The organism is Salisediminibacterium halotolerans (assembly GCF_003814815.1).
Classification (GTDB): Bacteria; Bacillota; Bacilli; order Bacillales; family Salisediminibacteriaceae; genus Salisediminibacterium; species Salisediminibacterium halotolerans.
Map to the genome: position 1 here is coordinate 1 of NZ_RKQQ01000004.1, position 57,051 is coordinate 57,051.

General features: G+C 47.8%; 58 protein-coding genes, 1 rRNA gene and 1 riboswitch (1 of these 60 only partly in view). Of the genes, 47 read left to right on the forward strand and 12 right to left on the reverse strand.

The window, feature by feature from the left end; all coding sequences use genetic code 11:
• From rrf to EDD67_RS08230, 9 genes are all read left to right on the forward strand, one after another.
• Positions 1-95, forward strand: a 5S ribosomal RNA gene (gene rrf, locus EDD67_RS08190); the annotation flags it as partial.
• Between the two features lie 354 nt (positions 96-449).
• The gene (locus tag EDD67_RS08195) at positions 450-1,592 is read left to right on the forward strand and encodes a trans-sulfuration enzyme family protein (protein WP_121440241.1); all 1,143 of its coding nucleotides are present in this window, start codon (positions 450-452) and stop codon (positions 1,590-1,592) included.
• 80 nt (positions 1,593-1,672) lie between these two features.
• Positions 1,673-2,656 carry a thiamine-phosphate kinase gene (gene thiL, locus EDD67_RS08200; protein WP_121440242.1) on the forward strand — a complete coding sequence of 328 codons (984 nt, stop codon included), beginning with the start codon at positions 1,673-1,675 and terminating at the stop codon, positions 2,654-2,656.
• Positions 2,657-2,671: 15 nt separating this feature from the next.
• The gene (tsaE, locus tag EDD67_RS08205) at positions 2,672-3,133 is read left to right on the forward strand and encodes a tRNA (adenosine(37)-N6)-threonylcarbamoyltransferase complex ATPase subunit type 1 TsaE (RefSeq protein ID WP_121440243.1); all 462 of its coding nucleotides are present in this window, start codon (positions 2,672-2,674) and stop codon (positions 3,131-3,133) included.
• The gene (gene tsaB / locus EDD67_RS08210) at positions 3,130-3,855 is read left to right on the forward strand and encodes a tRNA (adenosine(37)-N6)-threonylcarbamoyltransferase complex dimerization subunit type 1 TsaB (protein ID WP_121440244.1); all 726 of its coding nucleotides are present in this window, start codon (positions 3,130-3,132) and stop codon (positions 3,853-3,855) included. The genes tsaE and tsaB overlap by 4 nt, the downstream gene beginning before the upstream one ends.
• Before the next feature lie 2 nt (positions 3,856-3,857).
• Positions 3,858-4,307 carry a ribosomal protein S18-alanine N-acetyltransferase gene (rimI, locus tag EDD67_RS08215; RefSeq protein ID WP_121440245.1) on the forward strand — a complete coding sequence of 150 codons (450 nt, stop codon included), beginning with the start codon at positions 3,858-3,860 and terminating at the stop codon, positions 4,305-4,307.
• Between the two features lies 1 nt (position 4,308).
• Positions 4,309-5,334: a tRNA (adenosine(37)-N6)-threonylcarbamoyltransferase complex transferase subunit TsaD gene (gene tsaD / locus EDD67_RS08220; RefSeq protein ID WP_121440246.1), complete on the forward strand. Its 1,026-nt coding sequence runs from the start codon at positions 4,309-4,311 to the stop codon at positions 5,332-5,334.
• A 46-nt stretch (positions 5,335-5,380) separates the two neighbouring features.
• Positions 5,381-5,602, forward strand: coding sequence for a hypothetical protein (locus EDD67_RS08225; RefSeq protein ID WP_123875823.1), 222 nt, complete (start codon positions 5,381-5,383; stop codon positions 5,600-5,602).
• A 547-nt stretch (positions 5,603-6,149) separates the two neighbouring features.
• Positions 6,150-6,902, forward strand: a complete 753-nt coding sequence (locus EDD67_RS08230; RefSeq protein ID WP_121440248.1) for an SDR family NAD(P)-dependent oxidoreductase — start codon at positions 6,150-6,152, stop codon at positions 6,900-6,902.
• Between the two features lie 83 nt (positions 6,903-6,985).
• Here the strand turns inward: EDD67_RS08230 and EDD67_RS08235 are convergent, their stop codons facing one another.
• The gene (locus tag EDD67_RS08235) at positions 6,986-8,935 is read right to left on the reverse strand and encodes an ABC transporter ATP-binding protein (protein ID WP_121440249.1); all 1,950 of its coding nucleotides are present in this window, start codon (positions 8,933-8,935) and stop codon (positions 6,986-6,988) included.
• A gap of 150 nt (positions 8,936-9,085) precedes the next feature.
• On the opposite strand from EDD67_RS08235, the gene moaC reads away from it, so the two are divergent.
• From moaC to EDD67_RS08290, 11 genes are all read left to right on the forward strand, one after another.
• Positions 9,086-9,574, forward strand: a complete 489-nt coding sequence (gene moaC, locus EDD67_RS08240) for a cyclic pyranopterin monophosphate synthase MoaC (RefSeq protein ID WP_121440250.1) — start codon at positions 9,086-9,088, stop codon at positions 9,572-9,574.
• Positions 9,575-9,629: 55 nt separating this feature from the next.
• Positions 9,630-10,271 carry a redox-sensing transcriptional repressor Rex gene (locus EDD67_RS08245; RefSeq protein ID WP_121440251.1) on the forward strand — a complete coding sequence of 214 codons (642 nt, stop codon included), beginning with the start codon at positions 9,630-9,632 and terminating at the stop codon, positions 10,269-10,271.
• Between the two features lie 60 nt (positions 10,272-10,331).
• Positions 10,332-11,753: an MDR family MFS transporter gene (locus EDD67_RS08250; protein ID WP_121440252.1), complete on the forward strand. Its 1,422-nt coding sequence runs from the start codon at positions 10,332-10,334 to the stop codon at positions 11,751-11,753.
• 4 nt (positions 11,754-11,757) lie between these two features.
• On the forward strand, positions 11,758-12,747 hold the full coding sequence (locus tag EDD67_RS08255; protein ID WP_158638236.1) for an ABC transporter substrate binding protein: 990 nt from the start codon (positions 11,758-11,760) through the stop codon (positions 12,745-12,747).
• Positions 12,744-14,780 carry an ATP-binding protein gene (locus EDD67_RS08260; protein ID WP_121440254.1) on the forward strand — a complete coding sequence of 679 codons (2,037 nt, stop codon included), beginning with the start codon at positions 12,744-12,746 and terminating at the stop codon, positions 14,778-14,780. The genes EDD67_RS08255 and EDD67_RS08260 overlap by 4 nt, the downstream gene beginning before the upstream one ends.
• Before the next feature lie 31 nt (positions 14,781-14,811).
• Positions 14,812-16,155 carry a sigma-54-dependent transcriptional regulator gene (locus EDD67_RS08265; protein WP_121440255.1) on the forward strand — a complete coding sequence of 448 codons (1,344 nt, stop codon included), beginning with the start codon at positions 14,812-14,814 and terminating at the stop codon, positions 16,153-16,155.
• A gap of 245 nt (positions 16,156-16,400) precedes the next feature.
• Positions 16,401-16,568: a twin-arginine translocase TatA/TatE family subunit gene (tatA, locus tag EDD67_RS08270; protein ID WP_093072690.1), complete on the forward strand. Its 168-nt coding sequence runs from the start codon at positions 16,401-16,403 to the stop codon at positions 16,566-16,568.
• Positions 16,569-16,588: 20 nt separating this feature from the next.
• Positions 16,589-17,446 carry a sulfate reduction electron transfer complex DsrMKJOP subunit DsrO gene (dsrO, locus tag EDD67_RS08275; RefSeq protein WP_121440256.1) on the forward strand — a complete coding sequence of 286 codons (858 nt, stop codon included), beginning with the start codon at positions 16,589-16,591 and terminating at the stop codon, positions 17,444-17,446.
• 11 nt (positions 17,447-17,457) lie between these two features.
• Positions 17,458-18,738 carry an NrfD/PsrC family molybdoenzyme membrane anchor subunit gene (gene nrfD, locus EDD67_RS08280; RefSeq protein WP_121440257.1) on the forward strand — a complete coding sequence of 427 codons (1,281 nt, stop codon included), beginning with the start codon at positions 17,458-17,460 and terminating at the stop codon, positions 18,736-18,738.
• Positions 18,731-21,850, forward strand: coding sequence for a molybdopterin-dependent oxidoreductase (locus tag EDD67_RS08285; RefSeq protein WP_121440258.1), 3,120 nt, complete (start codon positions 18,731-18,733; stop codon positions 21,848-21,850). The genes nrfD and EDD67_RS08285 overlap by 8 nt, the downstream gene beginning before the upstream one ends.
• Positions 21,847-22,437: a molecular chaperone TorD family protein gene (locus EDD67_RS08290; protein ID WP_121440259.1), complete on the forward strand. Its 591-nt coding sequence runs from the start codon at positions 21,847-21,849 to the stop codon at positions 22,435-22,437. Before EDD67_RS08285 ends, EDD67_RS08290 begins: the two co-directional genes overlap by 4 nt.
• Positions 22,438-22,497: 60 nt before the next feature.
• Here EDD67_RS08290 and EDD67_RS08295 read toward each other — a convergent pair whose 3' ends face one another.
• Positions 22,498-22,698, reverse strand: a complete 201-nt coding sequence (locus EDD67_RS08295) for a YdiK family protein (RefSeq protein WP_121440260.1) — start codon at positions 22,696-22,698, stop codon at positions 22,498-22,500.
• 1 nt (position 22,699) lies between these two features.
• Entirely contained in the window at positions 22,700-23,446 is a 747-nt protein-coding gene (locus EDD67_RS08300) for a CPBP family intramembrane glutamic endopeptidase (protein ID WP_121440261.1), read from the reverse strand.
• 315 nt (positions 23,447-23,761) lie between these two features.
• On the opposite strand from EDD67_RS08300, the gene groES reads away from it, so the two are divergent.
• A complete protein-coding gene (gene groES / locus EDD67_RS08305; RefSeq protein ID WP_093072683.1) occupies positions 23,762-24,046 on the forward strand; it encodes a co-chaperone GroES in 285 nt (94 codons plus the stop codon).
• 59 nt (positions 24,047-24,105) lie between these two features.
• The gene (groL, locus tag EDD67_RS08310; RefSeq protein WP_121440262.1) at positions 24,106-25,749 is read left to right on the forward strand and encodes a chaperonin GroEL; all 1,644 of its coding nucleotides are present in this window, start codon (positions 24,106-24,108) and stop codon (positions 25,747-25,749) included.
• A gap of 91 nt (positions 25,750-25,840) precedes the next feature.
• On the opposite strand, the gene EDD67_RS08315 is transcribed toward groL, so the two are convergent.
• Positions 25,841-26,215: a potassium channel family protein gene (locus EDD67_RS08315; RefSeq protein ID WP_121440263.1), complete on the reverse strand. Its 375-nt coding sequence runs from the start codon at positions 26,213-26,215 to the stop codon at positions 25,841-25,843.
• Between the two features lie 218 nt (positions 26,216-26,433).
• On the opposite strand from EDD67_RS08315, the gene EDD67_RS08320 reads away from it, so the two are divergent.
• From EDD67_RS08320 to EDD67_RS08375, 12 genes are all read left to right on the forward strand, one after another.
• Positions 26,434-28,533 carry an RNA degradosome polyphosphate kinase gene (locus EDD67_RS08320; protein ID WP_121440264.1) on the forward strand — a complete coding sequence of 700 codons (2,100 nt, stop codon included), beginning with the start codon at positions 26,434-26,436 and terminating at the stop codon, positions 28,531-28,533.
• Positions 28,534-28,567: 34 nt separating this feature from the next.
• On the forward strand, positions 28,568-28,834 hold the full coding sequence (locus tag EDD67_RS08325; RefSeq protein WP_242006040.1) for a TIGR03643 family protein: 267 nt from the start codon (positions 28,568-28,570) through the stop codon (positions 28,832-28,834).
• 205 nt (positions 28,835-29,039) lie between these two features.
• Positions 29,040-30,407 carry an FAD-dependent oxidoreductase gene (locus EDD67_RS08330; protein WP_121440266.1) on the forward strand — a complete coding sequence of 456 codons (1,368 nt, stop codon included), beginning with the start codon at positions 29,040-29,042 and terminating at the stop codon, positions 30,405-30,407.
• Between the two features lie 136 nt (positions 30,408-30,543).
• Positions 30,544-31,980 (forward strand): DASH family cryptochrome, encoded by a 1,437-nt coding sequence (locus tag EDD67_RS08335; RefSeq protein ID WP_121440267.1) that lies wholly within the window; start codon positions 30,544-30,546, stop codon positions 31,978-31,980.
• 174 nt (positions 31,981-32,154) lie between these two features.
• A complete protein-coding gene (betA, locus tag EDD67_RS08340) occupies positions 32,155-33,840 on the forward strand; it encodes a choline dehydrogenase (RefSeq protein WP_121440268.1) in 1,686 nt (561 codons plus the stop codon).
• A 289-nt stretch (positions 33,841-34,129) separates the two neighbouring features.
• Complete coding sequence (locus EDD67_RS08345; protein WP_121440269.1) at positions 34,130-34,384, forward strand: FeoA family protein; 255 nt, start codon at positions 34,130-34,132, stop codon at positions 34,382-34,384.
• Positions 34,359-36,128 carry a ferrous iron transporter B gene (locus tag EDD67_RS08350; RefSeq protein ID WP_242006041.1) on the forward strand — a complete coding sequence of 590 codons (1,770 nt, stop codon included), beginning with the start codon at positions 34,359-34,361 and terminating at the stop codon, positions 36,126-36,128. Before EDD67_RS08345 ends, EDD67_RS08350 begins: the two co-directional genes overlap by 26 nt.
• Complete coding sequence (locus EDD67_RS08355) at positions 36,129-36,713, forward strand: hypothetical protein (protein WP_121440271.1); 585 nt, start codon at positions 36,129-36,131, stop codon at positions 36,711-36,713.
• Complete coding sequence (locus EDD67_RS08360) at positions 36,713-37,606, forward strand: lysylphosphatidylglycerol synthase transmembrane domain-containing protein (protein WP_121440272.1); 894 nt, start codon at positions 36,713-36,715, stop codon at positions 37,604-37,606. The genes EDD67_RS08355 and EDD67_RS08360 overlap by 1 nt, the downstream gene beginning before the upstream one ends.
• 116 nt (positions 37,607-37,722) lie before the next feature.
• Positions 37,723-38,814 carry a D-alanine--D-alanine ligase gene (locus tag EDD67_RS08365; protein WP_121440273.1) on the forward strand — a complete coding sequence of 364 codons (1,092 nt, stop codon included), beginning with the start codon at positions 37,723-37,725 and terminating at the stop codon, positions 38,812-38,814.
• Positions 38,815-38,874: 60 nt separating this feature from the next.
• Positions 38,875-40,245, forward strand: a complete 1,371-nt coding sequence (locus EDD67_RS08370; protein ID WP_121440274.1) for a UDP-N-acetylmuramoyl-tripeptide--D-alanyl-D-alanine ligase — start codon at positions 38,875-38,877, stop codon at positions 40,243-40,245.
• Between the two features lie 450 nt (positions 40,246-40,695).
• Positions 40,696-40,974 carry an HPr family phosphocarrier protein gene (locus tag EDD67_RS08375; RefSeq protein WP_121440275.1) on the forward strand — a complete coding sequence of 93 codons (279 nt, stop codon included), beginning with the start codon at positions 40,696-40,698 and terminating at the stop codon, positions 40,972-40,974.
• 72 nt (positions 40,975-41,046) lie between these two features.
• Here EDD67_RS08375 and EDD67_RS08380 read toward each other — a convergent pair whose 3' ends face one another.
• From EDD67_RS08380 to EDD67_RS08395, 4 genes are all read right to left on the reverse strand, one after another.
• Entirely contained in the window at positions 41,047-41,232 is a 186-nt protein-coding gene (locus EDD67_RS08380; protein ID WP_121440276.1) for a hypothetical protein, read from the reverse strand.
• Positions 41,233-41,380: 148 nt separating this feature from the next.
• Entirely contained in the window at positions 41,381-41,632 is a 252-nt protein-coding gene (locus tag EDD67_RS08385) for a hypothetical protein (RefSeq protein ID WP_093072660.1), read from the reverse strand.
• Between the two features lie 99 nt (positions 41,633-41,731).
• Positions 41,732-42,400, reverse strand: a complete 669-nt coding sequence (locus EDD67_RS08390; RefSeq protein ID WP_121440277.1) for a response regulator transcription factor — start codon at positions 42,398-42,400, stop codon at positions 41,732-41,734.
• A gap of 160 nt (positions 42,401-42,560) precedes the next feature.
• Complete coding sequence (locus EDD67_RS08395; RefSeq protein ID WP_121440278.1) at positions 42,561-43,451, reverse strand: helix-turn-helix domain-containing protein; 891 nt, start codon at positions 43,449-43,451, stop codon at positions 42,561-42,563.
• A gap of 191 nt (positions 43,452-43,642) precedes the next feature.
• On the opposite strand from EDD67_RS08395, the gene EDD67_RS13910 reads away from it, so the two are divergent.
• Both EDD67_RS13910 and EDD67_RS08400 read left to right on the forward strand, forming a co-directional pair.
• Complete coding sequence (locus tag EDD67_RS13910) at positions 43,643-43,792, forward strand: hypothetical protein (protein WP_154718765.1); 150 nt, start codon at positions 43,643-43,645, stop codon at positions 43,790-43,792.
• Between the two features lie 120 nt (positions 43,793-43,912).
• The gene (locus tag EDD67_RS08400) at positions 43,913-44,701 is read left to right on the forward strand and encodes a cobalamin-binding protein (RefSeq protein WP_121440279.1); all 789 of its coding nucleotides are present in this window, start codon (positions 43,913-43,915) and stop codon (positions 44,699-44,701) included.
• A 56-nt stretch (positions 44,702-44,757) separates the two neighbouring features.
• Here EDD67_RS08400 and EDD67_RS08405 read toward each other — a convergent pair whose 3' ends face one another.
• Entirely contained in the window at positions 44,758-45,348 is a 591-nt protein-coding gene (locus EDD67_RS08405; RefSeq protein ID WP_121440280.1) for a guanylate kinase, read from the reverse strand.
• Positions 45,349-45,529: 181 nt separating this feature from the next.
• Between EDD67_RS08405 and EDD67_RS08410 the strand changes: the two genes are divergently transcribed.
• The gene (locus tag EDD67_RS08410) at positions 45,530-47,533 is read left to right on the forward strand and encodes a PAS domain S-box protein (RefSeq protein ID WP_121440281.1); all 2,004 of its coding nucleotides are present in this window, start codon (positions 45,530-45,532) and stop codon (positions 47,531-47,533) included.
• Between the two features lie 77 nt (positions 47,534-47,610).
• Here the strand turns inward: EDD67_RS08410 and EDD67_RS08415 are convergent, their stop codons facing one another.
• A complete protein-coding gene (locus EDD67_RS08415) occupies positions 47,611-49,083 on the reverse strand; it encodes a protein adenylyltransferase SelO (RefSeq protein WP_121440282.1) in 1,473 nt (490 codons plus the stop codon).
• Between the two features lie 151 nt (positions 49,084-49,234).
• On the opposite strand from EDD67_RS08415, the gene EDD67_RS08420 reads away from it, so the two are divergent.
• The 5 genes from EDD67_RS08420 to EDD67_RS08440 all read left to right on the forward strand — a co-directional run bounded on the left by EDD67_RS08420 (position 49,235) and on the right by EDD67_RS08440 (position 53,705).
• Positions 49,235-49,858, forward strand: coding sequence for a hypothetical protein (locus EDD67_RS08420; RefSeq protein ID WP_121440283.1), 624 nt, complete (start codon positions 49,235-49,237; stop codon positions 49,856-49,858).
• Between the two features lie 18 nt (positions 49,859-49,876).
• Positions 49,877-50,419 carry an LOG family protein gene (locus tag EDD67_RS08425; protein WP_121440284.1) on the forward strand — a complete coding sequence of 181 codons (543 nt, stop codon included), beginning with the start codon at positions 49,877-49,879 and terminating at the stop codon, positions 50,417-50,419.
• 8 nt (positions 50,420-50,427) lie between these two features.
• The gene (locus tag EDD67_RS08430) at positions 50,428-51,561 is read left to right on the forward strand and encodes a PQQ-dependent sugar dehydrogenase (RefSeq protein ID WP_121440285.1); all 1,134 of its coding nucleotides are present in this window, start codon (positions 50,428-50,430) and stop codon (positions 51,559-51,561) included.
• Positions 51,562-51,610: 49 nt separating this feature from the next.
• Positions 51,611-52,465 carry an alpha/beta hydrolase gene (locus tag EDD67_RS08435; protein ID WP_123875824.1) on the forward strand — a complete coding sequence of 285 codons (855 nt, stop codon included), beginning with the start codon at positions 51,611-51,613 and terminating at the stop codon, positions 52,463-52,465.
• Positions 52,466-52,619: 154 nt separating this feature from the next.
• The gene (locus tag EDD67_RS08440) at positions 52,620-53,705 is read left to right on the forward strand and encodes an HD-GYP domain-containing protein (RefSeq protein WP_158638237.1); all 1,086 of its coding nucleotides are present in this window, start codon (positions 52,620-52,622) and stop codon (positions 53,703-53,705) included.
• 230 nt (positions 53,706-53,935) lie between these two features.
• On the opposite strand, the gene EDD67_RS13915 is transcribed toward EDD67_RS08440, so the two are convergent.
• Positions 53,936-54,094, reverse strand: a complete 159-nt coding sequence (locus EDD67_RS13915; protein ID WP_154718766.1) for a hypothetical protein — start codon at positions 54,092-54,094, stop codon at positions 53,936-53,938.
• Positions 54,095-54,183: 89 nt separating this feature from the next.
• Between EDD67_RS13915 and EDD67_RS08445 the strand changes: the two genes are divergently transcribed.
• Complete coding sequence (locus EDD67_RS08445) at positions 54,184-54,615, forward strand: VOC family protein (RefSeq protein ID WP_093072649.1); 432 nt, start codon at positions 54,184-54,186, stop codon at positions 54,613-54,615.
• 17 nt (positions 54,616-54,632) lie between these two features.
• Here EDD67_RS08445 and EDD67_RS08450 read toward each other — a convergent pair whose 3' ends face one another.
• A complete protein-coding gene (locus EDD67_RS08450) occupies positions 54,633-55,310 on the reverse strand; it encodes a VOC family protein (RefSeq protein WP_121440288.1) in 678 nt (225 codons plus the stop codon).
• An 88-nt stretch (positions 55,311-55,398) separates the two neighbouring features.
• Between EDD67_RS08450 and EDD67_RS08455 the strand changes: the two genes are divergently transcribed.
• From EDD67_RS08455 to queC, 4 genes are all read left to right on the forward strand, one after another.
• On the forward strand, positions 55,399-55,644 hold the full coding sequence (locus EDD67_RS08455) for a DUF2651 family protein (protein ID WP_158638238.1): 246 nt from the start codon (positions 55,399-55,401) through the stop codon (positions 55,642-55,644).
• Positions 55,638-56,108: an SRPBCC family protein gene (locus EDD67_RS08460; RefSeq protein WP_242006042.1), complete on the forward strand. Its 471-nt coding sequence runs from the start codon at positions 55,638-55,640 to the stop codon at positions 56,106-56,108. The genes EDD67_RS08455 and EDD67_RS08460 overlap by 7 nt, the downstream gene beginning before the upstream one ends.
• A gap of 42 nt (positions 56,109-56,150) precedes the next feature.
• Entirely contained in the window at positions 56,151-56,492 is a 342-nt protein-coding gene (locus EDD67_RS08465) for a DUF805 domain-containing protein (protein WP_121440290.1), read from the forward strand.
• Between the two features lie 138 nt (positions 56,493-56,630).
• Positions 56,631-56,675, forward strand: a riboswitch (PreQ1 riboswitch).
• A 58-nt stretch (positions 56,676-56,733) separates the two neighbouring features.
• Positions 56,734-57,051, forward strand: the 5' portion of a protein-coding gene (queC, locus tag EDD67_RS08470) for a 7-cyano-7-deazaguanine synthase QueC (protein ID WP_121440291.1). Its footprint extends 348 nt past the window's final position; only the first 318 of its 666 coding nucleotides appear in the window; its start codon is at positions 56,734-56,736; its stop codon lies beyond the right edge, outside the window.

Sequence of the window (57,051 nt, forward strand, 5' to 3'; positions counted from 1 at the left end):
TCACACCCGTTCCCATGCCGAACACGGAAGTTAAGCTCTCCAGCGCCGATGATAGTCGGGGGCTCTCCCCCTGTGAAAGTAGGACGTCGCTGGGCATTTCAACGAAGGCATTCTCGTAATGAGGATGCCTTTTTTCTTTAGTGCTTTATCTAAGCCAAATTCGTATGTAATACAAAAAAAGACCGGTGCGCTGGGCACCGGTCTTTTACTTTTATGAAATGAAAAAGGGGGAATCACTTCATAAGATGAAGAAAACAATGGCTTGATGGTTCACTTATTATAATAACAAGCAGATGTTAAGAGAAGATTTTGAGAAGATTAATATTTTATGAATTTTTACTACAATCGTATTACGTAAGCTGAAAAACTTGGTCTCATTCATAGCTGTTAACTTTGATTTATTGTAAGATGGTACGTATCGACAGTATAGAAAGGATCGGTGCACTTGTATGAAATTCAACACACGAAATGTTCACTTTGCTGCGCAAATTCAAGCAGAGGAAAAGAGTAAATCTACGCCGATTTATCAGACGTCAGCGTTCGCTTTTCAAGATCTTGAAGAGATGGAGACGTATTTTTCCGGCGATAAATCGTATTTATATACTCGCATGGGTCATCCGAATACCGATGAACTGGGGCGCGGTGTTGCTCAGTTGGAAAATGCAGAGGCCGGGGCGGCTTCGGCCTCTGGTTTATCGGCAATTTTAGCAGGTGTACTGACGGCAGCTTCTCACGGCGACCGTGTAGTGGCTACAGAGGATATTTACGGCGGTACGTATCAGCTGTTTGAAAACGAACTGCAGGAATTCGGGATAAAGGTCGAATTCATTGATTTCAGCGATCACGAAGCTGTAAAAAAGGCATTGTCAGAACAGACGGCGCTGCTTTACACAGAGTCGCTTACCAATCCGCTTTTGCGGACAGAAGATCTTGAAGCGGTCGCGAAGTTGGCGAGAGAAGCTGATGCCAAGCTGATGGTCGATAATACATTTGCCACGCCGTATTTGCTCCAGCCCCATGATCACGGTGCTGATCTTGTCGTGCACAGTGCGACGAAATACATCGGCGGTCACAGTGATGTCACTGCCGGCGTGTTAACAGGCAACGCGGAAGACATTCGAAAAGCAAGGGCAAAAATTTCGACACTCGGCAGCAACCTCGGGCCCTTCGATGCATGGATAGCTTCCCGGGGATTGAAAACACTCAGTCTGCGTATGGATAAACAATGCTCTAATGCGGCTCGGCTTGCTGAAACACTGCGCGCTCACCCTGCTGTAAAAAGAACGTTTTACCCTGAGTACGTATCGCCGCGCGGCAACGGTGCAATTGTCACGATTGATTTGTATGATCATATCGATCTGAACCTGTTTTCCAAAGCGCTGTCGTGGGTGAAAGTCATTCCGACGCTGGCGGGAGTTGAGACAACGATTTCTTATCCAAAAGGAACGTCACACAGAGCGCTTTCTCAAGAGGTGCGCGACCGTCTCGGCGTAACAGATACAATGATTCGCGTCTCCGTCGGGATTGAGGATGCAGATGATATTGCAGATGTATTTACAAAGGCACTGGAAGAAGCAAACGCTGCTGAATGAGCTGAATGCAATGCCCTCCCTTAGTGTACGGGCAATTTGATATAATATAACAGGTATGTCATAACAAAAGGTGACTGACGATGGATAATGAATTTGATTGGATACGATCGATACAGCCTAAAACCCATAAGCAGAAAACAGTCGAGGTCGGGATTGGCGATGATGCAGCAATTGTCCGCCCGAATGACGGCTGCGATACAGTGCTTGCTGTGGACACAATGGTGGAAGGCGTTCATTTTACAAAAGATACGATGACAGCGGAAGATATCGGTTATAAAGCGTTGGCTGTAAATTTGAGCGACATTGCTGCTATGGGAGCGGTACCGCTTTATTATATCGTTTCGATCGCTGTCCCGAAAACCGGGTGGAGTCAAGATGAAACGCGCGGAATTTACCGCGGAATGGCTGAGTTAGCTGAGATTCATGAGATTGACTTAATCGGCGGAGATACCGTTTCGATTAACGGACCGCTCGTCATTTCTGTTACGATCGGCGGTGAAGTTGAAGAGGATTGCCGACTGCTGCGTCAAAATGCACAGGCGGGGGACATCGTTTTTGTCACAGGCCCGCTCGGCCGTTCGCCATACGGTCTGGATCATTTGCTTGAATACGGACGGGAAAGAGCCGATGAAATGCCGGCTGTCTATCCGTATGTGGAGGCGCATCAAAGACCTGTCCCTCAGGTCGCGATCGGACGGTTTCTCGCTTGTCAGGACGTGAGAATCGCGCTGAACGATATTAGTGACGGCATTGCCCATGAAGCGAAAGAAATTGCCGAAGCAAGCGGGGCAGCTGTTATTCTCGAATGGGAGTCCTTGCCTGTAGATGAGAAGCTTAAAGAAGCGCCGCTAAGTAAACAGGAAGATTGGGTGCTTTACGGCGGAGAGGAATTTCAGCTCGTCGGAACGGTGTCTGTACAAGACTGGTTCATACTTAAGCGAAAGGCAAAGGAGCACGGGTTTGAACTGACCGCGGTTGGAGAAGTTACGGCCGGGGAAGGTGTTTTCCTTCGGCGCAATGATACAATCGAACAAATCAGCCGATCAGGATATACGCATTTTTAACCGGGAGTGAAGAACATGATTGAATCACGGCTATTTATTTCGGAGAGCACAGAAGATACGGAGCGGATTGCCGGTATGATCGCCGGATTGCTCGGTCCGAATGATCTGTTGACGCTTGAAGGGGATTTGGGCGCCGGAAAAACGACGTTCACGAAGGCGCTGGCTGCTTGCTTAGGGGTCCAGGAAACGGTTAACAGTCCGACGTTTACGATCATGAAAGAATACGCGGGCCGCTTGCCATTTTATCATATGGATGCATACAGAATTGAGTCGGAAGAGGAAGAATTCGGTTTGGATGAATATTTTCAGAGCGGCGGAGTGACCGTCATTGAATGGGCTTCGCGTATCTCTGATCAGCTTCCGGAAGAGCGATTTGACCTCGTTTTAACATACACCGGGCCGGATTCGCGCGAGATTGAGTTAACAGCCCGCGGGAAACGCTGCACGGAACGATTAAAGGAGATAACAGAGACATGAATGTACTGGCGATTGACACATCGAGTTATGTGATGGGCACAGCACTGGTAAAAGACAGTCTGCCTCTTGGTGAAATCACGACACATGAAAAGAAAAACCATTCGCTTCGCCTCGCCCCGGCGATTAGAGAACTGTTGCGGCAAACAGACATGCAGGAAAACCAGCTGGATCGGATTGCGGTCACGGAAGGGCCGGGTTCTTATACCGGTGTGCGCATCGGAATCACAACAGCGAAAACGATGGCATGGGCGCTCGGAATTCCGCTTGTTGCCGTATCAAGCATGGAACTGTTAGCACAAAACGGGCGTTATTTTGACGGATGGATTGTCCCGTTTTACGATGCGCGCCGTACACAGCTGTACACGGGATTGTTTAAGTGTATGAACGGGGAAATCGAACGCCGGGAAACCGATCAAATGAAGCTTTTAGAAGATTTATTGCATGAAATGAAGAATTTGGACGGTCCGGTGTTGTTTTTAAGCCCTGATCGGCTGATTCATGAACAGCGGATCAGAGAAGTGCTTGGCGATCAAGCGGTTTTTGGTGCCCCGCTGGACGGCCTTCCGCGTCCCGGAGAACTGGCACAGCTTGCGGTGAACCGCGAACCGGTTGCCGATCTGCACAGCTTCACACCGAATTACATTCGCCTTGCTGAAGCAGAAGCGAAATGGCGTGCTGCCCGGGCAAAAGCAGAAGACAGTTCGTCCTCGCAAGGAGATTAATTATGGATCATTCAGTCCGCATTCGATTTATGAAGGTCGAAGATTTAGATCAAGTCCAAGAAGTTGAAGCCAGCTGTTTTCAAAAACCGTGGACGCGTGAAGCATTTTTCAATGAAGTGACGAAAAATCAGTTTGCATACTATTTAGTGGCGGAGGAAGGCGACTCTGTTGTCGCCTATTGCGGTGTTTGGATCATTATGGATGACGCGCACATTACAAACATTGCTGTCCATCCGGCTATGCGCCGCCGCGGGATCGGTGAAGATCTTCTCCGCGGTGTTATGGACATGGCGAAAACACTCGGCGCGCAAAAAATGTCGCTTGAAGTCCGCGTTTCCAATGATAATGCCAAAGCGCTGTATCGAAAATACGGATTTCAAGACGGCGGTATTCGAAAACAGTATTACACGGACAACCAAGAAGATGCGTTGGTCATGTGGGTGAGGTTATAGCATGAAAAAATTAGAAGATACAATGATATTGGCGATTGAAACAAGCTGTGATGAAACGGCAGCAGCTGTTGTTAAAAACGGGCGCGAAGTTTTAAGCAACGTTGTCGCTTCGCAGATTGACAGTCATAAGCGTTTCGGCGGAGTTGTCCCGGAAGTCGCTTCGCGTCATCATGTGGAACAGATTACGTTAATTATTGAAGAGGCGTTAGCTGAAGCGGATATTACCCTTGATGATGTCGATGCTTTTGCTGTTACAGAAGGGCCGGGGCTTGTCGGAGCGCTTTTAATCGGTGTTCATGCCGCAAAAGGTCTGTCGCTTGCAACGGGCAAACCGCTGATCGGGGTGCATCATATTGCCGGGCATATTTATGCGAATCACCTTGTGGATGAATTAACGTTCCCGCTGATCAGTCTTGTCGTCTCCGGCGGGCATACAGAATTGATTTATATGAAAGAGCACGGCGTGTATGAAATGCTCGGTGAAACGAGAGACGATGCTGTCGGTGAGGCGTACGACAAAGTTGCCCGCACACTCGGTCTTCCCTATCCGGGCGGTCCGGCGATTGATAAACTTGCAGCATCCGGCGAACCGGCGATCGATTTACCCCGGTCTTGGCTGGAGGAAGGTTCGTTTGATTTCAGCTTCAGCGGGCTCAAGTCATCTGTGTTGAATACGCTGCACAACGCAAAACAGCGCGGGACAGAATTCGAGACGGCGGATTTAGCTGCCAGTTTTCAAGCGAGCGCTGTCGAAGTGCTTGTGGAAAAAACAGCTGCGGCTGCCGAAGCGTTCGATGTGCCGCGCGTTGTTCTTGCCGGGGGGGTGGCAGCGAACAGCGGGTTGCGCGACGCTTTAACCCGGCGGATGGAAAAAGACGGCCGTAAGCTGACGATTCCGCCGCTGCATTTATGCACTGACAACGCGGCGATGATCGGCGCGGCAGCAATGGTTCAGTATAACCGCGGCGATTTTGCCGGCGATGATTTAAACGGGCGTCCCGGTCTGAGTCTCAGTAATAATGACTAACTGAAATCCCTTCTGTACGAAGGGATTTCAGAGTGTTGACAAAGTCATGACACCGTTAGATGTCATGTTAAAAGGAACGGATGACGACGCATCGTCCGGATTCTTTCACCTGAAGGTATCACTGCGACATCGGCTCAATAAGACTTCGCCGTGTCTTACTAGTCCGTCGGCGAGCGCCGAGCCGTTTCGGGCTGATGCCCTGCAGGGTCTCGTCTGTCTCGCTATCCCGCAGGAGAAAGCCGGGATGCTGGGTCAGCCTCTTTTTTGAGGCGAGTGTATTGATAAATAAAGAAGCCATGCATCCACTCCTCCGACGCCTCCGGGAAAGCAAGAGACGAAGATCCGGATTCGGCGGTCCAAGACCGCCGAATACTAGCTGAGTCCTTGCCCGGGGCAAGCGGAGGGCAGTGGATTCATGGCTTACGTCAAAATAATAGTTTGTCTACACCTTGGAATCCCTTCTATACGAAGGGATTTTTTTCGTGTTTTAACGCGGATATTCACGGAACAAAAGAATAAGCGAAAGTACGTTCCTGTTTATAAAATTTCATCCACAAGTTGTGAACAATGTGTATAACTTCTGAAAAGCCTGCTATTAAAATAGTCGAGTTGTTGACAGCAGTTCTGTGGATAAGTCGCCGATTTTGTGCATAACTTTTGAAACTACGGCGTTCATCAAACTTAAAGTGTGGATAAAGGTGTGTACAGTGTGGATATGTCAGAATTGCTCCACAGTTTTGAAAGTTGATGTTCACAGAAGATGAAACAAGGGTAAAGAGAAAATGTAAACGATATACTCAAGGAGGTAATTTTTCATGCATAATTTCAGCGGAAAAACAGTAGTTGTGAATGGAGGAACATCGGGGATTGGGCGGGCGGCAGTTTTACAATTTTCGGAACGGGGAGCTGATGTATTTTTCAGCGGCCGTGATCCGGAAAAAGGCAAGGAAGTTGAGCGTTCATCGGGCGGGAAGGCTGTGTTTATTCAGACCGACAACACAGATTCGGAAGCGATTGCTTCGTTTTATCAAACATTGGAATCGCGGATCGAACGGTTGGACATACTGTTTAACAATGCCGGTGTTTTATCGATTGGATCCGGACCTTTACACCGTCTGAAAGAGAAAGACTGGGAGACGCTGATTGATACGAACCAGCGGGCTGTTTACCTTTACATGAAGCATGCGTTAAATATTATGCAAAAGCAAAAAAGCGGCGTGATTATAAATAATGCTGCTATTCTCGGAAATGACAAAGTGAATGCGATGCTTCCGGCTTACAGCGGTACCAAAGCAGCGATACGGGCAATGACGCAGAGCACAGCGCTTTATTTTGCAAAGCAGGGGATAAGAGTCAATTGCATTTCGCCGGGGCCGGTCGAAACGGACCTTTCCATTAAAGCGTACGGAGGAAAAGAGGCGTTTGATAAGCATTCGAAAGAACATCCGCGCGGTTTTTATGCGGCGCCGGATGAAGTGGCAAACGCTGTGCGGTTTCTCGCGTCCGATGAAGCATCTTACGTGAACGGAACTGAATTTGTTATCGACGGCGGTTATTCCTTAAAATAAACGGATGTTCATAGAAAAAATCTTCTTGTTACCTTAAAAAAACGGCTTGAACCTTTTATCCTGAGGTCCAAGCCGTTTCGTCGTTACTGGGTGCTGTTTTGCAGCGTTTCCCATTCTTCCATTTTCGTTTCGTTTTGATTGTTCAGCTGCTCCATCTCTTCGTTCAGTTCAAACGAACGCTTCGAATCTTGATAAATGTCCGGATCGCACAGAAGTTCTTCGATTTCTGCGATGCGGTTTTCGTTCGTTTCAATCGTTTGTTCAATTTCGGCAACTTTCCGTTCGATTTGCCGTTTTTCTTTTTGGCGTTCCTTTTGCTTTTCATACGTTTCTTTCGCTTCACCGCCAGCTTCCGATGCTGACTTTTTGCCGATGTCTGACCCGCTTCCGAGTTCGTCTTCGGGAGCCTGTTCAAGTTGCTTCCACTGATATTCTTCGTCTTTTTTCTCGACGTAATAATCGTAATCCCCTAAATAATTCGTCAATTTTTGTGAGCTCAGCTCTGCGATCCGAGTTGCCATTCGGTTGACAAAGTAACGATCGTGCGACACAAACAAGATCGTACCGGGGTAATCGATCAGCGCATTTTCCAGCACTTCTTTGCTGTCGAGGTCCAGGTGGTTGGTCGGTTCGTCTAAAATCAGCACATTCGGTTTTTCCATCATCAGCTTTGCCAGCGACAGCCGCGCCTTTTCCCCGCCGCTTAATTCATGGACGGACTTTAACACATCTTCTCCGGAAAAAAGAAAGTTTCCGAGCACGGTGCGGATATCTTTTTCCTTCGTTTGCGGGTAATCATCCCAAAGCTCATGAAGAACGTTTTTCTTCGGATTCAGAGCGGTCTGCTCTTGGTCATAATAGCCGATATGAACATTGCTCCCGTAACGGATCGACCCGTCCATCGGATCGAGCTGTCCGGCGATCGTTTTCAAGAGCGTTGATTTGCCGATCCCGTTCGGACCGATCAAAGCGACGCTTTCGCCGCGGGTCATTTTTAATGTTACATTGCTTAACAGCGGTTCGCTGTAACCGAAAGCGAGCTGTTCAATCATCAGTACGTCGTTGCCGGTTTGACGTTCGATGTCGAAGCGAAACTTTGCCGATTCATCTTCGGTCATCGGTTTATCGATCCGCTCAATTTTTTCAAGTTTTTTGCGCCGGCTTTTTGCTCTGTTGCTCGTCGAGTCCCGGGCGATATTTTTTGCGACAAAGTCTTCGAGCTTTTTAATTTCTTCCTGCTGTTTTTCATACTCGCGCATTTCCTGCTCAAACCGCAGTGCACGCTGCTCGAGGTAGTTTGTGTAATTGCCGGGATAATGATACGTCTTTTGAAACGTCATCTCAAAAACATTGTCGACGACGCGGTCGAGAAAGTAGCGGTCGTGACTGACGATCAAAAGGGCGCCGCTGTATCCGCTCAAATAATTTTCCAGCCACGTGAGTGTATCGATATCGAGGTGGTTGGTCGGTTCGTCTAAAATTAACAGCTCCGGTTTGGCAAGAAGGAGCTTTCCGAGCGAGAGCCTCGTTTTTTGTCCGCCGCTTAACGATGCGATCGGTGTTGAATAATCGTAGTCTTCAAAATTTAAGCCGGATAAAATGCTGCGAATATCAGCTTCGTACTGATAACCGCCGCGATCACGAAAATCTTGCTGAAGCTGATCGTAATCGGCAAGGACTTGTTCATAATCCGGACGGTCAGGGTCCGCCATTTTTTCTTCCAGTGACCGAAGTTTACGCTCGATTTTTTTCAGCGGTTCAAAAACGGTCATCATTTCCTCCCAAATCGAGCGTTCGGAGGCTAGTCCGCTGTCCTGCGCTAAATAACCGATGGACACCTCTTTTGGAATCATGACGGTGCCTTCATCATGAGAAAGTTCGCCGGTGATAATTTTTAACAGCGTCGATTTACCGGCACCGTTACGGCCGACAAGTGCGACGCGTTCGTTGGATTTGACTTCGAGTTTTGCGTTTTTTAAAACGGTTTCTGCCCCGAACGATTTCGAGACTTGTGAACATTGCAATACAATCATGATAGGTCATCCTCTTACGTGTGGCTTTCGTTTTGATCACAAACTAAGTGTACATTAGACCGGCATCCGCGGGCAATGTTTGCATATTCAATGATGTACATTGTGAACAAATCGTGTACAATAGGAAGAGAATTGAAGGGGGAATAGCAAGTGGACGGATTTACACATATGAACGAACAAGGGCGGGCCAAAATGGTTGATATCTCCGATAAGGAGACAAGCGTTCGCACAGCCGTTGCAAAATCGAGCTTGCTAGTGAATCAAACGATTTTTGAGAATATTCAAGCCGGCACGATGAAAAAAGGAGACGTGCTTGCGGTTGCTCAAGTTGCCGGAATTATGGCGGCGAAAAATACGTCGCAATGGATTCCGATGTGTCATCCGCTGTCTTTAAGTGGAGTCGATATCGCATTTGAATGGTCGGAAGAAGAGAATGGCTATCGTTTGCACGCAGCGGCAACAGTAAAAACAAAAGGAAGTACAGGGGTAGAAATGGAAGCGTTAACATCTGTTTCAGCAGCAATGCTGACAGTCTATGATATGTGTAAAGCTGTCGATAAAGGCATGGTCATCGGGGAAACTTACTTAGACGAAAAAACAGGCGGAAAAAGCGGCGATTACACGCGCGGCGAATCATAAACGTTTAAACGGTGCAGACAGAAAGGAAAAAGGAATAGAATGGGAGGATTCAGACATGTTAGAGATTGATCAGGCAAAAATCCCACAGGCGACAGCGAAACGGCTGCCCCTTTATTATCGCTTTTTAGAAGGACTGCAAGCATCCGGCAAACACCGTGTTTCCTCGACGGAGCTGAGCGAAGCAGTGAAAGTCGATTCAGCGACGATCCGCCGTGATTTTTCTTATTTTGGTGCGCTGGGGAAAAAGGGCTACGGCTATAATGTAAACTATTTATTATCTTTTTTCCGAAAAACGCTTGATCAAGATGAATTGACGAAAGTTGCGCTCGTCGGAGTCGGAAATCTTGGGACTGCTTTTTTAAATTACAACTTTAGTAAAAACAACAGTACCCGGATCGAAATGGCGTTTGATGTTGATGATTCGAAAGTTAATCAAGAAATAAGCGATGTGCCGATCTACCATCTCGATGAGTTTAAAGAAAAACTTCCTGCGGATATCGAGGTCGTCATACTTACCGTGCCGTCTCAGGCTGCGCAAGGAATCGCGGATCAGCTTGTCGAGGGGGGCATTAAAGGGATTTTGAATTTTACACCGGCCCGATTGACAGTGCCCGATGATGTGCGCGTTCATCATATTGATTTGTCTGTTGAACTGCAATCTTTAATTTACTTTTTAAAACACTATCCGCTTAAATAAGAACAGCACCCGCCCGAGATCTTCGGGCGGGTTCAGTCATGAAAGCAAAGGTGAGAGAAAATGCAAAAGATCCCAGATAAATGGCTTGTCGTCATTACCGTGCTCCTCGGCGCGTTCACAGTTATACTGAACAACAGCATGCTGAATCCGGCTGTCCCCCATTTTATGGCGGTTTTTCAAGCGGATGCTGTCGCGGCCGGCTGGGTCATTACTGTATTTATGGTTACGATGGGAATGGCGATGCCGCTCACCGGCTATTTAGCAGATAAATACGGCAAAAAACAAATGTATATTAGCGGGATGGCTCTGTTTATCAGCGGTTCTGTTTTCGGATCGCTATCGTGGGATTTATCCTCGCTGATTATGTTTCGCGGTTTGCAGGGCTTGGGTGGCGGGTTGATCATGCCGCTGTCGATGGCGCTGATTTTTGACGCTTTTCCGCGCAATGAGCGGGGCCTTGCAACCGGTATTTACGGGATTGCAGCGATGATGGCGCCGACAATCGGTCCGACGCTCGGGGGCGTGATTATTGAACTTGCCGCATGGCAATGGCTGTTTTTGATGAATATTCCGATCGGTGCAGCCGGTCTTCTCTTTGCCGTTCGCTATTTGCCGCAGTCACGGACGGTGCCGGAGATCCGCTTTGATCTGCCCGGCTTTATTACGGTCACTGCTGGTGTCGGTGCAGTGCTGACGGCGCTTGGAAGGATCTCCGAACTTGCCCATCTTATGAATCCGGTTAATATCGGCCTTGTCATCCTCGGTGCGGGCAGTATCGCCTTGTTCATTCGAATTGAAACGAAACAACAACAGCCGCTTTTGGATTTGTCGATTTTCCGTATCCGCGCCTATACATACAGCGTCTGGGTGGCGATTATCGGTTCGATGAGCCTGTTTGGCGGCATCTTTTTAATTCCGCTGCTGATTCAAAATGTTTACGGGTACGGGGCGATTATGACCGGACTCGTCTTTTTGCCGGCAGCGTTATTAACCGGGGTATTTATGACTGTCGGCGGCCGGCTTCTCGATAAACAAGGTCCGACAGTCGTGGTGACGACAGGCCTCACCCTTTTGACGCTCGGTACAGGTCTGATGGGTTTTTTGGACATGACAACGTCGCTTTGGCTGATTTTCTTGCTTAATGCGATTCGGGGTGTCGGGATGGGCCTCAGTAATATGCCGGCAACGACTGCAGGGATGAATTCGATCCCGGAAGCTTTTGTGTCCCGAGGCTCAGCAATGAATAACGTGATGCGGCAGATGAGTTCTGCGCTCGGGATCGTGTTTGTGTCCGTTTATTTTGAAGTCCGGCGCGCGCAGCTGATGAACGGAGAAAGCTTGCTGGTCGAAGAAGCGAGTCTTGCCGCCATTAATGAAGGGTTTATCGTTCTTGCGGTTATTTCGCTTTTAAGTATACCGGCAGGATTGCTGCTCGGCAGGGAATATCAGAAAAGTTCTGACGCAGATGAAAAGGGTGAATAACGATATGAAAATGCTTATAGCAATGGCTGTCTTATTGACGGCCGCAATCAGTGCGTTTATATGGACTTCGGCTGAAGATGACCCTGTTTATGAAATCAGTGTGTTAGCCAGTGAAGAAGATCGCTTGAAAAAAATTGACGGCGTGGTTGACGGTTTACATGATCTCGGATATACCGAACAAGAGTATCGGTTAAACGTTTTTCAACCGGAGCCCGAGACAACGTTAGCCGCGGCAGCTGAACAAGCGGCCGATGCTGAACCGGATGTGATACTTTCGCTTGGCGGGGTCGAATCGCAAGAGCTGGCGGAAATGTTGCACAACCGTTCGGTTGAATTGCCGGTCGTATTTGCAGGTATGGCAGCTCCAGTTCAGACGGGAATGATTGAAACATTCGAAGAACCACAAGGGCTCTTCACCGGGATCAGCAATCATCAAAGGACGTTGTCTGCGAAACGCGTAGAACTGTTTGCTGATTTAATACCTTCCATGGAGCGGATCATTCTTTTATATAATGAAAATATTGATATCAGCAGGCGCTCGCTGGCGGAGGCAGAAGCGGCAGCAGAGCAGCTGGGGATTGAAGTGACCGGTTTTGATGTCGGAATGGAGACGGATTATGAAGCCTTGGCAGATATTGTTGATACCAATACAGGGGTGATGACGCTCCCGAGCTATATCATAGAAAGTAAAACAGAAGAATGGGTACAGTTCAGTAATGAACAGGAAGTCCCCTTAATGGGAATTCATGAGTTTGAAGTAGAAGCCGGTTTTTTGGCAGCTTATGGTACGTCATTTTATGAACAGGGATTGCAGGCTGCCCGCCCTTTGAGTCTTATCCTGCAAGGAAATGAGCCGGAAGATATTCCTGCAGAGCTGCCTGATGTCGTAACATTCTATAAAAATGATCAAGCTTTTGATAACTGGAGAGGGAAAATGAACTCTGATATCGCCCGATTTGCCGAATCCGTTCAATCGGAAGGAGAAGAAGAATGAAACGCTGGCAATCGATCCGCATGAAAGTATTGATGTTCGGTTTGCTGATGACATTTGTACCGCTATCTCTTATCTCGATTTATTATTTTACCGACATGGCACAATATATTGAGCAGTCGTCCGTCGAACAGCAAAACCTTGAGCTCGAGAATCTCAGTAACGACATTTACCGGGATATTGAAGCAGCGCAAAGAGAACTGGAATTGCTCGTCTCGCTTGAGAGGACCTCAGGCGAAGCCGGCGTATTTTATGACATCCTGAAAAATCATCAAGCTTTCACTGAAATCGTTTGGCTGAGTGAAGATGGACAGATCGAAGAACGTTATGCCCGCTATACATTGAACGAAGAAGCTGACAGTTCCCGCTGGGCTGAAGACGAGCAGTGGCAGGAAGAAGGGAACAGCTCCTTTTCCGAAGTGCGCTTTGATGACTTTGGTCAACCCTATATGCAAATCACTGTAACCGATTCAGAAACAAATAGAAAAGCTGGCGCTTCTTTGCAGCTGCAAAAATTAATCGGGCAAGTCGCCTCTTACAGAATATCAGACCAGGCTTCAATGTATTTAGAGAATCAAGGCGGTCAAGTGATTGCACATCAAGATTATTCGCAATTATGGCAGGAAAAAGACACGACCGATTATGATAACCCGCTTATTTTTAAGACGGACGTCGAACCGCTGGATTGGACACTTAGTATCGAACAGCCGGAAAATGAAATGCTGGCGCCGCTGTATTCGATGATGCAGCAAGGGGGCTTGGCTGCGGCCGTGCTAATTTTTACCGGCAGCATAATCAGTGTCTTTGCCGGCTTGTCGTTTGTGAAACCGATCGAGTATTTGCAGCGGCGGATCAATGCTGTGAAAGCCGGCGAATGGCCGGAGCGTATGGCTGTTGGGCGCCAAGATGAATTCGGTGAATTAACCTATGCATTTAATACAATGAGCGAAACAATACAAGAAAAAGAACAATGGCTGCAGCAGGAGAAAGAACGGCTCAATATTGTTGTTAACAGCATGGATGCAGGGTTAGCTGTGATCCGCAAAGATTTCTCCATCGCATGGATGAATCCGACATTGGAAAATTGGCTGGGAAGACAAGCTGACGTTCCGTGTTTTCAACTTTTTAATGATCGTTCTTCACCATGCTATTCTTGCCCTCTCAGTCCGGAAACGCCGTTTGACAAAATGGATGAGCAGCTTTTCAAAACAGACGAAAACGGCAGACAGCGTATTTACCGGCACCGTGTTTATCCGCTTGAACATACATTGGAAGAAAACGAAGAAGCATTAATCGTGATGGAAGATATAACAGAAGAGAAAGAAATGGAAGAAAAGCTGATTCAAACGGATAAGCTGTCAGCGCTCGGTTTAATGGCATCGTCGTTCGCCCATGAAGTAAACAATCCGCTCGCTTCCGTGCAAGTGTATTCCGAAGACTTATCCGACCGGCTGAGCGAGGAAGGGACGGAATTGATTGCAAACGGGGAAGCTCAGCACTATATGAATGTCATCCGGAAAAATATTGACCGCTGTAAAGAGATCACGACGAATTTATTGAATTTTTCGCGGAAATCTCAATGGGACATGCGCGAATTATCTGTTGAGCAAGTATTGGATGAGAGCCTGTCCTTAATGAATTATGCTTTGAAAAAACAAGGCACGTCGGTTGAGAAACATTGCGTTGATAATCTTCCGCATATTTATGGCGATCCGCTAAAATTAAGTCAAGTTTTTGTGAATCTGATTCAAAATGCGCTGGATGCAATGGAAGAGCAAAAAAACCCGCTGTTAACGCTTGCGCTCACAAAAGGCCATGACGGGGTAACCATTACGGTGCAAGATAACGGGAGCGGGATATCAGCCGAGCAAATCCCGAAATTATTTGATCCGTTTTATACATCCAAACCGACAGGAAAAGGAACCGGGTTGGGCTTGTCGGTGTGTTATGGTATTGTGCAGCAAATGAGCGGAACGCTGACTGTCGAATCTGAAGAGGGGAAAGGAACAACCTTTTTTGTTAATCTTCCTGCATAGGAAGAGAAGATGCTTTGGGAGGGTTTAAAAAATGACATCGATTCTTGTCGTGGATGATGAAGAGGATTTGCGCGATCTGCTTGTCAGCCGTTTGAAGCGAAAAAATTATCAAGCTGAAGCAGCGGAAAGCGCAGAAAAGGCATTGGCGTTGCTTGCAGAAAAATCTTTTGATTTAGGGATATTTGATATTCGCATGGAAGAGAAGGATGGCTTAACGCTTCTTGAAGAAGTGAAAAACGGCTTGCTTCCGGCAATGGAAGTTATTATGTTAACAGGGCATGGAACGATTGAATCGGCGATCGATGCGATGAAAAAAGGCGCTTACGACTATATAACAAAACCGTATAACTTGTCTGAATTGGAAATGACGATAGAAAAAGCGCTGGAAAAAAAGCGTTTAATCGACCGCAATGAAACGATGAAAGCTTGGATGCATTCGCGGGAAAACAATTTTGATATGATCGGCTCGAGTTCAAAGATCCAGGCAGTCAAAACGTTAACGGCAAAAGTTGCTGATGCGAGAGCCTCGATTATGATCGAAGGGGAAAGCGGAACAGGAAAAGAACTGGTAGCCAAAGCGCTCCATTATTGGAGTGACAGGGCGGATGAACCTTTTATCGCTGTCAATGCAGGTGCGATTCCTGAACAGCTGCTCGAAAGTGAATTGTTCGGACATGCTAAAGGGGCCTTTACCGGCGCGCAAAAAGAGAAAAAAGGACTTGTTGAAGCGGCAGACGCCGGAACACTTTTTTTGGACGAAATCGGCGAGATGCCGCTTGAAACCCAGGCAAAATGGCTGCGTTTTTTGGAAACCGGACAATATCGGCGCGTCGGTGAAGTGCAAGAACGATCAGTCAACGTCCGTGTTGTGGCTGCAACAAACCGGGATATGGCTGATCAGGTAGCCAAGGGAGAGTTTCGCGAAGATCTCTACTATCGTCTGCAAGTGCTGACGATTGAGGTGCCGCCGCTGAGAGAACGAAAAGAAGACATCCCGGAACTGTGCGAGCATTATCTGCGCACTGTCAAAAAGCGTCCGGATCTCTCCCTTTCGCAAGATGCTGCGAGAGCACTGCAAAGTTATGATTTCCCGGGAAATATCCGCGAATTATTTCATTTTCTAGAACGCGGTGTTTTACTGGCATCTGCTAAAACGATCGAGACAGAAGATTTGATGCTTCCCGGCTTACAAGGCAAAGAAGGAACAGCGAAAGATGGAGCGGAGCAAAAGCAAACGCTCGAAGAAATTGAAGCTTTCCATATTAAAAACGTACTTGATGAAACCGGCTGGAATAAATCAGAAGCAGCGGAAATCCTCGGGATCAGCGTTCGCAATATTTATCGAAAAATTGATCATCACGGGCTGGAATCTTAAGGATTCGCAGAAAAAGGTGTGCCATTTTGTCATCGCAGCTATGACAAAATGGCATGAATTGCAGCCTGCAAACAGAGCTGTTTTTGAAGCAGTGAAGAAACGAAAAATAAAAAATTTTCCGCGGCAGCCCTTTTTCAGCGTATACCCAAGGCTTCTCTTCTTTTTTAGAAGGGAAGTTTTTTTATTTTGGCATAAATGTTGCATCTATTTAAGGTAAGGAAAAAAGTTTAAAAGGAGGGCGTAAAATGATATCGAATATCGGTGTTCCCGGGTTAATCATCATTTTAATCATTGCATTAATCGTTTTTGGTCCGGGGAAACTTCCGCAAATAGGCCAAGCTGTCGGTGAAACTTTAAAAGAATTTAAGAGGTCCACAAAAGAACTGACCGGTGATGAAGACGAACAATCTTAAACATTCAGGAGGGGAAAACAATGGGGAAGACGCATGATCTTATTATTGATCAATCCCGCTGGAACGGCGAGGAAATATTAAAATCATCGAAATACGATACAGCGCTGGGATTAAATATGGCAGAAGACGCACGAAAACTGGCTGATGGACATATCAGTGAAGAGGCGTTTGTTGCGAAATATCAGGAGTCAGTCGAAAAGGAGTTTCAACAAACGTTGGCTGTACAAGCGAATGAGACAGACCACTCCGGAGTGAGATGGGGGATGGTGATTGATTTACGCAAGTGTGTTGGCTGTGAAACGTGCACCGTGTCTTGCAAAGCGGAAAATCGGACGCCTCCCGGGGTGTCTTATAATCAGGTTTTTGTAAAAGAAGAAGGAACGTTTCCGAATACATCCCGAACGAATATTGCCCGTCCGTGCATGCATTGTGACAAACCGCCTTGTGCTTCGGTTTGTCCTGTACGGGCAACGTATAAAGCAGACAACGGCATTGTTATTCAGGACGCTGATCGGTGCATCGGCTGCCGTTATTGTATGGTCGCGTGTCCTTATGGCGCGAGAACGTTTGATTTCGGCGAGTCCTACGATGAGATGACGGGGTACGAACAAGTCCAAGCGCCGGAACACGGGATGGACCGCGGAAAGCGGGAAGACGGCAAAGCTCCGGTCGGAACTGTCCGAAAGTGCAACTTTTGTTTTCACAGGTTGGAGCGCGGAGAAGAACCGGCTTGTGTCGAAACGTGTATTGGCGATGCCAGATATTTCGGCGATTTAAACGATCCTGACAGCACCGTATCTCAGCTTGCTGCAAGTGACCGGGCCTTTCGGTTAAAAGAAAGCGCCGGTACGCAACCACGCGTCTATTATTTACGCTAGGAGGAATCAGAATGGAAGTGTATTCAGGAAAACAACAGTCAAAAATGACAACTGAAGCGATTGTTGCGAGAAGGTATAAACGGTGGATCAGTGCACTGATCATCAGCATGATAATTGGCGGTGCTGCCATTGGCTACCGAGTTATTGAAGGACTCAGCGTAACCAATTTGAGTTCATTTGTACCTTGGGGAGCTTGGGTGGCCTTGTATATTTTCTTTGTCGGACTTAGTGCAGGGGCGTTTTTGTTATCAACATTAATTTTTGTTTTTGGTATGGAACAATATGAGAAAGTTGGAAGGTACGCGCTGTTCACAGCTTTAATATGTATGGTTGTCGCTTTGACCTTCATATTGCTGGATTTAGGAAGAATGGACCGTGCATTCAATGCGATGACTTATTGGAATGTTCTCAGCGTCTTGTCGTGGGAAGTGCGTTTTTATTTGATATATATGGTTCTCTTATCCGTTGAGCTTTGGTTTGCGATGAGAACGGACCTGATTCGGATGGCGAAAACCACGGGCGGATTGAAAGGGAAACTGGCTGATATTTTGCGGCTCGGAAGTGAGGATCTGTCGGAAAGGAGTGAAAAAAAGGATCATCGTTGGATGAAAATTCTCGGTATGATCGGAATACCGATCGCGATCATCGGAGTGCACGGCGGGACCGGAACTTTATTTGCGGCCGTTGCAGCCCAGCCGTATTGGAACTCGCCGCTTTTCCCGGTCATTTTTGTCGTCTCTGCTCTTGTTTCAGGCACCGCTCTATTGATCGCCATGTATGCAGTACAGCGGAAAGCAGCAAATAAAAGTGTTGATTTACAGCTGATTAAAGGTTTAACAATGCTGATGATCTTTTTTTTAGTTATTGATTTAGGGCTTGAATTTTATGAATTTTTAGTTGCCGGCTTATCGATGAAGCCGGAGAAAATCGAAATTTTATCAGTGATGTTCACGAGCAGTATGTCTTGGTCTTTCTGGGGGATACAGATCTTCCTCGGAGCGGTCGTACCGATCTTTTTGGTGTTCAACCGCCGTACGCGGGATTCTGTCAAGTGGCTGACAGCAGCATCTGTCTTAGTTGTCATCGGAATCATCGGTGTGCGCTTTAACATCGTTGTACCGACACAAGTTGTTCAATCGATGAGTCCGCTTCCGCATGCAGAGTATGCTCCGAACTGGGTGGAGTGGTTCAGTGCATTAGGGGTGGTTTCGATGGGATTGCTTCTCTATTCGATCGGGGTAAAACTACTTCCATTAGAAACTACAAATGAAGAGGTGAGCAGTTATGAGTAAAACGGTATTCGATAAGAAAGTTAACCGGCGGTCGTTTGTTAAAGGAGCGGGAATACTAAGCGCAATTGCCGTCGCTTCGCCGTTTTTTGGAAGTCCGGTCCGGCAAATAACGAGCGGGAATGTATGGGCCGACGATGAACACGGAATCGGTACAGAAACGGAAGACTACACAGCGGAAAATGTTATTTATACCACGTGCGAGCAATGCAATACTCACTGCACGATAAAAGCTTACGTTAAAGAGGGAAAAGTTGAGGGCGGATGCACGTCGATCGTGCGCAAAATTGCCGGAAATCCTTACAGTCCGCTGACGATGAAGCCGACAGGACATATTGATTATCATAAAGCCGCTGCCGAAGCGGCGCTTGGCGGCGGCAGTGTCGCAGTTGCCGGGCGAGGTTTGCGGGGCGGACGAACGTGTTTGAAAGGCCAGGCAGGTATTCAAACAGCCTACGATGCCTACCGGTTAAAAAAACCGATGAAACGGGTAGGCAAACGAGGGAGCGGCAAGTGGAAAACAATCAGCTGGGAACAGGCTTACGAAGAAATTATTGAAGGAAGTCCGGATCTTGGAACACCAGGCCTTCGTGAACTTGCACAATATGTCGAGAAAGAACCGGTTATGCAGGATTGGGACAAAGTGAAATCGGGCGAGATGACGGAAGAAGATTTTCACGAAACTTATAAAGACGTCCTGATCGATACAAAACATCCGGATTTAGGACCGAAAGTAAATCAGATTGCCTGCCTTGGCGGAGACCGCCGTCATTTTACGAATACGCGGGTGTGGACACAAGGACTCGGCAGCAATAATTTTGACGATCACGGCGGAGTTTGCGGGGTCAGCAGTGTGATTGGCAATGTCCGCTCTTTTGAAGAGCCAAAGCGGCGGACGTACACTGATATTGATCATATTGAATACATGATTGCTTTTGGCACAAACCCGCTTGTCGCAAATAAAGGACCGACATGGATGGCACCGCAAATCACAAATGCGATCGAGCGGGGAATGAAAATGGCTGTTGTCGATTCCCGCATGTCAAAATCCGCTGAGAAGGCTCATCATTGGCTTCCGGTCATACCGGGTTCTGACGGCGCTCTTGCCCTTGCTTTAGGACGCTGGATCGTGGAAAACAAACGCTATGATGAAACGTATTTACGCAATCCCAACCAAGAAGCCGCCGCTGAAGACGACGAGCCGACGTGGAGTGATGCCGGGCATCTCGTTAAAATGGACGGTGATACGAAACAAAAATTACGAACGTCTGAAGCAGGAATAGATAACGAAGATGATTACGTGGTGCTCGAAAACGGGGAATTGAAAGCGGCGTCGGCAGCGATGAAAGCAGATTTAGACGTGGATACAGATGTGAAAGGAATCACGGTAAAATCAGCGTTCACTCTTTATAAAGAAGAAGTCATGAAGTATTCGATGGCGGAATATGCTGAGATAACCGGGATTGATGAAGACCGGATCGCCGAAGTGGCAAACGAATTCACTTCGCACGGAAAAAAAGCTGCAGCGTTCGGCTATCGCGGCAATGCGATGCATACCAATGGGTACTACAGCGTCCGGGCAATGAACACGTTAAACCATTTGATCGGTAATTACGACTGGAAAGGCGGAAGTATTTCCAGCGGAGCAACGTATGAACCGTTCAATGGTGTGTATGATCTTGATACGGTTCCAAACGGACGTGAACCTTGGGGTATACCGATTACCCGTAAACAGTCCAACTATGAAGACAGTTCCCTGTTTGACCGAGACGGAGGTTACCCGGCTGTCCGCCCGTGGTTTCCGACGACAGGGAATGCGTCGCACGAGTTGATTCCAAGTGCAGATGCTTCTTACCCTTATGGATTGAAGGCTTTGTTTATTTATCGAATCAACCCGATTCTCTCCTTTCCGGCTGGACATAAATACCGCCCCATCCTTAAAGATGAAAAGAAAATTCCGCTCCTTGTCAGTTTGGACATTTCTATTAGCGAAGGTGCGGAGCTGTCAGATTATGTGTTGCCGGATTTGACCTATTTAGAAAGGTACGGCCAAGAGACGATCTATCCGAATCAGCTGCATCGATTGAGCAGTATCATGCAGCCGGTTACCCGCGTTGTCCCGGAAGCCAAAGCAGTTGAAGACGTTTTTATTGAATTAGCGAAACGCCTCGATCTTCCCGGTGTCGGTGAAAATGCCTTTACAGACGGAAGCCGGCTTGATTCCTATGAAGAATATTACATGAAAATGGCGGCAAATATCGCGCACCACGATGAACCGGTCCCGGATGCGGATGAACAAGAGCGGAAAATTTTCGCCAATGCGCGCAAAAAAGCGTTAGGCGATTATTTCGATATCAATCGTCTAAAAGGGGCAGTGAAAGAAGAAGAATGGGCTAAAACCGTATATGTGCTGAACCGGGGCGGCCGTTTTGAATCCCCCGGGAATGAGTACATTAACGGCGGAAAACATATTAAATATCAATACGGCGGCCAAGCGAATTTTTATGATGAAATAACCGCGCGAAACAAGCATTCGTTTTCGGGAGAATATTTCAGCGGTATTCCGGTTTATGAGAAGATTAAAGAATACGATAACAGCGAGTATTCCCGCAACTTGCCGCTGATCATGATCAATTGGAAAGCGAAACATATCGGCACTCACCGGGAAATTTCCAATGCTTGGCTGCGTGAAATCCGCGAAGACAACCCTTTATGGATGAATCCAAAAGATGCGCAAAAACGAGGTTTAACGAACGGGGATTCGATTCGTATTGCCGGGAGCGATTATGAGGTCGAAGGAAATGTTTTATTAACCGAGGGGATTCGTCCGGGCGTGGTTGGAAGCAGTTATAATTTCGGGCATACGGCCTTTGCTTCTGAGCCGGTAAAGATCGATGGAAAATGGAGCGGAGCCGCGTCAGAATACGGACATACGAGCTACGAATTTGCGGAGCCTAAAAAAGAATCCGGCCTCTATGCCAAAGGAAGAGACACAGGTTTTTCTGCTAATGATCTATTAAGTGTCGAAAACAGCCTGGAAAATAACGGGATGTTCGATCCGGTCGGGGGATCGGCAGCGCAGCTTTTTGCAGAAGTCGAGGTGAAAAAAGCATGAGCGATCAAACTGTCCCCGCGCCGGCTGACGCGAGACTGAAAAAAAGCGGCATTTATTTGCTGGCAGCGAAACTCATGTACGGCGAAACAGCCGAGGTGAAACATCTTCTTCTTACTCATGAGTCGATGTTAAACAATCTGGATGATGAGTCCGTTCAACTGTTTGCGGAGCTTCTTAATACGGACGATGAAGAACTGACGGTTCAATATGAGAATTTGTTTTACATTCCCGGCCGTTACTATGTTCCGCCCTATATGACAGTCTATCCAGAAACAGGCGATGACCATCCGGTTTTCAAAGCAGATCATACAGTTTGGTTTCGCGAAGCCGGCATCGATTCGTGGACGGCTCTTCGTGACGAACGGTCCGATCATCTTGGCCATTTTTTGATGCTGTTGCATAAAGATTTTTTAGAGGCAGAAAATACCAGCACGTCAAATAAAGTCATTGCCTATTTACATCAAGCTTTCGGGTTATTTGAAAAACAAGTAAGCGAGGTGATCACAAGAGGATTTTATTTAGATGTTGTCCGTTATCTTCATCAACTCATTGATGAAGAAAAACGAGAACGGGAGCTGGATTGCTAACTGCGATATATATAACGTAAAAAACCGCTTATCCAATGCGTCCGGATAAGCGGTTTTCGTTTATTCTTTTTTATCAGCTTGCTGTCTGGCTGCGCCAAAGTAACGAAAGGCGATGAAATAATCGAGCGCGGCAAAAATCATTAAGAGCACGGTCATGAAATCCCAGCCGGTTTCTGTGCCGGCCCATTGAATCGCAAGGAACAAAAAGACGGTTCCGAGGATGAAATACATTAAGCCCATAAATCGCGGTGATTTGACCATATCAGAATAAGCCTCCTAACAGTGCCATCGCAGCTTGCTCCAACTCTTCAAGCTCGTCAATCATATCCTGAATTTGCTCGCCGAAAACGACTTGGATGAGCATAACAAATGAGTTGATTCCGACGTGTGCGAGAATCGGCACGATGATTCGTTTCGTTTTTACGTATAAATACGCAAAGACGACACCCATCGATAAGTAAATCAATAAGTGTTCGAAATCCATGTGTACAAGCGCAAAAATGAAACCGCTCGTCAAGGCAGCAATCCAAAAATTGAATTTTTTATACAGGCTGCCGAAAATCACTTGGCGGAAGACGATCTCTTCCATGATTGGGACGAATACGGCGACGACGATCATCATAGCCGGCAACGACGTAGCCATATCAACGATCATTTCCGTGTTTTCTGAGCCGGGTTCGATCCCGAAAACGAACTGCTCAATGATACCGGCTGCATACTGCGCGGCAAATGCCATGAAAATCCCGCCGATCGACCAAAGGACCGTTTGTTTTAATCCGGCCCGGTTACGCTGAAATAGCGGATCCGGTTTGGCCCGCCAAGCGATCAGCGAAATAATAACAAACCCGATTGAAAAAGCAATTGTTACACTGAGCGCATTGAGCTGTCCGAGCATTTCTTGTGAGGTCCCTTCGCCATAACCGAGCGCCATCAGTGCTGGGACGAGAACAATCGGAGACAGCTGCATTAAAATGAAAACGACAATAATCAGCCAATATTTTTTATTCATTTCATTCTACTCCTTTATGTATCGTGCTGCATCGATTGCAAAGAAGCGGCAATCAACCGTCATTGTATCACACCTTGATTCGGCGAAAGAAGCAGGAGGCACGTTTCAGCGAGAATTTCTCCGGGAATAGTCCGCTTGTGTGTGCAAAAGCTGAGCGGCTAAGCGAATAGATAAAATTTTTTCACAGGGGTTGCAAAAATTTTTTCGTTTGATTATGATAATAATTGTGTTAGCACTCATGACCGGTGAGTGCTAATAAGGACATACTTAACAAAGCACAGCACGTGCGAATCAATATGAAGGAGGGTGTTTTCCTTGTTAAAACCATTAGGTGATCGGATTGTGATCGAACTGATTGAACAAGAAGAAAAAACAGCCAGCGGAATTGTTTTGCCGGACTCGGCGAAAGAAAAGCCGCAGGAAGGGAAAGTCGTTGCTGTCGGTTCCGGCCGGGTAGCCGATAACGGTGAACGAATCGATATGGAACTGAGCGAAGGCGACGCTGTTGTATTCAGTAAATACGCCGGAAGCGAAGTGAAATACGACGGAAAAGATTATTTAATTCTCCGCGAAAGCGATGTACTCGCGATCATTAACTAATGGTCCCTGCAGGATCAAACACGAAACGAACGATATTCATTTCAGGAGGTTGATGTATCATGGCGAAAGATATTAAGTTCAGTGAAGACGGCCGCAGAGCAATGGTTCGCGGGGTTGACCGCTTAGCCGATACGGTCAAAGTCACACTCGGACCGAAAGGCCGTAACGTAGTTTTAGAAAAGAAATTCGGTTCACCGCTGATTACCAATGACGGTGTTACGATTGCAAAAGAGATCGAACTCGAAGATAACTTTGAAAACATGGGCGCGCAGCTCGTATCTGAAGTGGCGAGCAAGACGAACGACATTGCCGGCGACGGTACAACGACAGCAACGGTGCTTGCGCAGTCGATGATCGCTGAAGGTGTGAAAAACGTTACGTCCGGCGCGAACCCGATGGGCATTCGCCGCGGGATTGAAAAGGCGACAGAAGCGGCTGTTGATCAGCTGAAATCGATTTCGAAGCCGATCGAAAGCCGTGAATCGATTTCGCAAGTCGCGTCGATTTCGGCTGCGGACGAAGAGGTCGGCGGCTTGATTGCCGAAGCGATGGAACGCGTCGGTAACGACGGCGTTATTACCGTTGAAGAATCGAAAGGTTTCGGCACCGAACTCGAAGTCGTCGAAGGTATGCAGTTCGACCGCGGTTACGCTTCACCTTACATGGTGACAGATTCCGACAAAATGGAAACAGTCTACGAAGATCCGTACATTTTGATTACGGATAAAAAGATTAATAACATTCAAGAAGTTCTGCCGGTGCTCGAGCAAGTCGTGCAGCACAGCAAGCCGATCTTGATCATCTCTGAAGACGTCGAAGGCGAAGCGCTCGCAACGCTTGTTGTGAATAAGCTCCGCGGCACGTTCAACGCTGTGTCTGTTAAAGCACCAGGCTTTGGCGACCGCCGCAAAGCAATGCTTGAAGATATCGCGACACTGACGGGCGGCGAAGTGATCACCGAAGAGCTCGGCCTTGATCTTAAATCAACTGACATCAGCCAGCTCGGACGCGCGTCGAAAGTCGTCGTTACAAAAGACGACACAACGATCGTTGAAGGCAAAGGCGATGCAGCGGAAATTTCCAACCGTGTGAACCAGCTGAAAGCGCAGCTTGAAGATACAACATCGGACTTTGACCGTGAGAAACTGCAAGAGCGTCTCGCGAAATTGGCCGGCGGTGTCGCTGTCGTCAAAGTCGGCGCGGCAACGGAAACAGAAATGAAAGAGAAGAAACTGCGTATTGAAGACGCGCTCAGCTCCACACGCGCAGCAGTTGAAGAAGGCATCGTTGCCGGCGGCGGTACGTCATTAATCAACGTAATCGACGCTGTGAAAAACCTTAACCTTGAAGGCGACGAAGCAACAGGCGCAAGCATTGTGCTCCGTGCACTGGAAGAGCCGGTACGTCAAATTGCTCATAACGCTGGGCTTGAAGGCTCGATTATTGTTGAGCGCTTGAAAAACGACAAAGTCGGCATTGGCTTTAATGCAGCCAGCGGCGAATACGTCGACATGATCGAAGCAGGTATCGTCGATCCGACGAAAGTATCCCGCTCCGCTCTGCAAAACGCTGCTTCCGTATCCGCGATGTTCCTCACAACCGAAGCGGTTGTCGCGGACTTCCCGGAAGAAGAAAGCGGCGGCGGTGCCGGCGGCGGCATGCCTGACATGGGCGGCATGGGAGGCATGGGCGGCATGATGTAATGCCGCTTGCCTGACCGTGCACGATCCTTTAAATAAAAATCCTTCATCACATCATTATGTGGTGAAGGATTTTTTTATGTCCGCTGTTGGGCTAATGTTCGTGATCGTCGGGATGTTTCTTTTCATGGCGCACGCGGCTTTTTTCGAGCCGGTTCTTTTGCGAGTATTCAAACAGCTTCGTGACAAACCCGACGATAATGCCGATCCCGGCAAACATGTAAATAATTGTAAATATTTTACCGAAATCCGTTTGCGGCGTGAAGTCGCCGTACCCGACGGTCGTTAACGTGACAACGCTGAAATAAAGAGCATCAAGCGAACGCAAGCCTTCAACCGTGCTGTAAAAGATCGTCCCGGATAAAAGGGTGATGGCTGTTAACGTTAAGAGGACGCGAAATTCCGGCTCCTTCAGTCCGGTTTTCACCGCTTTCAGCATTCTTCTGAGCGTGAGTAAAAATGAGACCATGCTTATTCATTCCTTTCATCAGCAGCAGTATATCCGTTCAAAAGCCGGTGTGACTTGATCTTTTGTCCTGTATTCATTATACATGAAAGTTTACCGGTTTTATTCTCGGATTGTACTTCCCGCTCATCTTTAAAAAATATTAATCCCCGCTCAATACAAACATTACATTTTTCTATTAAGATAGAGATAAAGTTATTTAAGTAAAGGGCGTATGAAGAATGTCAACGAATAAAACGATTCAAGAGCTGGACAATCCGCAATTTTTTAATAACCGGGAACTGAGTTGGCTTGCTTTTAATCAACGCGTGCTGGAAGAAGCGCTCGATGAACATAACCCGTTATTCGAACGATTGAAATTTTTAGCGATCGCATCGTCAAATTTAGATGAGTTTTTCATGGTGCGGGTCGCCGGGCTGAAAGATCAGGTGAAAGCGCGTTTTAATAAGCCGGAAAACAAGGCGGGGATGACACCGAAGCAGCAGCTCGCCAATATCTCAGAGATAAACCACGAGATCGTTGCGCAACAGAACAAGGCTTTTCAACTGATGAAAGGCGAGCTTGAAACGGAAGGCATTTCCCTTTTGACGATGAATGATTTGACAACCGAAGAGATAAAACGCTTTGAAAACTATTTCATGGAAGAAGTCTACCCGGTGTTAACGCCGATGGCCGTGGATGCTTACCGGCCGTTTCCGATGCTTTTGAACAAATCGATTAACTTGGCTGCCGTGATTCGGGATTTGCAGCATCCGGATGAAACGGCGAAGGCAGCGATTGTCCAAGTGCCGTCTGTTCTCGACAGATTTGTACAGGTCGGTCACGAGTCGAAATACCAATATATATTGCTTGAAGACATCATCGGCCATTTCCTCGGAAAACTCTTCAAAGGGCATGAGGTCGAATCGATTACGGAATTCCGGATTACGAGGAATGCAGATATGACGATTCACGAAGAAGGAGCCCGCGACCTTCTTAAAGAAATCGAAAAAGAACTGAAAAACCGAAAGTGGGGTGCGGCTGTCCGCTTGGAAGTCCGTGACGGGAAATACGACCAGAAGATGATCGGCTTTTTGCTGGAAGTTTTGGAAATCCACCGGGGCGATTTGTATATCGCGGACGGACCGTTGGATTTAACTTTTTTATTTTTATTTTATAAACAGTTTGAAGAGGTAAAAGACGAGCTGTATTACAAAACGTTAATGCCTCAGCCGCCGCGCGATTTGGATGAAGAAGACGATATTTTCACGGCCGTTTCTGAGCGGGATCTGTTTTTCCATCATCCTTATGAATCGTTCGAACCGATCGTCGATTTTGTTGCACAAGCCGGAGAGGATCCGCATGTTCTGGCGATCAAGCAAACGCTCTACCGCGTAAGCGGCGATTCACCGATTATCGAAGCGCTGAAGCGTGCGGCCGAAAACGGCAAACAAGTGACGGTTCTTTTAGAGCTGAAAGCACGGTTTGATGAAGAGAATAACGTCCAATGGGCGAAAGAACTGGAGAAAGCCGGCTGTCACGTTATTTACGGGATGACGCACTTGAAAACACACAGCAAAATCACACTCGTCGTGCGAAAGAAAAATGAAAAAATTGAACGGTTTGTCCATTTAGGAACAGGGAATTATAACGACCAGACGGCCTCGCTTTACACGGATATGGGCATTCTGACGTCGAAAAGGAAATTCGGCATCGATGCGACCGACTTTTTTAATTACTTGAGCGGGTTTACGGAAAAACCTCGTTTTCATCATTTGTCGATGGCGCCGTTTGACATTCGAAGTGATTTCATTCGGTATTTAAATAATGAAATTCGTTTTCAAAAACAGCATCAAAACGGACGGATCATTGCGAAAATGAATTCGTTAACGGATAAAGATATTATTATAAAACTTTATGAAGCGTCTCAGGCCGGGGTGAAGATCGATTTAATCGTCCGCGGTGTCTGCTGTTTACGTCCGGGGATTCAAGGCGTAAGCGAGAATATCCGTGTGTTCAGCATTGTCGGCCGGTATTTAGAACACAGCCGGATTTATTATTTTCACCATAACGGGGATGAGCGGATCTTTTTGTCGTCAGCGGACTTAATGACGAGAAATATGGTCAAGCGCGTTGAGCTGCTGTTTCCGATTTATGAACCGGCGATTAAATCCCGGCTGCAAACGATTCTGACCGTGATGCTCAATGATAATGTCAAAGCCCGTGAACAAAAAAGCGACGGCAGCTATCAGTATGTTCAACCGAATAACAACGGGAAACGGGTGAACAGCCAAATGGCGTTGTATGAGATGGCATACCGCTTGTTAGAAGATGAAGAGTGACGATCAACATGAACGTATTGCAGGAGGGATAAATGTGCAAAAAAATCAGCAGTTTTCCGCCGAAGAGATCGATCGGATCGTGGAAATGGCTTGGGAAGACCGGACGCCGTTTGATGCGATAGAAACGCAATTCGGCTTGAAAGAAAAAGACGTGATTAAACTTATGCGCAAAGAGATGAGCGCTTCCTCATTTAAAATGTGGCGTAAACGGATGAATAAGCGGGCAACAAAGCACAGTGCTTCACGCCGGGGTGATGCCAAGCGGTTTCGCTCCCCGATGCAGAAGCCGCTGACATACTGACAGGGATTTAACGGCGCGCGTGTTTGAACCGTCGGTTACGAATGAGCATTTAAATTGATTTTATCTCCTTGCCAGTTTACACTATATCCACAGTGAATATGTGAATCGCATCACAGAAGCGGCAACTTAACCTTATTTTGCATATTCACTGTCTTTATTTAAGCAGTTAAGTGAATCTTTTCACAATCATAAGGAGGAATTGCTCATGAAAATTGCAGTCATCGGGAGCACGCACGCAGGAACGGCAGCGGTTAAAAACATGGCTCAGCTTTATCCTGACGCGGAGATTCACGTCTATGAACGAAACGATAATGTTTCCTTTTTATCTTGCGGTCTCGCGCTGTATGTCGGCGGCGTCGTGCAAAATGCAGACGATTTATTTTATTCGTCTCCTGCGGAACTGAAAGCGATGGGAATTAACGTCCATGTCGAACACGATGTCTCATCGATTGATACGGATAAGCAGACAATTGAAGTGACCGACTTAAAGAGCAATGAAACGCGCACAGATCACTATGACCGCCTTGTCATGACAACTGGATCATGGCCTGTCACGCCGCCGATTGAAGGCATTGAGCTTGAAAACATCTTGTTGGCGAAAAACTATCATCAGGCGAACCGGATCATTGAACAGTCTAGTCATGCTGATCACGTGACGGTTGTCGGTGCCGGCTATATCGGCGTTGAGCTCGTCGAAGCGTTTCAGCAGGCGGGAAAGCGTGTGACTTTAATTGACGGAGTTGACCGAATATTAAATAAATACTTGGACGAAGAGTTCACCGATCTTGTGGAAGCCGACTTTACTGATAAAGGAATTGAAATGCGTCTCGGGGAGACAGTTGCCCGGTTTGAAGGCGATCAAAAAGTGAACAAAGTCATTACCGACCGCGGCAGCGTCGAGACCGATATGGTTATCATGTGCGTCGGATTCCGCCCGAATACCGATCTGCTTCAAGGCAAAGTTGATATGCTTGAGAATGGCGCAATTAAAGTGGACGACTACATGCGGACGAGCAATCCGAATATTTTTGCCGCAGGCGACTGCTGTGCCGTGCGATACAATCCGACCGGTGATGCGGCTTATATCCCGTTAGCAACAAACGCTGTCAGAATGGGGACGCTCGTTGCCCGAAATATTATGACGCCGCAAATGAGAAACGTCGGCACGCAAGGCACGTCAGGTTTGCACATTTTCGGGATGAATATGGCCTCAACAGGTTTAACGGAAACAGCAGCAGCAAGTATGGGAATTTATGTGAAAAATGTCACAATCAATGAAAAACACCGGCCGGAATTTATGCCGACCTCAGAGGACGTGCAGCTGAAAGTAACGTTCGATCCTGATTCAAGGAGTATTCTCGGAGCACAGGTGATTTCGAAAGCAGATGTGACACAGTCGATCAACACGTTAAGTCTCGCCGTTCAAACCGGCTTGAAAATTGATGAACTGGCGTTTGTCGATTTCTTTTTCCAGCCGCATTTCAACCAGCCGTGGAATTTTCTTAATAAAGCAGGACTTGCGGCGTTTGAGCAGCCGGAGCCTGTAACGCCGCACGAACGAATCCAAGCTTAATCATTCCCGCTTTCGCGGGATGTTCATATATAGGCAGGAAGATGACGAGCCGTGTTTCAAATAACATTTGAAGCACGGCTTGTCTATTATTTTGTAAAACGGGAATAAGGAAACGAGCAAAGGAGGTTAACGGAGCATGAATTTAGTCTGGTTTCGTCACGATCTTAGAATCCATGATCATCTGCCGCTAAAAAATGCGTTACAATCAGAAAGAGAAACCGAGGCGGTCTATGTACTCGACAGCCGCAATAATGAGTCAGTTTCGCCGGGTCTCAGGCGAATGGGGGTGAAGCGGTTTGATTTTTTAGCCGAATCTCTTCGCGACCTCGAAAAGTCGTTGGAAAAACTCGCTGTCCCGTTGGCTGTTCTTGCCGGCACCGTGACCGCTGAGCTTGAAGACGTGATCAGGGAAAACGAGGTGACGGATGTTTATGTTCACTCTCATCCCGGTGTCGAAGAGCGAAAAGACCTTGAAGAGCTGATGCAGCGATTTTCGGAGGTTCGTTTTCACGTCAGTGCAGGCCATACGCTGCTTCGGCGCAATCAGCTGCCGTTTGACCGGAGCGAATTTCCGATGTCGTTCAGCCGTTTTCGGCGCGAATTGGAGAAAATACTGCCGATCCCGACAAAGGCGTCGGTGTTTTCACCGCAAGAGGCGGCGTTGTTTCAAGAGACCGTGATGGCTCCAGCTCAAGGTTCGCACTTAAATGACAACAGAAGCCGGATCAGGCCGTTAACGGACCTCCTCGCCGGTTATCCGAACCAGAAAACGTTCGTTGAAGGGGGAGAAACAGCGGGAATCCGTCAGTTAAAAGCTTTTGTAAATGATCCGGAGCGGCTGTTTGCTTACAAAGAAACACGCGACGGTCTGCTAAGGTTTCACGACAGTTCGAAACTGTCGTTTTGGCTTGCAAACGGGAGTCTCTCTCCCAAAAGAGTATATCAGGAAATTTTGCAGATGGAAGCGGAACGCGGCCGGAATGAATCGAGCTATTGGCTGTTTTTTGAGCTGCTTTGGCGCGAGTATTTTCAATGGCTCATGTGGATGACCGGCAGCCGTTTATTTCAGCGGCGCGGATTTTTACCGGAAGATCTTCCTTGGCATGAAGATGAACACGTCTTTGCCAAGTGGGCAAAAGGCGAGACAGGCTACCCGCTCGTTGACGCGGCGATGAAAGAGCTGAACGCAACCGGCTATATGAGCAACCGTGCCCGGCAGAATGCAGCAAGCTTTCTGACGAAAAATCTCGGGATTGACTGGCGCTGGGGAGCGCGCTATTTCGAAGAGCAGCTGCTTGATTATGATCCTGCGAGCAATTACGGAAATTGGGCGTATCAGGCCGGCGTCGGCACGGATATGCGCGAGCTTCGCGCGTTTAATGTGATTCGGCAAGGCGAGCGGTATGACCCTGGCGGCGACTATGCGAAATATTGGTTAGAGCTGCCTGAATATATTCCCGGAAAAGATGTTTATGATCCTGACAAACTGAAGTTGTACACATCGGTTCCGGAACCGATCGTGAACTTTGCCGATTCGCTCGAGAAACGTAAAAAAGAGCTCGGGTACAGCTAGCAGTGATAGAAAGAGAACAAGCCCAATAACGGCGCGACTTTTTGTACAATATCCGAAAAAAATTTAAAAAAATTTTCTTAATCGCGCTTTACAAAAACGTGAAATATGTTAAAGTAAAAATTGTTCAAAACGTTAAATAAAAATTTAATAAATAGATTTTAGGAGGTACAAGATATGCCTGAACAATTTGATTATGTCGTCATCGGCGGCGGAAGTGCGGGTTCTGTACTCGCGAACCGATTAAGTGAAGACGAAACAAAAAGTGTCCTCGTTTTAGAAGCAGGACGCAGTGATTTTTCTTGGGACTTGCTGATTCAAATGCCGGCAGCTTTGCCGTTCCCGGCCGGAAAGAGTTTGTATGACTGGAAGTATGAATCGGAGCCGGAACCTTACATGAACGGCCGGCGCATCAAGCATGCCCGCGGAAAAGTGCTTGGCGGATCAAGCTCGATTAACGGGATGATTTATCAGCGCGGCAATCCGATGGACTATGAGCGCTGGGGCGGCGATCCGGGAATGGAATCGTGGAACTTTGCCCACTGCCTGCCTTATTTCAAGCGTTTGGAAACTGCGCTTGCAGCGGATAAGGATGATGAATACCGCGGTCATGACGGCCCGCTCAAGTTGGAGCGCGGTCCAGCGAAAAACCCGTTGTTCCAAGCGTTTTTTGATGCTGCTGTGGAAGCGGGGTATACGCGTACACCGGATGTGAACGGATTCCGTCAAGAAGGGTTCGCCCCGTTTGACAAGCACGTTTATAAAGGCCGACGCATGTCGGTATCACGGGCTTATTTGCACCCGGTAATGGACCGTAAAAACCTCACAGTGCGCACCCGTGCGTTCGTATCGAGCATTGATTTCGACGGCACCCGCGCTCAAGGTGTGACGTATAAACGAAACGGGCAGACGCATCAGGTGAAAGCCGGTGAAGTAGTGTTGGCCGGCGGAGCAATCAATACACCGCAAATGCTTCAGCTTTCTGGTGTCGGCGATGCCGAACATTTGCGTTCACTCGGAATCAAACCGGTGGTTGACCTTCCGGGTGTCGGCGAAAACTTGCAAGATCACTTGGAAGCGTACATTCAGTATTCCTGCCCGCAGCCGGTCTCTGAACAGCCGAACTTAAAGAAAGCGAAGATGCCTTGGATCGGCTTGCAGTGGATGATCGGCCGCAAAGGTCCGGCCGCGACAAATCACTTCGAAGGCGGCGGATTTGTCCGTTCAAACGAAGACGTGCTGTATCCGAACTTGATGTTCCACTTCTTGCCGGTAGCGGTAAGATACGACGGTCAAGTCGCTGATACGGCTCACGGCTTCCAAGTGCACGTCGGACCGATGTATTCCGATGCCCGCGGATCGTTAAAAATCCGGTCGAAAGATCCGAAAGAACATCCAAGCATGATTTACAACTACCTCTCCACGGAACAAGACCGTCGCGAGTGGATTGAAGCGGTGAAAATTTCCCGCAAAATTATGTCGCAGCCGGCGATCGCCCCTTACAACTCCGGCGAGATGGCGCCTGGTCCGGATGTCCAAACAGACGATGAGATTCTCGATTGGGTCGCAAACGATGCTGAAACAGCGCTGCACCCAAGCTGCACAGCGAAAATGGGACCAAAGTCGGATCCAATGGCCGTTGTCGATCCGGAAAGCATGAAAGTACACGGTCTCGACAACGTGCGCGTCGTAGATGCGTCGGCAATGCCGTATGTCACAAACGGCAATATCCACGCACCGGTGCTCATGCTTGCGGAAAAAGCAGCCGACCTTATCCGCGGCCGCAAGCCGCTTGAGCCTCAGAACCTGGACTTTTACCGTCACGGCGTTCACCCGGCCGATGCAGGGACGTTGAAAAAATAAAGAGAGTTTCCCCGCTAAGAAACCCTTTCTAACCTGAATCGTGAACAAACACGAAAAAATTACTGACCTCGATTCTCAGCTTTGTTGCTGAAAATCGGGGTCTTTTTTTATTTTCGACAAACTCATACCGTTGTTTTCATAATTAAATCCTTTTCATGGAAGAACGATTTTGAAAAGAATTTGTGAACTGTTGAACATTTCATGAAAACTTTCACAAAACAAACAATTGATAATGATTATCACTTACAATGGAGGCAGTTGAGGTTATTTAGATTTTGGGGGGAAGATCATGAAACAGACAGGTATATGCGCCGTTTCGTGCAATAAAGTTTGTAAAGTAAAAGAAGTGCCGGCGTGTGAGCTGCTTGAGTCGCTGGGAATCGAAGCGGGATCGACTTTTTGCGTGAAACAAAAAAGTCCTTGGAAAGGGCCGGTCGTGGTGGAAATGAAAGGCCGAAGAGAGCTGGCAATTGATTACAGTATCGCCTCGCAATTCGTCGTTGAGGAGGTTGATGACAGTGTCTTATCATGGCAACAATCATAGCGGCGAAACGTGCAGCAAGCGCCGTGTGCTCCTGATGGGAAACCCGAATGTCGGAAAAAGCGTCATATTTTCAACGCTGACAAATAAACGTGTGATGACCGCTAATTACTCCGGCACGACCGTCACATCTGCACAAGGGGATATGATCGGCGCGAAAGTTCCGACTGCATTGATTGATGTGCCGGGTGTATATTCATTAAAAGCCGCTTCTCAAGCAGAGAAAGCGGCTGTTGATATGCTCGACAGCGGAGCGGATGTTATTGTTGCCGTTTTGGATGCAACGAACCTTGAACGTAACTTAGCTTTGGCGAAAGCGCTGAAAAAGACGGGGATTCCGGTTATTTTCATGCTGAATATGGTTGATGTGGCTGAAAGCAGAGGGATAAAAATCGATCAAAAAAAGCTAGAAGAACTGCTGGGCGCGCCGGTGATAAAGACGGTTGCTGTAAAACGCAAAGGGTTCAACCGGCTGATTGTTGAGCTCAACCGATTATTGACGGCAAATAATGCTGATGTCGATACAACTGCCGATTCTGCCCCTTCTGCTGCAACGATCGCCGAGGAAGTCATTACGTATACAGACTATGAAGAACGTCTGTCAGACAAGCTCGAACGCTGGACGATTAAGCCGTTCACCGGGATCCCGATAGCAATTTTAATCGTATTCCTTTGCTTGGCTTTTGTCGTCGGAATGGGAAAAGCCGTCCGTGCGGCATTGTTTTTGCCGCTGCTCAACCAGTATTACATTCCGTTTATGGAGCGGCTGGCAGCTGGCTTTACAGCTGAGGGAACAATGATGTATGCAATTCTAGCCGGAGAGTTCGGCGTTTTGATTAAGGCGGTGGAGTGGCCGATTGCCTTAATTTTACCTTACGTTTTTTTCTTTTATATTGTACTGTCTTTCTTGGAAGACAGCGGCTATTTGCCTCGGCTCGGGATAGTGATTGACGGATTGTTACGAAAATTCGGGCTGCACGGCCACTCAATTATTCCGATTTCAATGGGGTATGGGTGTGCGGTTCCGGCAATTATCGGGACCCGGACCGCTTCGAGCATGAAAGAACGCTTGATTGTTTCAGCGCTCGTCAGCCTTGCTGTTCCTTGCATTGCGCAAACAGGGGCATTTATTGCTTTGTTAGGCGACCATTCTTTCGTGCTGTTGCTCCTTATCTTCTTTGTATCTTTTATCGTGATGTTTATCAGCGGCTCGCTTTTGAATAAAGTATTGAAAGGCACGCTTGACCCTGTCTTGATTGAAGTACCGAATTTATTGGCACCGAGTATAGGGAGTTTGTGGAAAAAAGTGAAGATGCGAACAAAGCACTTCATGATCGAAGCGGAAATTCCGATGGTGATCGGGATTGTTGTTGCCGCGCTGACGATTGAGACCGGTGTGCTGGAATATGTCGGCTTTATTGTTGAACCCGTTGTCGTTCATTTCCTCGGACTTCCGCCGGAAGCGAGTGTTGCATTGATTCTCGGTGTGATCAGACGTGAACTTGCCGTTCTTCCTTTACTCGGAATGGATCTGTCTTTGGGGCAAATGTTTGTCGGTTCACTGGTTGCCTTGCTTTATATCCCTTGTATGAGCGTTTTTTTTGTTTTGATCAAAGAGTTTCAATTGAGATGGGCGCTTGTCATCAGCGGCGCAACAATTGTCACGGCAATGATTGTCGGGGGGACAGCCAATTACGGGATTCAGATTCTCCAGTGGTTTATGTTCACACTCGGAGGGGGAAACTAAATGAATCTGATACCAAAATGCACGTCGTTTTGTGAAAAGCTATGCTGTGATTCGAATTTTTGTGCCCGGCTGGGAGCGGTATACTATGAACGAATTATCGAACGAGAGATCAGCTCGATTAAAATAGACCCTCATTCAAAAGTTCTCTGTGTCGGCGGAGGGCGCACGCCTTATACGGCATGTCTGTTGGCGGAAAAAACAGGTGCGGATGTCAAAGTGATTGATCATGATTCGTCCGTCATCCAAGATGCCGATAAATTTATTGCGTCTTGGAACCTTAAACAAGGTTCCGTTGTTTGTGAGCATTGCTGTGGTTTAGAAATTAACGAACAAAACTTCGCTGCCGCGCATATCGCGATGCAGGTTACTTCTCAAGAGGAAGTCTTAAAACATATGTTGATGAATTGTGCTTGTCCGGCGGTACTTTGCCGAATGCCGAAAGAAAAAGTCAAAGCCCATTATCCTGACAGTTTGTCCGATTCAGTGAAAGAAGCGGCTCATGACAAAGTAACCCACGCAAACGTCTCCATGATCGGTGAAACGTGTATCTTCACTGATTTTCACTTAACGGCGGTTGATGGCTGATGATCCGGTACAGTTTGTTCGCAGTCGTTTTCGCTTTGTTGATTTACACTTTCCTGCAGCTGGATCATGCTGCGATCATCGATGCCATAGCCTTTATGAATGCTGAAACAATGATTCTTTTGGTCTTGATACAATTCGCCTCTTTTCAATTAATGGCGGTTCAATGGGGACGAATTCTTCACGTTAAAGGGGCAAAGGCGCATTGGAACCTTGTCCGCATCTTGTTTATGAGCGCCTTCACAGAAGGGGTGACCCCTTCTGTTAAATTCGGCGGAGAGCTGACAAAAGGCGTTTTAATTAAAGAAGCATTTGCATTGCCTGTAAAAACGGTCTTCGCTTACGTCACTATGCAGAAGCTGATCAGCATAGCGGGGATCTTCCCGTTTCTCGGAGTTGCGATCTGGATTTGGCGACCAGCGAATCTGCACATAAGTATGTTCATTGTGTTCTTTGGGCTTATTCTCTTCGTGTTATTGCTGCTGCGATGGAAACATACAATATTCGAACGCATTTTAAATGGAATCACCGGACGGGAGTGGCTGGTGCAATTAGTGATTGCCACGATGATTTGGACGTTATTTCCTTTAAAAGGATACTTGCTGGCGCACTCGTTCGGGCTCGATGTCAGCTTCCCGGCGATGCTTGCTATTGTCTTCATGCCTTACCTCGCAGCGATGATCCCGGTGACACCGGGAGGGATCGGAACGTTTGAAGCAACGATGACAGCTGTATTTATCGGCTTTGGCGCAGAAGCCGAAGCTGCCCTCGCGTTCACATTGGTCTTTCGCTTTATCACATTTTGGCTGGGCGTTTTGACCGGCGGAGTCATCACGGTTGTTGAACTGTCAATTGGCAGAAGCATTTCGTTCAAGAAACGCTCCCCGGCCGGATGACTTACTCCTAAATTCTTAATTACAGTCCAGTTTCCGCCGGAAAAAGAATTGAGTATTTAACTAACCGCCGGACGTGGTACAATAGTGTAGGATTAAATCATTTGGAGGCAGTGTTCATGAAGATGAAAATGGGTTTAGTATACGGCGGGAAATCGCCGGAACACAACGTATCATTACAAACGGCCAAAGCGGTCATTAAGGCGCTGGATTTAACGAAGTACGATGTCCACCCGATTTATATTACTGAAAACGGGGAGTGGATTCGCGGCAAGCAGCTTAATCAACCGGTCGAGGACGTCCGAGACCTTCGCTTAGAGAACGGGGAAGCGATCTCGCCGATGGCGATGAACCCCGAAATATTTTCAGTCGGCGGGGGTCAAAACGGTTCCGCTACGGAAAAACTAGATGTCGTATTCCCGCTGTTGCACGGACCGAACGGCGAAGACGGCACGGTACAAGGACTGTTGGAGCTTTTAAACATTCCGTATGTCGGCAACGGTGTTTTGGCTTCAGCAGCGGGAATGGACAAAGTGATGATGAAAAATGTGTATGATCAAGCTGGCATCAAGCAGCCGGCTTACGTCTGGTTTTTGCGCGGGGACTGGGAAGAACAGCGCGATCTGCTTTATAACAACGTCGAAGAATCGCTCGGTTACCCGTGCTTTGTCAAGCCGGCGAATCTCGGTTCAAGCGTCGGGATCTCAAAAGCGCGTAACCGCGCTGAGCTCGACGAAGCTTGTGCGACAGCATTTGCTTATGACCGGAAAATCATTGTTGAAGAAGGGATCGACGGCCGAGAAATTGAAATGGCTGTATTAGGAAACGATGCTCCGGAATGTTCGGTTGTCGGCGAGATCAAACCGGAGACGGACTTTTATGATTATAAAGCGAAGTATGAAGACGGAAGCACGGGATTGATTATCCCGGCGCAGGTTACCGAAAGCGAATATGAAGAAATGAAAAGCGTCGCTGTTCGCTCGTTTAAGGCATTGGATTGTGCCGGTCTTGTCCGCGCAGATTTTTTCTTAACAGAAGCGGGCGATGTCCTGATGAATGAAGTCAACACGATGCCCGGTTTTACACCGGTCAGCATGTTTCCGATGCTTTGGCAAAAATCCGGACTTTCCTATCCGGAATTAATCGAAAAACTCGTCCAGCTCGGGATTGAACGCTTCGAAGAAAAACAAAAAATCAAACACACCTTTTAAAGTGCCAGGCGGGCTGACTCCTTAAAGAGTCAGTCTTCTTGTACATAAGGAGAGATAAAAATGATTCAGCGAACATTAAAAGAAATTACAATGTGGCTTACCGGGAACGATGAAGCTAAAAGCGCACAAGCAATCAAAATCTCTGGAGTATCGACCGACACGCGTACGATTCAACCAGGAAGTTTGTTTGTACCGCTGACCGGCGAGAACTTTAACGGCCATCAATTTGCAGAAACCGCGATGGAAAACGGAGCGGTCGCTGCGCTTTGGGGCAAGCATGAAGCGAATCCGCCGGAGAATCTGCCGGTCATTTATGTTGAAGACACATTGACAGCGCTGCAGACGCTGGCGAAAAAGTACTTGGCAGAGCTGTCGGTGAACGTGGTCGGCATTACCGGCAGTAACGGTAAAACGACGACGAAAGATATGGTTGCAGCCGTTCTCGGGAAGACGTATCGCGTGCAAAAAACAGAAGGGAATTATAACAATCATATCGGTTTGCCGCTGACGATCCTTGCCCTTCGCGAAGAAACAGAAATCGCCGTGCTCGAAATGGGCATGAGTGCCCGTGGCGAGATCGAATTTCTTTCCAAATTAGCGCAGCCGGATGCAGCAATCATTACGAATATCGGCGAATCGCACATGGAAGAACTCGGCTCGCGCGCAGGCATTTCCGAGGCGAAGTTTGAAATTACCGCTGGCCTATCACCAACCGGAACGCTGATTATTCCCGGCGAAGAGCCGCTGTTAACCGAAAAAACAGCAGGCTGTTCGTTTCAAGTGCGGACATTCGGGATCGAGGAAACGAATGATTTATATCCGCAAGATGTTGAGCAGCGCAGCGACGGCACGGCATTTTCGATTAACGGTGAGAACGGGAGCGGGTTTTTTATTCCAATCCTCGGTAAACACAATGTGCAAAACGCGCTTTCCGCTGTTGCGGCGGGGGAAGTTTTTGCTGTTCCCCGTGAAGCCGCGAAAGAAGGACTGAAAACACTTGCGATGACGGGCATGCGTACAGAACTTGTCAGCGCCAAAAACGGACTGACGTTTATTAACGATGCGTATAACGCAAGTCCGACCTCGATGAGGGCAGTCGTCTCTTTGCTGAGCGACATGGACGGTTACGAACAGAAAATCGTCGTTTTAGCAGATATGCTCGAACTCGGCGTCAATGAAGAGGCATTTCATATTGAAACCGGTGAAGCGATCGACCCGAAACAGATTGATTATGTACTGACCTTCGGTGAACTCGGCGAAAAAATTGCTGAAGGGGCAAAGCGAGCGTTCGGGGAAGAGCGCGTCAGTGCTTATCAAGATAAAGATCATTTGATTGCGGATTTACAGAAGATCGCTGCCCCCGGCGATATCGTTCTTGTTAAAGGCTCCCGGGGCAAAAAGCTGGAAGATGTCGTCAATGCGTTCGTGTAGGCGAAGCCGATTGTAATAAGATCTTGTCCGCTAAAAACTCCCTAAAGTAAACGGAGTTCTCAGGTTGTAGACAAACGATTATTTTGACGTCAGCCACGCAGCCACTCCCCTCCGCTTGCTTTCCAGGAGGAGTGGATGCCTGGCTTCTTTTTATGAATACACTCGCTTCAAAAAAGAGGATGGCCCGGCATCCCGGCGCTCGCCCGCAGTGATACCTTCAGCTGAAAAAATCCGTCAGAAATTCAAGTAAACGCTTTCACTTTCTTTAAACCTATGGTAGAATTAGAAAATACATATCCCATGATGTTGTGTCAGTGTGTATGCACGGATATATACGTTAGGCGCTTCTTTTTTGAAAAATTATGTGAATGAAAGCACAAATGATGCGCCTTAAGGAGCATCAATATTGAAAGCGCTTCAATAATTGTTACAGAAAGGAGGAAGGCAGCCATGATTGAAAAAACAGTTGAAATCAGCTTGAAAGATGGATTGAAAGCGCGCCCAGCAACGCTGTTTGTCCAAGAAGCCAACCGCTTCAGGGCAGATATATTTGTCGAGGCAGGCGACAGGCAAGTGAATGCGAAAAGTATCATGAGTCTGATGAGCCTGGCGATTCGAAGCGGAACAGAAGTGACGATCAAAGCAGACGGAGACGATGCTTTTGAGGCGATTAAAGCTTTGACCGAGTTTGTCCGGACACCGGATGTATTAAAAATGATGAACAGCTGAATCTGTCCCTTGCCAAAGGAACTCTGCGGCAAGGGACTTTTTTATGCAGCATTTTAAAACCTTAAGGGTCCTTTAATACATCGTGAGGTAGAACACAGTCAAGGCTATCAAAAATAAAGGTATTACAATGAGCGCGCTCTCGGAGAGCGCTTTCATAAATGATTTTAGACCTCCCCTCCGGTCATTCAAGGAGGCGGCTTCGAACATGATAAAAACAAGCAGGGCTGCTCCGGCGAGACCAAGAATCCATCCGTTCATGATTATTCCCTCCAAATAGTCAGCATCCAGCTATAAAATATCATGAATGACAGGAGGATTAATACCTTCAGAAATAAAAAAACAGCGGCGCCTTTTGGAAAATAAAAGGTCATCCGCTGTAAAGGGGGCATAATTACTCTTCATTGATTTAAGTACCATTTCGGGAAGAGACCGGCAAATGCTTGAAATAAAAAGCTGCCAATAAAACGAGCGGTACGAAAATCGCCCAGCCGACGATCGGAATCGGCACAATCGCGGTGAAAAAGAACAGGCCAAACCCGCCGAACCATAGAGCGAAAGGGGTCACTGCGCTTTTGCTGTCGGTGATTCCTTGTTTCTTGCGTGTGCGAAGAATAAAAAAGAGTGCAAGTGTGAAAAAGGCGAAAGTAAATAGCTCCATCATATGTCCTTTCTATTCGAAAAATCGTTTGTTGCTCTGCAAAAATCGTACCACAGTATTCAAAAGTTAAAAAGGATGCTAAAAAATACACCGCTGCCATTAAAGAATGGCGGCGGTGTTGTCGTTTGCCGGTGTGGCTTCTTTTTGATAACTTTCAACCCAGTTTTGTTTGAATAAAAAGGTCATCAATTCAGCACGGTTGTGCAGGCCGTAACGGTCAAGCATCCGCGAGATCGCCGTGTTGATCGTTGACGGCGCGTAAAACAGCTTTTTTTGAATCGCAGTTGTGTCGTATCCGGCGAGTAAATGATCGAGCACATCAGCTTCAATGACGGTTAACGTTGATTTGATCTTCTCTTTCAAACGGTATTCCAACAGTCCGGCCCGCTGCAGTTTCAACTCGTTAATTCTTAACGCTACCGGCTGGTGAAGTTCAGGGGAGAGAATAAAATAGCCCTTTTCTAAATGATCCATGATCGCCTGATAATGGCGAATCAAATCAGTCGAGGTGACCACCGAGACAACATTATAATACAAGCATATTTCCGGATCGAACGGGCATTCATTATTCAATACAACGAGCAGCAGCTTATCCGGGTGATCCGCAATCATAGCTTCTACCTGGGCGGTGTGAGAACGGTTGATGTCGCAAAAACAAGTGATCAGCTCATCTGTCAGCGTTTTACTGCCGGCCTGATTAAACTGACTTCCCGGTAATTCTACAGTATTCTGCTTTACAAAATTCACACTCATCGTTGAGATCGCCATGGCAGACACACCCTTTCATCTATTTATACTGATTACACTATATAATATTTGTTGAAAAGATGCGGAAGTCATGACGAGCGATATGGCGGGCTTTTTCAAGGAAGAGGCGGAATGTTGCCGAGCAGCTGTTTAAAAATATACTTATAATTATATTTTGTATTTATTCAAGCTTGTATTCCTCAATCACTTCTCGCGGATAAATCGACATATATGATTGATCCGTCGCTTCGAAGAGTTGAATTGCCTTATACAAGTAAGTGAGAGCACGATCTTCCTCGTTTAAAAATATATAAGTGAAGCCTTTTTGGTGATATAATTCGCCTAATAGCGAGAACGTTTTATTTTTTAGTGAAGAATCGATTCCTTGATTAATTGCTTCAAGAGAATCTCTGTATCGAGAACTTTTCGTTAACGCTTGTGATAAGGTGAAATAAATACGGGTAAGCATACGTGTGTTAGGTTCGGCGATATATTGCTCTTGAATGGTTATCGCTTTTCTTAACCAATAGATTGCCCGATCATGGTTTTCAAGCAAATGTTCGAAAACCCCGATACTGTGAAGAATATTGATTTCCTGTGCAGTATAATGGTGGACTTGATGTTCTTCAACAATTTGTGTCAGTGCTTTTTTTACATAATCTATCCCTGTTTGATAATTATTATTGAAATGAAATTCGGCAATTCCCATGTGCCAATAAAGGAACTGTTTATCATAGGAGGATTTAAAAATCGGGTTTGTCATCTCTCCTGTTACAAGTTCATATAATCCTTCATAATCGCGGGCACGAACCATGTCGCCGGCCTGTTGGCGAAAATCTAGAATGTAATCACTGCGCTCGTTTTCGATTAAAGAGAAAAAATAGTCGAGACTAATGCCCAATTTCTTGATAAACTGGTAACAAAGGATTGCATTTGGAATCATCAAGCCGCTTTCGATCCGGCTGATTTGTGCTTGCGTGCAGAGCCCGTTGGACAGCTCGATTTGCGTGAGTCCTTTTTGCTTGCGCAAGTATTTCAGTGTGCTGCCGAGAATTTCTTCTTGCGTTTGCATGATTCGATCGCCTCATTTCTTTCGATGCACCATTTTATACTTATAAGTATATTATAGCAGTGAATATGAGGCAAATATTACTGCAGGTCAGCTCAAGAGCTTAAATAAAGCCAGAAGAGCTTTCCGCCTTTTTATAAGATTCGGTATACTGAACGTGTAGAAAATCCAAAAAAACAGGAGTGATGATTGATATGAAATTAAAAGCACTTGTAGCGGCAGGTTTTCTTGTACTCGGAAGTATCGGCATGGGGACAGTTGCAGACGGCGGCTCGAGCGACGCAGAGCTTGATAACTATGCAACGAGTTTTGAGATTCAAAATATTCCATCCCGACACTATTAAAATTGACATTACCACTTTTTTGAACCGACCGCCTTTTCCAGCCCTCTCTGGGAAAAGGCGGTCTTTTTTTATAGACTTTTTTGCTATACTTTACGCAAATACCCTAAAGGAGGCGGGTTTATGCGCGTCGTTTCACTTTGTCCGAGCAACACTGAGTTGGTCGTCTATTTAGACAGAAGCCAGTTTTTAGTCGGGGTCGATGATTATACGGACTGGCCGGAAGAGATCGCCCACTTACCGCGGGTCGGTCCGGATTTGTCGATCGATCTTGATGCTGTTGAGGCGCTCAAGCCTGACATCGTGCTGGCGTCTTTATCTGTTCCGGGGATGGAGAAAAATCTCGACGGACTCGAAGCCCGCGGTCTGCCCTATATCACGCTCGATCCGCAAAGCTTGGCCGACATCGGTAATGATTTAATCCGCGTCGGCGAGGCGATCGGCTGTCCGGAAACAGGCAAACAAGCGGCTGATGACTTTTGCGAGAAGTTGCACACGTTTCGGGAAAAAAGCCGACAGGTTCGGACTTATCCGACGATCTATTGGGAATGGTGGCCAAAGCCGGTGTTTACCCCGGGGGAAACCAATTGGCTCACAGAGATCAGCGAATTAGCCGGCGGGGAAAACCTCTTCGAAGATTGGCCGCAAAGCAGTGTGCAGACGACGTGGGATGATGTGCTTGAAAGAAAACCGGATATCATTTGTCTCTCGTGGGTCGGTGTCGATCAAAACCGGGTGAACCCAGAGGCTGTCAAAAAACGGCCCGGCTGGGAGTCGCTTTCGGCGGTCAAAAACGACCGCGTTTATGTGATGGAAGAGCCGCTGTTTTGCCGGCCTTCTCCCCGCCTTTTGCTCGGGTTGGAAAAATTGGCCGGGGTGCTGCATCCGGCAGTTTTTCGGACCGAAACGTAAATAAAATTTTAAAATGCCCCGCCTCAGCTTTTAACAGCGCGATGCGGGGCTTTGTGTCAATCTTCCGTTGTTAAATCCAGCTGCAAGTAATTGCTGATGATTTCGGTTACTTCAAACGCGGTATGGTCGAGCCGGTAGTTTTCAAACGCATGCTCACAAACTTTTTTGTAGGCCATGTCGCGGTCATAATGGGATAAGTGCCGTTCAATCACAGCTTCATTGTCTCCGCGTTCCCGCTGCCGCTCGATCACTGTGCTGCGGTCGGCATAAATAAAAATGCGGATCACTTTCTCTCCGTACAGCTGTTTAAGAATATCGGCGCCTTCGTTATTTAAGACGAGATAAATACAGCCTTTTTGGGCAAATTTTGTGCGGACGTCCTCTTCTTTAATTCCGTAACGGTAGCCGTTAATAACAACATCTTCAAGAAATTCCCCGTTTTCTTTTGCAACATCGAATGCGTCTTCGGAAATGAAATGATAATCTTCCCCATCTGTTTCATAAGGCCGTTTCGCCCGGGTGGTGTAGGAAATCACGCCTGTCATGTGCAGTGTCGTGCGGGCGGCCATGTTGGCAACCGTTTTTCTGCCCGAACCGTCCGGGCCCGTGAAAACAAAAATCATTTCTTTATCCTTTAAATCGTACATATACATCCCTCCCCAATAAACAGTTTCTACAAAATCGAAACAAACTCCTGCTATTATCAAATAATGCAAAGAAATTCAACTCGAAATGTGTCGAAAAATGTGAAAATTCAATTGTCGGGCCGTGTTTTCTGTGCAACAATATAAGGATAAAATAACCGACTGGTTCAAAGGAGACAACATCATGTGGCGCATATTGCTGGAAAAGAACCGAGAAGAATTTCTGCAGTTTATTGATGCAATGTCGGACGCGGTTTTTGTCATGAAAGTCGAGGATGAAGAGTTTACATATGCAGCGGTGAATAAAGCGGGTATTCAGTTAGCCGGTTTTCCAAACGACATCTTTGGCAAAACCCTCGCAGAAGCTGTGCCGCCGGACGCGGCTGCGATACTCTACAGCGAATACCGCGGGCTCGTTTATCAGCAGAAACCGAGCCGGTTCGAGTTTCACAGCGAAGCACGCGGAACCTATGAAGAATCGCTGTTAACGCCGATTACGGATGACAACGGCCGGGTGAACTATATCATTACTGTAACGAGAGATATCACTGAGCGGAAAAAGGTTGAGAAAAAACAGGAATTAGCAGAACAAAAATTCGCCTCGCTCGTTACCTTAAACACCGCCGGGGTTTTTGAAATGGATGAAGCAGGGCGTGTCATTCAGGTTAATGCCGCGATGGAAAACCTGACAGGTTACAGTGAAGCGGACTTAGTGAATGACAGGATCCGGGGTTTTTTCATTGAAGGTGCGGAGGAACTGTTTGCAGGTCAAGTGCTTCAGCAAAGCGGCGAATGGCATGTGACGGGACTTCGCTGTGACGGCGAGGTGCGTGAATGTCATTTAAAGACGGTGCCGATTATTGTCGATGAGGAACTGTTTGGCGCGTTTGGCGTAGTGGAGGATGTGACGAAAGATCGGGAATTGCTCCGAGCGATAAAGCAAAGTGAAGAGAAATACAGCCGTTTAATTGAGGAGTCGCCGGATGCGATGTTGATTCACTGCGGCGGTTACATCGAATTTGCGAACCAGGCAGCGGCAACTCTTTTGGATGCCCCTAATAAGGAGTGGCTGTTTGGTAAATCTGTGTATGATTTTCATGCATTTGGTTACAGAGCGCTGCTCGAGCGTGAGTTATGCGACCTTGTTAATGGCGAGATCGACCGAAGTTTTGAAGAAGAAACAGTTGTGACAGCTTCTGGACGGAATATTGAAGTTGAAGTCGGAAAAGTCCGGGTTGATTATAAAGCCAAAGAAGGTATTCATTCGACGATCCGCGACGTTTCAAAACGAAAGCACATGGAGAACGCCCTGAAAGAAAGTGAAGAAAAATACCGGCTGATCGCAGAACACTCGACGGATCTTATTCAGCTTGCGGATACGACAGGGGTCTTATCTTATGTCTCACCCTCGCATGAGAAGATTTTGCACACCAATGAAAGAGAGCTGAAAGAAACTCTGGTATTTTCCCTTATAGATGAAGACCACCGAGAGTTGTTTTATCAGCTGTTTATGAAGGCGCTTCGGACAGGCGTAAACGAGGCACTGGAAGTGAAAATGCACCATCCGGAAAAACAATGGATATGGGTTTATACTGATTTGCTGCCGATTCGCGGTGAAGACGATCGGGTCGAACAAATGCTCGTTGTCGGTGAAGATATTACGAAGCGAAAAGAACATGAAGCAAAAATCCATTACATGGCTTTCCATGACGGGCTGACCGGTCTTGCTAACCGCGAATTGTTTGAAAGTGAATTGAAGAAGGCAGCAGAGAAAGAACCCGGTTTTACGTTAATGTATATCGATTGTGATGATTTCAAGTCGGTTAATGATGAAAAAGGTCATGCTGCCGGCGATCATTATCTCGTTACGGTTGCGGACAGGTTGACGCACACGGTACGTAACGATGATCTTGTTGCGCGAATCGGCGGGGACGAATTTGTTGTTTTAATCCGCGGGCTGACAGATCAAAGACAAATTGATGAGATCGCCCGTCGCATCGTGAAGTCGATGGAAACGCCGTGGGTGTACGAAGGGGAAACGGAAACGATCAGCATCAGCATCGGGATTGCCGTAAGTTTCGGTGAACATGATCACGGCGATGTTCTCAGACGCGCGGACAGTGCGATGTATCAAGCTAAAAAGCAAAAAATAGAAGGCTGCCGTTTCGTTGACGGCGCAGAAACGTGAAGCCGCCTCCGGTTTTAAGAGGCGGCTTTTTTTTATCGTAACAGATCGGTATTTGTTGTAAGGCGCTTCAGACGGCATTACGTTCCGCAATACGTCTGATAAGGCGGAAATGAAGCGGGAGGCGGAGCCGTGTATGCTTCTTGCGTTTTGGAATGCGCATACGGATCGGACAGCACATCAAGCAGCTTATACAACACGCTGTAGTCGCCGTCTTCAACCGCTGCATGGAGCGCTTGTTCAACGCGGTGATTGCGGGGGATGACGGCTGGATTACTTTGTTTCATCAGCATCTGCACCGCTTCTTCAGAGCGGTTCTCTTTAGCGAGTCTCGCTTTCCAAGTCTCTTTCCACTCGCTAAAGGCTGTCGATTGCTCGAGCGCCGGTTCCGTCACCTCTTTGAACGTCAATGCGCGAAAAGCGTTGGTGAAGTCGGCTTTTTCAGTGAGCAATATCTCAAGCAGCTGATCGATGAGAGCCCCGTCGCCTTCGTGTTCTTCTTTGAGACCGAGTTTAGCGCGGAAATGAACGAGTCGGCGAGCGTCAAAGCGCGCCATAAATCCGGAGATAATCTGCTGGGCTTTTTCAACGGCGGCTTCTTCGTCTTCATCAATTAACGGCAGAAGCGTTTCGGCAAAACGGGCGAGGTTCCAGCCGGCGATTTTCGGCTGATTGCCAAACGCGTAACGCCCGCCGCGGTCGATCGAACTGAATACGGTTTTCGGATCGTACGCATCGATAAACGCACAAGGGCCGTAATCGATCGTTTCCCCGCTGATCGCCATGTTGTCGGTATTCATCACGCCGTGGATAAATCCGGCCGCCTGCCAGCGGGCGATCAGGTCAGCCTGACGTTCCGCGGTCTTGTCGAGTAAATAGAGATACGGATTGTCCGATTCACTGCACGGCGGAAAATGCCGTTCGAGCGCGTAATCAGCAAGCGTCCGCACTTGTTCAGTTGACCCCCAGGCAGACGCGTATTCAAACGTGCCGACGCGCAAGTGGCTCGCTGCTGTCCGCGTTAACACAGCCCCCGGTTCCATCGTTTGCCGGCGCACCTGCTCGCCGGTTTTGACAACGGAAAGACTTCTGTTTGTCGGGATTCCGAGCGCGTGCATCGCTTCACTGATAATGTATTCGCGCAGCATCGGCCCGAGAGACGCCCGGCCGTCGGCACCGCGCGAATAAGGGGTCGCGCCTGATCCTTTCAGCTGTATATCGATACGGCGTCCGTCCGGTGTGAGCTGTTCACCGAACATCAGCGCCCGGCCGTCGCCAAGCATTGTAAAATTGCCGAATTGATGCCCGGCATAGGCTTGCGCAAGGGGGAACGCCCCTTTTGGCAATGAATTGCCCGCTAATACGGCGACGCCTTCAGCACTTTTCATCACTTCCGGATTGAGCCCGATTTCAAGGGCTAGCGGTTCATTAAAAAGCACGAGTTCCGGCGCAGCAACGGGCTGAACATCGACCGGTGTATAAAACATTTGCGGAAGCTTGGCATAGCTGTGGGTGAGATTCCACCCCGCCGTTTTATTTAGGTCGTTCGTCATGATAGCCTCCTTAATCTTGTGACGGATTGTTGTTTCAGTATATCGCGCTGCGGGGAAGCTTATCAAACAATCGCGTTTGCCATATCGCGTCAAGCTCATTTATGATAAAAGAAATACCGATCTAAAACCGACAGAAACAGGAGACTAAACAATGACTTCCGTCTGGTACAAACGCATATACGAATTGCTGATGCTCGTCTTAGCCTCTATTTCCGTCGGAACGATCTGGTACAGCGGCTGGTCGGACAACGGCTGGATGATTTGGGGAATTTGGTTTGTCTTTTTCACCGACATCTCGATCCGAGCTTGGCGCGCCCGCCATACGTGGCGTTACCTGCTGAAAAATCCATTCGATGTCGTCAGCGTCATACCGCTTGACAGCACATTTTTGTTTGCCCGCTTCGCCCGGTTTATCCGTCTTTTCCGGATGAAATACATCTTGAAACGCTACGCGAGACCGTTACGAGTGCTGGCGGGAAAAACATCGCTCACCGTTTATTTTTCCACGGCAGCAACGATCATGCTGTCTGCGGCGGTTGTGATCTCGCTGATCGGGGATTTTACGTGGTTTTACAGTGCGGAATGGGTATTGATGAATGTGCTGTTCTTTAATTATGAAGAGAATATGGAAAGCGCCTTTCATCTCGGGATTGCGATTATGTTAAAAATTCAAGGGTTGTTGACGTACGGACTTGTGATCAGTCGGGTGATGAACCGGCTTGATCCGCACGTGGAATGGGTGAAGGAATATCCGCACCGGCGTTGGCTGCTGTAATACAAGGAGGAAGAAACGATGAAGAGAATGGCAGTGTTTTGCGGATCAGGGAAAGGAACGGATCCTGTCTATGCTGAAGGGGCTAAGGCGCTTGGCGAAGAACTCGTTCGCCGGGAGATCGGCTTGGTCTACGGCGGGGCAGGGATCGGCTTAATGGGCGTGTTGGCGGATACGGTGCTTGCCGGCGGCGGTGAGGTAATCGGCGTGATGCCGGGTGATCTCGTCCAGCGGGAAGCGGCGCATACCGGATTGACGGAACTGCGAAAAGCCAATTCGATGCACGAGCGAAAGGCGGAGATCAGCGCGTTAGCTGACGGTTTTATTGCGCTTCCGGGCGGACCGGGGACGCTCGAGGAATTTATGGAAGTGTTCACCTGGGCGCAGCTCGGCTATCACGTGAAACCGTTTGGACTGTTAAATATTGCGGGCTATTACGATCCGCTTCTGGCGATGTTTGATCAGATGAATAAGGAAGCGTTTTTACAAAACGCTCATCGGGAATTGGTTTTACAGGATGCATCGGCAGACCGATTGGTACAGGAGCTGGTTGAAAGGAGCTGAACAAACCGATGAGCGAGGGATTATGGCGCCCGGTTTACCTGGCTGGATCGTTAATTTTGCTGCTGGCGGCATGCGGTGACGGAAACGATAACGCCGGAGTGGATGAAGAAAATGACGAAGAGAATACCGCGGCGGAAGACGGCGGGGAAGACAAGCGCGATATTACGGAGCTTACGGCAGAAGACTGGGACGTTGAGACCGTCGCCAGCAATTTAGAGGTGCCGTGGTCGCTCGCAATCGCGGACGATCTGTATATTATGCCGAGCCGTGACGGTCACATGATCGAAGTCCAAGACAATGAGACGGAACAGACGGAGCTGGAAACCTCGGATCCGATCGCCCATGAAGGCGAAGGCGGGCTGCTCGGGTTTATTTTAGCGGAGGATGAGAGTGAGAACCTCCGCGGATTTGCTTACTATACGTACAGCGGCGAAACGGAGTTAAAAAACCGTATCGTCGCGCTGGAAAAACAGAACGGAACGTGGGCGGAAACAGATATCCTGCTCGATCAAATTCCCGGTTCGGGGATCCATAACGGCGGGCGGCTCGCCCTCGGACCCGACGGTTATTTGTACGCGACAGCAGGTGACGCAAATGTCCCCGACTTAGCGCAAGACAAAACGAATTTAGCCGGCAGCATTCTTCGTATGACACCGGAAGGCGATGTTCCGGAAGATAATCCGTTTGACGATTCATATGTATACAGCTACGGGCATCGCAATGCGCAAGGACTTGCGTGGAACAGCGAGGGAGAGCTGTACAGTTCCGAGCACGGTCCGACCGCCCAAGACGAAATCAATATCATCGAAGCGGGAAAAAATTACGGTTGGCCGGAAATTGAAGGCGATGAGTCCGTGGACGGACTTGAAGATCCGGCCATTCACTCTGGCAATGAGACGTGGGCGCCGTCCGGAACAGCCTTTTATGAAGACGTCCTGCTCGTGACGGGTCTCCGCGGCGAAAGCCTTTATGCGTATGCTGAAGAGGCCGGTGAGATGGCAACGGTTTTTGACGGTGAAGGTCGCTTACGCGATGTGAAAACAGACGGCGAGAACGTTTATTTGTTAACGAATAATACGGACGGACGCGGCAGTCCGGGAGACGATGATGACCGTCTTTTACGCCTTAGCATTGACAAATGACGGTATCGCTTTCCTTGCAAAACGAACAAGGGTCTGTAAGTGAAGGAGTGTGATCATAATTAGCACCGTGCTTCTGTCTTGGCCGTTCCGACCGTTTTGGCTCCTTATTCCGCTGGTCATTGCCGCGGTACTCATAGTTTTGTTATATGTCTTTCAAGATCGGCTGATCTTTTACCCGCAGTCGATCGCAGAAGATGACGCGGAAGCGATCGCAGAGCGTTACGATCACGTAAGTGAAGTTAGCTATCAAGTTGATGATGAAAAACATGTTCACGGCTGGCTGCTCGACCCGCAAACAGAAAACGGCGAATCCGAGGGACTGTTGATCTATTACGGCGGCAATGCAGAAGAGCTTTCGGCGCAAATTCCGGAAATGTCTGCTGAGCTGCCGTCGTGGTCTGTTTTGCTCGTGAACTACCGCGGTTACGGTTTAAGTGACGGCGCGCCGTCTGAAGAAGCGCTTTATAATGATGCGCTGTTGATTTTTGACGATATTAAGCGGCGGATGGATCCTGAGCCCCCGCAGACTGTATTGATGGGGCGAAGCATCGGCACCGGGGTGGCTGTGAAAGTAGCATCTGAACGGCCGGTTGACGGCACAATTTTAATATCGCCGTTTGATTCGTTAAAAGAAGTCGGCCGCCAGCATTATCCGTTTCTTCCCGTCGGCGCATTGCTCCGTTACGATTTTTCTTCGGCTGAACGCATTAACGCCGTCGGTTCACCGATTTTGACCCTCAGCGGCAGCAATGATTCAATTATCCCGAAAGAACGGACGCAAGAGTTGATCGAAAAAATCCGCTTGCCGCACCGGCACGAAGAGATTGCCGGACGCGGACACAACGATATACACCTTGATGCGAAGTATTGGGAGACGATTCATGAGTTTTTGGATGCGGAGTGAAAAAAGCAGATCATCAGGTCTGAATTGGATACGGACCATCGTCATTAGTCCCGGGCGCTCCCGGGGCTTTTTTCTATGAAATCGATTAAAGCCGTTTTTTCGACGGGCGGAATTGGTAAAATAGATGTATAAGAAAAGTCAGAGGAGGCTAACGATGGAATGGATGGATACAAACCAAGATGCGCAAAGGCTCCTTGACCGCAAACTGGCTCGCGATGTCGCTTCTGACAGCGGTTTAATTCTCTTGCGCGAAGGAATGGCCGTGACGGCCGATCACCTCAAGATGCTTATTAAGCACGGTGTTGAAAAAGTAGCCGTCTCCGGACACGCTTCGTTTCTCGATCAGCTTGATGCGAAATGTAAAGCGCAACACGCGGCGTTTGTTGCGGCGTACCGTGATCAGTACAACCAGCTTCAAGCTCTCTTCAAAACGGCCGGCCGGCCCGGTGAAGAAGAACTGGCGAACGTGCTGAACTCGTTTGAGACGCTTGCAGCCGAAGCGCTTGAGAGCTACAGCTTGTTTGAAGTTCTCCAGCAGCTCGAAGGCCATGACGGGTACCTTCTCCGCCACAGCATTCATGTCGGAATCCAATCCGCATTCATTGCCAAATTTGCCGGAAAAAGCCGCGATGAGATTCTTACGTTCGGCAAAGCCGGGCTGCTCCACGATATCGGTATGCTGCAGATGCCAAAAGCATTATTCGAACAAAGCCGCACGCTGTCAGAGGAAGAATGGAACGAATTGAAGTCTCATCCGGCTAAGGGCGAGCAGCATCTGGCTGAAACAGATGTCGGCGGCGCCGTGTTCGAGGCGGTGCGCGACCATCATGAACGGATGGACGGATCCGGTTATCCAAAAGGAAAAACGGCCGACGAAATTTCTGAAGCGGGGAAAATCACGGCTGTTGCCGATGTCTTTGACGCCGTTTCCTCTGACCGGGTTTACCGCAAAAAAGCGAGTCCGATTGCCGCGCTGCAGGAAATCAGCAGGGAGGTGTTTGCCGGGCGGCTGTCAGCTGAACACGGCATGCGCTTTATCGATTGCATGTCGAGCATGTACAACGGGACGGATGTTTTATTATCGGACGGCCGGCTGGCAAAAATTGTCCGCTTGAAGGCGACCGACTTAAGCAATCCGCTTATCAGTATCAATAGAGAGGTCGTCGATTTAAAGCAGCTTGACGGCGTGTGGATTGCCGACATTGCCGATCCGCGCCTGCTGACGCATCAAGGCAGCTGATATACGCGAACTGGCGAAGGCGGTTTTCTTGTTTCAGAACAAGAAATTAGGTTGTAAACAAACGATTATTTTGACGTCAGCCATGAATCCACTAACCTCCGCTTGCCCCGGGCAAGGACTCAGCTAGTATTCGGCGGCCTCGGGCCGACGAATCCGGATCTTCGTCTCTTGCTTTCCCGGAGGCGTCGGAGGAGTGGATGCATGGCTTCCTTTTTATGAATACACCCGCTTCAAAAAAAGACGATGACCCAGCATCCCGGCTTTTTCCTGCGGCGATGGAAACACGGCGAGGTCTTGTCGAGCCGGCGTCGCAGTGATACCTTCAGGTGAAAGAAGCCGGATGATGCGTAGTCATCCGTTCCTTTTAATATGACATCGATCGATGTCATGACTTTGTCTGCACTCTGTTTTCTTGTTTCAGAACAAGAAATAACGGAAATGGGAACGGAAAGTTTAGTTATTTTTTGGAGGCGATACGATGATTGCTGGATTAAATCCGTATATTATCTTGAGCGGACGTGCAAAAGAAGCGGTCACCTTTTATGAGCAAGCCCTTGGCGCGGAAGTTCTCGGCGTGCAGACGTTTGGCGAGATGCCGGAAGACTCGGACACCCCGCTCCCGGAAGACGTGAAAAAACAGGTGATGCACGCCCATTTACGTATCGGCGGTGACGATTTGATGTTGTCAGACGGTTTTCCGGGACAGCCGGCGCAGGTCGGTACGCATATCGTCTTAGCCGTGAACGTCGATTCGGCGGCCGAAGCGGAAGCTGTTTATGAACGGCTTGCCGAACGGGGAGAACAAGTGATGCCGCTGCAAGAAACCCCGTTCAGTCCGGCTCACGGTCATGTGAAAGACCAATTCGGCATTACCTGGTATGTGACAGCAGCCGGAGAAGGGGCGCAGTAAGCAAATCTCTGTGCTTTTTAATCGGAATAACTGTTTTTATCAAGCGTTAGTCTTTTGCTCTTGAACTGGACAGTGCCGACATTTTTAATCGTCAAATTGATGGGAGACCATTGAATCGGCAGGTTGGAGAATTTACAGGAGCCTCCCGGTTCTTTAAGAATAATCAGTCCGTTATGATCGCCGATAGCAGCGAAATGTTTATAGGCGCGGCCGAGTATCGGCAATCCGAAGGCCGTCAGTTTATTAGCCGAGCGCACGACATTGTCGCATACGGCGGTGACTTCGCCGATCTTAAGAAAGTCAGCCGCAGAAAATTGCGGTTTAAATCGGCTGCCGGTATCGTTTGCGGCGGTCAGTTCGACAACATTTCCTCCGGGATCACGAAAGTAGAGCGATTTTTTCTTATGCCCGGGGAAGAAGATGTCGTCGTAACCGCCTTTGTTATGTAAAAACATCCGCAGTCTAATCCACTCTTTTGCTTGAAGAGAAGATTTTTCGGGAATACGGACAGTGTAATGGCAATGAGAAACAGCTAATTGTTCAGATTGGACAAATGTCAACGCCGTAGCGCCGAAATAGACAGTAAAACGATCGGAGGCATAAGAGGCAGCTTCAGGAAGCTGAAGGGTGTGACGGTAAAAGTCGTACATTTGCTCCAATTTGTGGGTTTTGAGGACGAGGTTTTGAAAGTTCATAGCAACATTCTCCTGACTGGTTTCAAATTTTTCAATGTTGGATCTTCTCGGGGAATACCATTCGCGATGTATAGGCAAGGAGGAAATCATGACATTTTATCATTACGCGCTGTTTATTTTTCCGGCGGCAGCAGCTGTCTTGGGGGCTTTAGGTTACGTCGTTTTCCGCAACCTGTATCTCATGCCTTTGTTCGTGTTGCTGATCTCCGCTGCAGGAGCGTTTACACTTTTCAATACAGGCTTTTTAATCGCAGCGCCTATTTATATGGTGATTGCCTGGTTTGGCGGGTCGGCTGTCATTTTAATTAAGCGCGGGAGAGGTGAGTCGTGGTGAAAACATGGAAACAAGATGTTGTCATTCAAGCGCCGATAGAACAAGTGAGCCATTATTTTGAAGGCGGTCTGGCTGAGCGGCAAAAAATCATGCCGAATGTAACCAAACATGAACCGGTTGCCGTGACTGAAAAAACTGTCGGCAGTGTCTACCGGCAAGCTTATCAAAAAGGGAACCGGACCGAAGAATATGATGTACATATAACAGAATACTATAATAGTTGTGAGAATAAAAGACTAGAAGAGAAATATATTCTCGGCGGAATTTTTGAAATTACAACACGATACGAATTGGAAAAATTGGATGAATCTAAAGTGCAGATGACGTATACGATGACGAATAAGCCGCTGAAATGGTATGTAAAACCGTTTCTTTTTTTCGCATCGCATAAAGTGGTCGATACGTTTGTCAAGGTCGTTAAAACCGTTGCTGAACAAGAAACGGCAGCCGAACGAATAAATTAACAATGCCGGCAGCTGACACTGCGGGTCGAGGAGGCGGAGGTAGTGAACTGGTATATTCATGTGCTGCGGAATTTTAGTAATTTTCACAGCAGAGCACGGCGAACAGAATATTGGATGTTCGTCTTAATCAATTTTCTCATTTTGTTGGTGCTGAATTTTATAGAATCGGCTCTCGACTTGCCGACGGTGCTGTCTTCTTTGTACTCGCTGATTGTCTTTCTTCCCTCATTGGCCGTTGCCGTCCGCCGTTTGCATGATACGGGACGAAGCGGTTGGTGGATTTTGATTAATTTGGTTCCGTTTATCGGGCAAATTGTCTTTTTGATTTTTGTTATTATCGATTCAGAACAGCAGGAAAACCGTTGGGGACCGGTCCCGAAATAATTTTTAATTGTTTTTAGAGGGGAAAAGCGCCGGTGAACGTTATTCAGCCAGGCCATTTTTGATTGACACCGCTTTTCAGATGAGATAAGGTTTACGATGATTATTATAAACTAAATCCGCTAAACGATTTTGTGTTTGGCGGGCGAGGTTCTAGCCCAACCCTCGATAAAAAACTAAGGAAAGACGCATCCTTAGCCAGGGATGGGTCTTTTTTTTTCGGGCAAACCGGAGGTGTTTGCAAATGAACGAAGCGAAAGAAAAAGCCGTCGTCGTCTTTAGCGGCGGACAGGATAGTACGACGTGCCTTTTTTGGGCATTGGAGCATTTTGACGAAGTGGAAACGGTCACGTTTGATTACCAGCAGCGGCACCGCAAAGAAATTGAGACGGCAGCGGCGATTGCCGAGGCGCAGGGCGTGCGCCACCATCTGCTTGATATGTCGCTTTTACACCAGCTGGCGCCAAACGCTTTGACCCGTGACGATATCGCTGTTGAACATAAGGAAGGTGAATTGCCGTCGACGTTCGTTCCGGGACGCAATCTGTTGTTTTTATCGTTT

Coding starts and splice junctions, on each gene's coding strand:
- EDD67_RS08400 (WP_121440279.1), top strand. CDS start 43,913: ATGCGCGTCGTTTCACTTTGTCCGAGCAACACTGAGTTGGTCGTCTAT.
- EDD67_RS08430 (WP_121440285.1), top strand. CDS start 50,428: ATGAGCGAGGGATTATGGCGCCCGGTTTACCTGGCTGGATCGTTAATT.
- dsrO (WP_121440256.1), top strand. CDS start 16,589: ATGGGGAAGACGCATGATCTTATTATTGATCAATCCCGCTGGAACGGC.
- EDD67_RS08315 (WP_121440263.1), bottom strand. CDS start 26,215: ATGGTCTCATTTTTACTCACGCTCAGAAGAATGCTGAAAGCGGTGAAA.
- EDD67_RS08445 (WP_093072649.1), top strand. CDS start 54,184: ATGATTGCTGGATTAAATCCGTATATTATCTTGAGCGGACGTGCAAAA.
- betA (WP_121440268.1), top strand. CDS start 32,155: ATGCCTGAACAATTTGATTATGTCGTCATCGGCGGCGGAAGTGCGGGT.
- rimI (WP_121440245.1), top strand. CDS start 3,858: ATGGATCATTCAGTCCGCATTCGATTTATGAAGGTCGAAGATTTAGAT.
- EDD67_RS08355 (WP_121440271.1), top strand. CDS start 36,129: ATGAATCTGATACCAAAATGCACGTCGTTTTGTGAAAAGCTATGCTGT.
- EDD67_RS08395 (WP_121440278.1), bottom strand. CDS start 43,451: ATGCAAACGCAAGAAGAAATTCTCGGCAGCACACTGAAATACTTGCGC.
- EDD67_RS08290 (WP_121440259.1), top strand. CDS start 21,847: ATGAGCGATCAAACTGTCCCCGCGCCGGCTGACGCGAGACTGAAAAAA.
- EDD67_RS08360 (WP_121440272.1), top strand. CDS start 36,713: ATGATCCGGTACAGTTTGTTCGCAGTCGTTTTCGCTTTGTTGATTTAC.
- EDD67_RS08370 (WP_121440274.1), top strand. CDS start 38,875: ATGATTCAGCGAACATTAAAAGAAATTACAATGTGGCTTACCGGGAAC.
- nrfD (WP_121440257.1), top strand. CDS start 17,458: ATGGAAGTGTATTCAGGAAAACAACAGTCAAAAATGACAACTGAAGCG.
- tatA (WP_093072690.1), top strand. CDS start 16,401: ATGATATCGAATATCGGTGTTCCCGGGTTAATCATCATTTTAATCATT.
- tsaB (WP_121440244.1), top strand. CDS start 3,130: ATGAATGTACTGGCGATTGACACATCGAGTTATGTGATGGGCACAGCA.
- EDD67_RS08245 (WP_121440251.1), top strand. CDS start 9,630: ATGTTAGAGATTGATCAGGCAAAAATCCCACAGGCGACAGCGAAACGG.
- thiL (WP_121440242.1), top strand. CDS start 1,673: ATGGATAATGAATTTGATTGGATACGATCGATACAGCCTAAAACCCAT.
- tsaE (WP_121440243.1), top strand. CDS start 2,672: ATGATTGAATCACGGCTATTTATTTCGGAGAGCACAGAAGATACGGAG.
- EDD67_RS08410 (WP_121440281.1), top strand. CDS start 45,530: ATGTGGCGCATATTGCTGGAAAAGAACCGAGAAGAATTTCTGCAGTTT.
- EDD67_RS08425 (WP_121440284.1), top strand. CDS start 49,877: ATGAAGAGAATGGCAGTGTTTTGCGGATCAGGGAAAGGAACGGATCCT.
- EDD67_RS08385 (WP_093072660.1), bottom strand. CDS start 41,632: ATGGAGCTATTTACTTTCGCCTTTTTCACACTTGCACTCTTTTTTATT.
- EDD67_RS13910 (WP_154718765.1), top strand. CDS start 43,643: ATGAAATTAAAAGCACTTGTAGCGGCAGGTTTTCTTGTACTCGGAAGT.
- EDD67_RS08230 (WP_121440248.1), top strand. CDS start 6,150: ATGCATAATTTCAGCGGAAAAACAGTAGTTGTGAATGGAGGAACATCG.
- groL (WP_121440262.1), top strand. CDS start 24,106: ATGGCGAAAGATATTAAGTTCAGTGAAGACGGCCGCAGAGCAATGGTT.
- EDD67_RS08415 (WP_121440282.1), bottom strand. CDS start 49,083: ATGACGAACGACCTAAATAAAACGGCGGGGTGGAATCTCACCCACAGC.
- EDD67_RS08375 (WP_121440275.1), top strand. CDS start 40,696: ATGATTGAAAAAACAGTTGAAATCAGCTTGAAAGATGGATTGAAAGCG.
- EDD67_RS08405 (WP_121440280.1), bottom strand. CDS start 45,348: ATGTACGATTTAAAGGATAAAGAAATGATTTTTGTTTTCACGGGCCCG.
- EDD67_RS08195 (WP_121440241.1), top strand. CDS start 450: ATGAAATTCAACACACGAAATGTTCACTTTGCTGCGCAAATTCAAGCA.
- EDD67_RS08320 (WP_121440264.1), top strand. CDS start 26,434: ATGTCAACGAATAAAACGATTCAAGAGCTGGACAATCCGCAATTTTTT.
- EDD67_RS08390 (WP_121440277.1), bottom strand. CDS start 42,400: ATGGCGATCTCAACGATGAGTGTGAATTTTGTAAAGCAGAATACTGTA.
- EDD67_RS08450 (WP_121440288.1), bottom strand. CDS start 55,310: ATGAACTTTCAAAACCTCGTCCTCAAAACCCACAAATTGGAGCAAATG.
- EDD67_RS08420 (WP_121440283.1), top strand. CDS start 49,235: ATGACTTCCGTCTGGTACAAACGCATATACGAATTGCTGATGCTCGTC.
- EDD67_RS08295 (WP_121440260.1), bottom strand. CDS start 22,698: ATGGTCAAATCACCGCGATTTATGGGCTTAATGTATTTCATCCTCGGA.
- EDD67_RS08380 (WP_121440276.1), bottom strand. CDS start 41,232: ATGAACGGATGGATTCTTGGTCTCGCCGGAGCAGCCCTGCTTGTTTTT.
- EDD67_RS08330 (WP_121440266.1), top strand. CDS start 29,040: ATGAAAATTGCAGTCATCGGGAGCACGCACGCAGGAACGGCAGCGGTT.
- EDD67_RS13915 (WP_154718766.1), bottom strand. CDS start 54,094: ATGACATCGATCGATGTCATATTAAAAGGAACGGATGACTACGCATCA.
- EDD67_RS08265 (WP_121440255.1), top strand. CDS start 14,812: ATGACATCGATTCTTGTCGTGGATGATGAAGAGGATTTGCGCGATCTG.
- tsaD (WP_121440246.1), top strand. CDS start 4,309: ATGAAAAAATTAGAAGATACAATGATATTGGCGATTGAAACAAGCTGT.
- EDD67_RS08300 (WP_121440261.1), bottom strand. CDS start 23,446: ATGAATAAAAAATATTGGCTGATTATTGTCGTTTTCATTTTAATGCAG.
- EDD67_RS08440 (WP_158638237.1), top strand. CDS start 52,620: ATGGAATGGATGGATACAAACCAAGATGCGCAAAGGCTCCTTGACCGC.
- EDD67_RS08225 (WP_123875823.1), top strand. CDS start 5,381: ATGACACCGTTAGATGTCATGTTAAAAGGAACGGATGACGACGCATCG.
- EDD67_RS08250 (WP_121440252.1), top strand. CDS start 10,332: ATGCAAAAGATCCCAGATAAATGGCTTGTCGTCATTACCGTGCTCCTC.
- EDD67_RS08335 (WP_121440267.1), top strand. CDS start 30,544: ATGAATTTAGTCTGGTTTCGTCACGATCTTAGAATCCATGATCATCTG.
- EDD67_RS08285 (WP_121440258.1), top strand. CDS start 18,731: ATGAGTAAAACGGTATTCGATAAGAAAGTTAACCGGCGGTCGTTTGTT.
- EDD67_RS08235 (WP_121440249.1), bottom strand. CDS start 8,935: ATGATTGTATTGCAATGTTCACAAGTCTCGAAATCGTTCGGGGCAGAA.
- EDD67_RS08455 (WP_158638238.1), top strand. CDS start 55,399: ATGACATTTTATCATTACGCGCTGTTTATTTTTCCGGCGGCAGCAGCT.
- EDD67_RS08345 (WP_121440269.1), top strand. CDS start 34,130: ATGAAACAGACAGGTATATGCGCCGTTTCGTGCAATAAAGTTTGTAAA.
- EDD67_RS08260 (WP_121440254.1), top strand. CDS start 12,744: ATGAAACGCTGGCAATCGATCCGCATGAAAGTATTGATGTTCGGTTTG.
- EDD67_RS08365 (WP_121440273.1), top strand. CDS start 37,723: ATGAAGATGAAAATGGGTTTAGTATACGGCGGGAAATCGCCGGAACAC.
- EDD67_RS08255 (WP_158638236.1), top strand. CDS start 11,758: ATGAAAATGCTTATAGCAATGGCTGTCTTATTGACGGCCGCAATCAGT.